Here is a 56,617-nt window from a genome sequence, read left to right on the forward strand (position 1 = left end):
GGACGGCGACACCGCCGTCCCCACGCCCCCGATACACCTGGCCGTAATCGGCCCGGGCCGTACAGGAGACAGGACCCGCATGTTCGGACTGAGCGAACTCGCCGTCATCCTCATCGTCGTCATAGCCGTCCTCGCCGCCAAGAAACTCCCCGACCTCGCCCGCTCCGCCGGCAAGTCGGCCCGCATCCTCAAAGCCGAGGCCCGCGCCATGAAGAACGAAGAGCCCCAGGCAGACGCAGCTCCCCACATCGTCCAAGGCGAGACCATCTCTCCGGCCAGCACCACCCCCGGTACGGACCAGCAGTCCGCCCGGAACCCTGAGCGCCCCGGCGGCGCACCTGGAACACCGGACAACGGCAGCAGGCCGTAGGACGGCAGCGGGCTACTCGACTGCTTGGCCAGCCCAGTTTTCGCGTGCACACGAAAACGCACACGGTCTTTTGACACTCTTTCGGTCTGGGCTTTTGGTCCAACGCTGGCAGTGATCGAGCGGCTGCGGTCCGCTGCGCTGCCCGGCTGCTGATCAGTGACCGGCCTCGTTGGAGCAGCGGGCAGTTCGTTGCGGATCAGCACGCGGATCGTCGCTCGCCAACGGCGGTCTGGCTTCCCTCGACGGTGGGGAGGGCTTTGTCGAGCAGGGCTTCGACGCATGTCGGCGACGGCGGGCGCGGCGCGGAGGCGCGAGAGGGTGGAGTGTAGGGCATCCTCCAGGTGTCAGTCAGTGCCGGACGCGGGCAGTCCGGCAGCGGCGAGTGCATGGCGCAGGTCCGCCGTGGTCGGCGCGCCGTCAGCAGTGCCGTCCGTATGCCGGTACAGCCGCCAGGACACGCTGGGCCTGGACTGCTCCGTGGCGAACGGGTCGACGTCGTTCAGCAGGATGGTGGGTGATCCGGTCATCTTCCAGTGCGCTGCCCCTGCCTCGTCCGACACCTCGACAAAGTCCACACGTACTTCTCGACCGTCCAGGGCCCTTTCGATCCGGTGGCGCACGACCGAGACGTTCGGGCAACCGGGGACCGGAGAGACAGGACATCTCCCTCACCAGCCGGGAGACCGAAACGCTGGAACTGCTCGCAGACGGGCTCAGCAACAAGCAGATCGCACGGGCGCTGAGAATCTCCACCCATGGTGCGAAGCGCCTCGTAGGTGCTGTGCTGCTGAAGCTGGGTGCCCCCAACCGCACCGCGGCTGTGGCCATCGCGATGCATGCCGGGCTGGTGGGCGCCCGCTCCGGGACTGGAGCCGCCCTTCCGTCGTCGCTAGTGCTCTGACCGGGAAGGTTCGCCGGGTCGGCGGTTCCAGCGGTTGGATGTCCGGAGACGTCCGATCCGAACGTTGGGGGTGTGGTGGCTGAGCCTGTCCGTGTGCGCAGGTTGACCGACCAGGAAGGGCAGAAGCTGCAGCACATCGTGCGCCGGGGCAGCACCAGCTCGGTGCGATACCGGCGCGCGATGATGCTGCTGGCCTCGGCCGGCGGAAACCGGGTCCCGGTGATCGCGAAGTTGGTGCGGGCCGATGAGGACACCGTCCGCGACGTGCACCGGTTCAACGAGATCGGTCTGGCCTGCCTGGACCCTCGGTGGGCGGGAGGCCGTCCCCGCCTGCTCAGCCCTGACGACGAGAACTTCGTCGTCCAGACGGCCACCACCCGCCCGACCAAGCTCGGCCAGCCCTTCACCCGCTGGTGCATCCGCAAACTCGCCGCCTACCTGCGGAAAGTGCACGGCCGTGTGATCCGGATCGGCCGCGAGGCATTACGGGTGCCTGCTCGCCCGCCGCGGCATCACCTTCCAACGCACCAAAACCTGGAAGGAGTCGCCCGACCCCGAGCGCGATGCCAACGGCGAATGACAGTAGGCCGCAACCGCCGACGGGCCCCGGCAAGGTCCGGCGCGATGGGCTCAACCGTCGAAGAGATCCGCCTGCTCCCAACGAGCTGGAACCGGCTCGCCCGTGTCGAGCAAGTTCTCGAGTTGCGCAGCATCCTCGGCATCCAAGCCCAGGACCAGCCGGAGAGTTGTTCCCAGCAGCTCGGCATACGGAAGGTCCTGCTGATACGAAACTGCACCGCAGCGGAATGCGAGTAGGGGTGAGGGCTTGCGCTTCGACCACACCCTCCTCCTGCCCCAACGCGGCGCTTATCCCGTCGAGTTGCGGATCATGCGTGACGTCCTCGCCCGGAGTGTCGTACCCGATGCTGCGGTTGGTCATCAGCATCCGGATTGAAGTCAAAGGGATGGCGAACCTGGCGGCCCGCTCTCGGACCTCGGCCAGCACGGGCGCCTCGTACTCCTCTGGAGCGTCGAGATCCTTACGGCCGGCGGCCAGAAGTCGGCGGAGACGGGCCGATGAAGCGCACCCCGCCTACGGAAGTCACTCAACGTGTCCCCCCCCAGAGTGATGGCCTTCGTCTCAGCGCTGCCCGTGACGGCGTTCCTCCCTGGGGAGAATCTGGGGAGCATCCGCGCCGTTGGGGAGAGCCTGGGGAGGATCGGCTGCGTAACGCGGCACCAAGCCGCAAGGCACTGAAAGAAGCATTAACGCAGGTCAGCTACCTATTCCGAGGCATCGACGCAGGTCAGCGCCACCTGGTGGACAACTTCATGACGACCGCGTCGTCCTTGCCCACCAGCAGGGGCAGGAAGGCGTACGTCATCCGGATCGTGCCGAGCAGGTTGACCGTGACGTGATCCTCGGCGACCAGGAGTCCTGCCGGGTCGAGGAGGTTCTCCCGCAGCATGATGCCGGCGTTGATGACCAGGACGTTCAGCCCCGAGTGGCGCGCCGCCACGGTCTCGCGGGCCCGGGCGTTCGAGTCGGGGTCGGCGACGTCGAGGACGAGCGCGTCGATGCCCGGGTGCTCGGCCGTGATCTCGTCGAGGAGTTCCTTGCGCCGGCCGGCGACGACCACCTTGTTGCCGCCTCGTGCAGGCGCAGGGCCAGTCCGAGCCCGATGCCCGAGGTTCCGCCGGTGATCAGGATCGTGTTGCCGGTCATCTTCATGGGGGTCTCGCTCCTTCGTCGCGGCGGGCCGGTGAGCGCCCGCGGCCTCGACCGTAGGGGCGCCCGCGCAGGGGCGGGAGAGGAAGGTTTATCCATGGATCGGCGATCCCTGGCGGAGCCGTAGAAGACGCCACAGCCGGTCAGCGCCTCCAGCCCCGGAGCCGCGAGCCGCGGTAGGAGACCCGGTGGCCAGGATCACGGGACCCGGCCGGCTCCAGCGTCCGCGAGCTTCCGCAGCAGCGCGGCGATGACCTGCTTCCCGCCGGCGTTGATGATGTAGGCGGCGTGTCCGGCGCCGTGGCCGGGGCGGCACGCACGCGGTGTCGGCCGACCTGAGCACCGCGGAAGGAGTCTCCGCCCTCATCGACAGCGCGCTCGCCGAGCTGGGCGGCATCGACCTGCTGGTGAACAACATGGGAGGCGGAGACAAGGCGACCGTCCGCTTCCTCGATGTCGACGACACCGAGTGGACCAGCGCGTTCGACATCAACCTGCTCAGCACCATCCGGGTCACGCGTGCGGCCCTGCCCAGCCTGGTCGAGCGCCGGGGAGCGATCATCGCTGCCCGGAAGCTATGGATTCAGGATTTTCTGAATCCATAAACCTGTGTACTGTCATCCGTGTGCTGACTCTCGCCTCCGACATCGACGCGCTGGCCCGCTTCGGCCGCGCGCTCGCCGACCCGATCCGCTGCCGCGTCCTGCTCGCCCTCCGCGAGGCGCCCGCCCATCCGGCCGACCTCGCCGAGCGCCTGGAGATCTCCCGCACCCGGCTGTCGAACCATCTCGCGTGCCTGCGCGACTGCGGCATCGTCGTCGCCGTCCCCGTAGGCCGACGCGTCCGCTACGAGCTGGCCGACGCCCGCCTCGGCCATGCCCTGGACGACCTGCGTGGCGCCGTCGTGGCCATCGACGCCGACCGGACCTGCCCGGACGCCGACGAGAAGGACTGCTGCTGATGGCGGTGCAGATATCCGTCGGCCCCGCTCCGCAGCGCCGCACCCAACTCGCCCGGCGTATACGGCTCCTGGTCGCCGCCACCATCACCTACAACGTCATCGAGGCGTTCGTCGCGATCATCGCAGGTACGATCGCCTCCTCCACCGCCCTGATCGGTTTCGGCCTGGATTCCGTCATCGAGGTCACCTCGGCCGCGGCCGTCGCCTGGCAGTTCTCCGCCCGCGAGCACGCCGTCCGCCAGGCGCGCGAGAAGACCGCCCTGCGGATCATCGCCGTCTCCTTCTTCGCGCTCGCCGCCTACGTCACCGTCGACTCCGTCCGCGCCCTGACCGGCACCGGCGAAGCCGCGCACTCCACCCCGGGCATCGTGCTCGCCGCGCTGTCCCTCGCGGTGATGCCGTTCCTGTCCGCGGCCCAGCGCAAGGCCGGGCGTGAACTCGGCTCGGCCTCGGCCGTGGCCGACTCCAAACAGACTCTGTTGTGCACGTACCTCTCCGCGGTCCTGCTCGTCGGGCTGCTCGCCAACTCCCTCCTCGGCTGGTCCTGGGCCGACCCGGCCGCAGCCCTCGTCATCGCCGCCGTCGCGGTCAAGGAAGGACGCGAGGCATGGCGGGGCGAGGCCTGTTGCTCCGTGCCGGTCGGCCTCCCCGAGGCAGCGGGGCGGGAGACGGGCGACCGGGAGGGCTGCGGATGCGGCCCGGAGTGCTCGTGCCACGGACCCTGCGCGTAGCCCACGCATACAGAGCTACAGCAGCCCAACTCCCCCAGTTGGACGATGAGTCCGAATCGCCGTGGCCGCCGTTGAACTCGACGACGTTGCCTGCATGGCCGCCCGCATCAAGCAGGCCGCTGAGCCCCGCCACGAAGGTTCAGCCAGTGGCAGTGGTGACGGGGCACGCCGCTGCGCCAACAGGGCGGGCCGGCGGGCTACCGGCCGACCGCGGGCGAACCCGGACGCTGCGGTGCCCCGGGCACGGCCGACGCGGCCGGCCGGTTGCGGGCCAGCATGATCGCGGGCACCGCGGCAAGGACGAAGAGCACCCCCGCCATCGCGACGTAGAGGTACACGCCGGTCGCCGTGCTCACCATGGCACCGTCGGCAGAAGTGGCGGGAGCTCGGGTCGCTCTGAGCACCTCGCCCCCGGCGATGTTGAAGACGACCGAGCCGAGAGCGAGCACGACCGACACCAGACCGGCGATCGTGCCCTGCCGTTCGGGCGCTACGAAGCTGGTCGCCAGGTTGTAGCCGGAGGCGCCGATCGCGCCGGCGGCCATGCCGAGCACGGCGCCGCAGGCGATAGCCATCGGGAGCGCCGATACGCCCGCCAGCATCGCGAAGGTCCCCACTGTCCCGACGGCGATGCCGCCGAGGAGGGGCAGCGCGGGACCGAACCGCCCCGCGATCCATCCGGCGCACGTGCCGCCGATCACGATGCCGGCATTGGGCGTGGCGAGCAGCACCGCGATCGACTCTCCGTCGCCAAGACCGTAACCGAGCCCCAGTTCGGGGGGCACCTGGGCGACGATACCCGTCAGTTGCAGCAGGCTCCGGAAGGAGCCTGCTGCCAGGACCAGGGCCAGCAGCGTCAGCAGGATCGGGCGGGAGAGGGCCCGGATGTCGATGATGGGTTCGTCGACCCGCAGCGCGAGGAACGCCCAACCGGCCAACGCGGCGGCACCGGCCGCCAGCAGCGCGATCATGCCTCCGGACAGCCATCCGAGGTCTCTGCCGAGACTGATGTAGGCGAGCACCGCGCCGAGTCCGCCGCCGAGCAGGAACGCCCCGCGCACGTCGATCCGGCCGGTGCTGCGGATCGGCGACTCCGGGATGAAGGAGCGCACGCAGAGCGCGGCCGCCGCGGCGAGCAGCGCCGCCGTGATGAACACGCTCCGGTAGCCGAGTTCTTCAATGACCGGCTGCATCAGGTACGGCTCGATGACTCCGACGATCGATGAGCCGGACGTCACGAGCCCGACCAGGGCCATCGCCACCCGCGGGGTGCAGATCTGGCGTGCGAGGGCCACCGTGAGGAAGACCGCGGCGAAGGCGGCGCCTTGGAGGAAGCGCCCCACCAGGAAGATCCAGACGTTGGGGGCAGCGAGGCAGACCAGCGCTCCGGTGCAGGACAGGAGCAGCGTGCAGATGAGTATCCGGCGCTTGCCGAAGATGTCGGAACTCTTCGCGAGCAGCGGCGACCAGATGGCCCCGGCCAGCATCGCGCTTGCGTTCAGCCACGCGACCTGATCGGTGTCGAGGTGCTCCAGTAACTGGGGCATGACCATCATGGGCGAGCCGATGGCCACGTCGGCCAGGACGTTGGCGAGGGTGAGAACGGCAGCCCAGAGGATGAGCCGCTTACTCCAGCGATGCTCTTGGGTGCCGGGGGCGGGCTTTTCCAGCGTGTCTTCCACTATGCATTGTCTCCAGCGCATTGGGGGTGAGGTCCCGGGGAACGTGCGGACGCCCGTTTCCGGGGTCTGCCGAGGGTCAGTGGGCGTTGTCCGCATGACGCCGGGGAACCGGATGCCAGTCGCATTGCGCCGGGTTCAGGGCGCACCGTTGCCGGGTGCCCGCAGCGCCTTGTTGCGGGCGGCAATGGCAGCCCAGGTGGTCGGCAGCATGCGGTCGCGACCGCTGTAGACACGGTCCTGGGCGAACGTGACATAGGGGCGCTGTCGGGCCTCGTACCGTGCGAAGGCGGCGGTGTGGTCATTGCCGCACCGTTCGAGTTCTTCGGCGAGAAAGCGGGCGCCGGTGAGCGCGAGTGAGGTGCCCCGGCCGGACAGGAAGGCCGGGCTGTACCCGGCGTCCCCGACGAGGACGACGCGGCCTCGGTGCCAGGAGGGCAGGTGGATCTGGCTCGCGGAGGTGAAGAAGAAACCCGGATCGGCGAGGGCCGCATCGAGCAACTCCGGGATCCGCCACGACCGGTAGCCCGCGAAGGCGTCGATGAGGATCTTCTTCTGGGCGTCCAGGTCGTGGTGGTCGTAGTCGATCCGTTCCGAGCGGAACTGGAAGACCGCAACGGCCTTGCCCTTGTACCGGAAGAGGCCTGCCATCCGGCCGGGAACGTTATAGATCGAGTTATGTATCGAGTTGGCGCCCTCGGACTGCGCCTCGCCGGGGTGGTCGGCGAGCGCGAAGTAGACACCGAGGTGCCGGAGGTAGTCCTCCTCGGGCCCGAACACCAGCCTGCGTACCGCGGAATGCTGGCCGTCGGCACCGAGCACCAGATCGTACCGCCCGGTGCGGCCCGATTCGAAACGCACGTCGACACCGCCGTCGACACCGCCGTCGGTCAGTGTCTCGATCGAGTCGCCGAAGCGGATCGCCGCAGTGTCCGGGAGGGCGTCGGCGAGGATACGCACGAGGTCCTCGCGCAGGAGCTCGATGTCGTCGTCGGAGTCGCTGATCTCCGCCATCGGGATCCGGGCCACCGGCTTGCCGTCGCTGTCGACGAACTGGGTGAGCTCCGACATCCGGACCCGTTGCTTCTGGATCTTCGCGAGCAGTCCCATCCTGTCCGCGGTCTCGATCGCATCACCGCGGATGTCGATGGGTGTGCCGGTGAGCCGGAGGTGGCGGCCGTACTCGACAACGGTGACGTCGTCGCCGCGGGTGCCGAGCTCAAGTGCGCTGGCGAGCCCGGCGATACCGGCTCCGGAGACAAGGATGTTCACGTGTGCGCGCTCCAGGTTTCGCTGAGGTGGGTGGGCGATCGGACCGGCTGCCGCTCGCCGGTCCGACAGGCGAACCAGCGGAGCAGTGCGGTCGGCGGGCAGGCCGCTGACGTGGCGGTCCGATGATTAAAGAAACAAGCTGTCGCTTTTAGCGAGCCTACTTCCCACCGGCTTGCACCGCAACGCCGCACCTGGCGACAATCGGCACCCGAGCCAGAACAGGAGGTGAGCGCGGCGATGGCCAACGGGACCGCTGACCGGCCGCCCGCCCGCCGCCCCGGCGGCCGCAACGCGCGGGTGAGAGCGCAGATCCTCGACGCGACCGTCGAACTCGTGGCGCGCGACGGCATCGCGGGCTTCCGCTACGAGGAGGTCGCCGAGTTCGCCGGCGTGCACAAGACCAGCGTCTACCGCAACTGGCCCGACCGCGAGGAGTTGGTGGTCGAAGCCCTGCTGCGCTACGCCGAGGATCTCGCCTCGGTCGCCGACACCGGCGACATCCACCGGGACCTGGTGGACTTCCTGCTGGCCCTCGCCGGTGGCCTGGAAACGCCGTTCGGCCGGACGCTGGAACAGGCCATCCAGCCCGCCCGCCACAGCTCCACCGTCCAGGCGCTGACCAGGATCCTCGACCAGCGCGTGGCCGCCATTCAGCGGCGGGTGGACACCGCTGTCGACCGGGGCGAACTCCCCCCGGTCGACAGCTCCTTCCTCGGCGAGATGATCTCCGGCCCGGTGCACCTCATCGTCAACCGCGGCATGCGCCCCTTCACGCGCACGGACGCGGAGCGCATCGTCGGCGTGGTGCTCGCCGGCATCCGGGCCACGGCACCGCACGTCTGAGCAATCGCCCCGGCCGCACCGTTCGGGCCGAAGGCCAACGCGCCCGTCACGTCCGCGCTCAGCGCAGCAAGTCGCGGTGCCGCACCAGTTCGGGCGTGCAGGGACGCGATCCGCGGGCGGGTTCAGGAAGCGCTGGTTCCGCCGCTCGGCCGGGACACCGTACGCATCCATCTGACGGCGCCACTACGGGAGTTCATCGACGCGAACGCCGACTGGCTCACGGTGTTCCAGCTGCACGTGCCGGAGGTTCGCCCACCTCCAGACGCGGCCAGTCCGCGAGGTCACGCAGCAGTTGACGGTCGTGCGTGGCGACGACGACGGCGGCGCTCGTGTGGCGGATCGCGTCGGCGAGTTCGTCGACCAGTGCCGGTGACAGGTGGTTGGTCGGTTCGTCCAGCAGGATCAGCCCGGGCCGCCCGGCCAGCGCCAGTGCCAGGTCGAGGCGCCGCTGCTGCCCCTGCGACATCCGCCCGACCGGAGTGCGCATCGCCTCGGAGTCCAGCAGACCCAGTGCCCCGAGCGGGACGGTCTCGGCTTCGCGGAGCGCCCCGTGGGCCACCAGCCGTCCCACGTGACGGGCGTGCACCTCGCGGGCCGTGAGTCCTGGCTCCTGCGGGGCGGTCTCCTGGGTGACCCGGACGATCCGTGCGCCGTTCACCGTCCGGACGTGCCCGTCCGTGGGCTGGAGCGCACCGGCCAGCACTGCGAGCAGCGTGGACTTCCCGGCACCGTTCGGTCCGGTGACGAGCAGCCGGTCACCCCCGTCCAGGGTGAGGTCGACCGGACCGGCCAGCCGGCCTTCGACGGCGATGCCGTACGCCCGCAGCTGCGGCGCACCCGGGCGGACACCGAGGTCCGGCCACCGCAACGGCGACGGCGGCTCCGGTACGTCGATCCGGTGCGCCTCCAGCGCTTCCTGCTGCCGGTTCAGGGACTGTACGACGCCCAGTGCGCGCGACTGGCGCTGGTGCTTGGCGGTCCCCTTGTCCGGCCGCCAGCCGGTGGAGAGCCGGTCGCGGGCCTTCGACACCGCGTCCTTGAGCCGCCGGTGCTCAGCCAGCTGTTCGTCGTGGTCCTGCTCCCAGCGCGCACGCTCACGACGCCGGGCGTCCTGCCAGGCGTCGTAGCCGCCGGCATACAGGCGCGGCTTCCCGTCGCGGGTCGGGTCCAGGTCGAGGAACCGGTCCGCGACATCGCGCAGCAGCGCCCTGTCGTGGCTCACGACGGCGAGCCCGCCGTCGTGCTCGCGCAGCCTGCGGGTGAGGAAGTCCAGCCCGTCCGCGTCGAGGTGGTTGGTTGGCTCGTCGAGCAGCAGGACGTCGTGCCGCGCGCCGAGCAGGCACGCCAGCCGGACGCGGTAGCGCTGTCCGACCGACAGCGTCGACAGGGGACGGTCGCGTTCGGTGCAGGCACCGAGGGCTTCGAGGGCGACGTCGACGCGGCGTTCGGCGTCCCACGCGTCGAGCCGGGTGGCGGCGTCGAGCGCGGCGGCGTAGCGGTCGTCGGCAGCGGGATCGCCGTCCGACATGGCGAGGGTCGCCTCGTCCAGCGCGGCGAGAGCCGCGAGCGACGAGGCCAGCGCCTCCGACGTCAGGGTGCCTACGCTCGCACCGTCCCGCGCGGACAGCTCCTGGCGGGCCAGACCGGTCGTACCGGCGCGGTGCACGCTGCCCTCGTCGGGCGTGATGAGTCCGGCGAGGACGTGCAGCAGAGTTGTCTTGCCGCGGCCGTTCTCGCCGACGACGGCGACCCGTGACCGGGCGGAGACGGTGACCGAGACGTCGTTCAGGACACGCCGGGACCCGCGGGTGACGGTGACGCTCTCGGCTCGGATGTGCGCACTACCGCCCGCCTCGACGGGCATGGACATGGTTTCGGGGGTCGGGTTGAGGTTCAACGGATGCTCCGCAGCTCGCAGTCGAGCCGGGCAGCAAGAAGTGGCCGCCCGGCGGGAACCGGGACGGCGAGCGCTGATTCAACAGGGAGAAGGCGCCGCCGTCAGCGGGCGGAGCGAACCTTCTGCGACCAGATACCTCGTGCCATGACGATCACGATAGCAGCGCCGGCGCCTCTGTTCCTCCGGGTTTTTCCGGCGTACGGGACCCGGTGACGTCGGCCATGCCCGATTCCCAAGGCTCCTGGTCCGCGCACCTACCTCTTCCGCATCAGGCCATGAACCAAGCGGCGAAGCCCCCGTCGTACGCGGGGCGGACGGGATCGGAGTGGGCGACAATCCTCCCCACCGACTTGACCCGCGCCGCCGGGGCTTCGCCCCCAGTGAGCGTCGGGCGACAGGACCGGTGCCTTGCGTTCCGCTTGTGCTCGGATCTCAACGTGCGCTTCGTGAGCAGTGATGCGGAACGCCTCTTCGTAGGAAGCCAAGGCTGCGCTCATCGCCCCGCCGGTGAGACCCCGGCGGCGCATACGCAAGGCCAGCCACGCGAAGAACCCCAGGACTGCGGCAAGGCCGGCAATCAGCGCCAGGAAAGGTAAGAACGCCTCCACGGCCGCCGACTCTACTGGCCGGCCCTCGTCACTGACCCACCCTCCCGTCGATGCACTCCCGCAAGAGGTCGGCGTGGCCACAGTGGCGGGCATACTCCTCGATCCGGTGCACCATCAGCTCCCGGACCGATGTGCCGTCCTTCCCCAAACGCTCCCCGAGGTCCGGGTGCTCCGCCAGCGCCGCATCGGTCGCGGCCTGCTCGCGCGCCAGATCGGAGTACGCGGCGTCGACCTGGGCCTGGTCGGCGACGGCTCCGTCGAAGTCCGCGTCGCGCTCGCCGTACAGCTTCGGCAGCGGATCCCCGTCGCTGATCCAGTTGCGCCAGTCCCGTTCCACCTCGGCGAGGTGCCGGAGCAGGCCGAGCAGCGACATCGTGGACGGCGGAACCGAACGACGGGCCAGTTGCTCCGCGTCCAGACCCTCGCACTTCATCGCCAGGGTCATGCGATAGCCCGTCAGGAAGTCCAGCAGCGTCGCCAACTCCCCGTCCGGACTGACTCCTTCGCTGTTACGGGGGTCCTCATCCGGGTCAGCCCACATGTCGGGGTAGATGGTTGCCTGGCTCCAGCGTGCGGGGTGGTCATTCATGCGTGCCATATTCGTCGGTGAGGGTTCACACTCGCCAGTGCGGCGGGCTTGAAGTGTTCTCGATGATCATTACGTCACCCTTCCCTGCTCGCGGACAACCGCTGAGCTCCCTGCAGGCTTGTGCCGTGCGGCAAGGCGGTCACGATGCACCGCGTCAGGGCCAGGTCACGCAATCCGGGAGGCGGTTGGATGCCGAACAGTGCGGGGAGTCATCCGTCCTCCGACGGCGGTGCCGTTCGCCGAACCATGTGCGCCGCGTACTTCTCCATCAGGGAAGCCCCGATGGAGATGACGGCGTAACTATGAGCAGTCTTCAAAGGTAAGAGCGCACGTCATGTCGGCTGTCCGCACCGCCGTAGCTGGAAGCCGCGACGACGCGAGGGCGCCGACGGTGGACACGGCACGCTCAGCTGAACGGTCGTGGGCCGCCGCACCGATCCGCTGGCTGCGCACGGCCGACTCGGTCCGGTCACGCACGCAGTTCTGCACCACGCGGCGCAATGGCAGGTCCCACGGCGATTTGGCGAGCGCCGCGGCCAGTCAGCCGAAGAACACCTCGAACTCGTCGTACAGCGACGGGTCGACCATCTTGGGCTTTGCTGTGGCGTCGGCGAGGGGGAGGCGGACGATCCTGGTGCTCTGCAGGGCGACCATGACGCCGAAGTCGCCGTCCTTGACCGCTTCGATGGCGTGCAGCCCGAAGCGAGTGGCCAGCCACCGGTCGAACGCGCTCGGGGTACCGCCGCGTTGGACGTGGCCCAGGACCGTGGTGCGGGCGTCCTTGCTGGTGCGGTCCGAGATCTCCCGGGCCAGCCATTCCCCGATACCGGACAGCCGCACATGGCCGTACTCGTCCAGCGTCTGATCCTTGGTGATCATCTGCCCCTCTTTGGGGACTGCCCCTTCGGCGACCACGACGATCGGCGCGTAGTTGATCTTGAATCGGTTCTTCACCTGCTCACAGACGTCATCGATGTCGAAGGGCCGCTCAGGGATGAGGATCACGTTGGCACCGCCCGCGATGCCGGCGTGCAGGGCGATCCACCCGGAGTGCCGCCCCATCACCTCAACCACCAGGGTGCGCATGTGGGACTCGGCGGTGGTGTGCAGACGGTCGATGGCCTCGGTCGCGATGCCTACGGCGGTGTCGAAGCCGAAGGTGTAGTCGGTGCCGGACACGTCGTTGTCGATGGTCTTCGGCACGCCGACCAGACGGATCCCCTGTCGGCTCAGCTCGGTGGCCACACCGAGCGTGTCCTCACCGCCGATCACGACGAGCGCGTCCACGTCGTGCGCGGCGAGGGTGTCCCGCACGCGCCGCACCCCGTCCTCGTGCTTGAAGGGGTTGGTTCGGGAGGAGCCGAGGATGGTCCCGCCACGGGGGAGGATTCCCCTCACGCTGGAGATGTCCAGCGGCATGACATTGCCCTTGAGCAAACCGAGCCAGCCGTCCCGCACACCGACGAAGTCGAAGGCGTATTCCTGGACGCCTTTGCGGACGACGCTGCGGATCACGGCGTTGAGTCCGGGACAGTCGCCGCCACCGGTGAGAACTCCGACCCTCATGGGCTTCCTCCCATCCGCTGGTCACCCCGCCCGGCCGCGGCCTTCCCGGCGATCACATCCGCTGTCTGGGGCACATGGATCGCCTCCTTCCAGCCTCCCTCCATTCGATGCGCAGTGGCCACTCGACGTGCGCAGGAGCCGGGCGGCTCGCTCGAGGGGATACGGGCCTGCGTGATTACCTACAGCGATCGATCCGCTACGCATGGTTATTCTGAGGGTGCGGTCGTGACTGCTACCCGATCCAGTCCACCCCCTGCGCTGCGCCGACCCTGGCGGGCCACAGAACGGAGCACCGAAGAGTGAAGCTTCAGCGGAAGAGCGGGCTGCGCATGGTGGCGGTCGGCTCGGCGGTCGTCTCCGTCTCCGGCGCTCTGCTCCTGACGGCTTGCGGCTCAAGCGACAGTTCCCGGCCCTCCGGCAGTTCGCCCGTGGCTGCCTCGCCCGCCACCACCGCGGGTGCCGGCGGCGTCAAGTGCGGCAAGGCGGCCACTGTGTCGGCTTCCGGCTCGACTGCGCAGGAGTTCGCGATGCAGTTCTGGATCAAGAACTTCATGCGGGCCTGCCCCGGTACCCGGATCAGCTACGAAGGCAACGGCTCAGGTGCCGGCCAGACGGATTTCCTGAAGGGCAGGACCGCCTTCGCAGGTTCCGACTCCGCACTGAGCGCCACCCAGATCACCCAGTCCAAGAGTGTCTGCTCCAATGACGGTCGAGCCGTCCACCTGCCGATGCTCGGCGGCCCGATCGCGATCGCCTACAACCTGCCGGGGGTCAGCAAGCTGGTCCTGGATGCCCCCACCCTCGCCAAGGTCTTCGACGCGCAGATCACGAAGTGGAACGATCCCGCGATCGCCAAGCTCAACCCCGGCGCCAAGCTGCCGTCGACGCCGATCCAGGCGTCACACCGGTCCGATTCCTCCGGCACGACGGACAACCTCACCTCCTACCTGAGCGCCGCCGCACCGAGCGCCTGGTCGTACGGGCACAGCAAGGAGTGGATGGCCAAGGGCGGCCGGTCCGCCAAGGGTTCCTCGGGCATCGCCGAACAGGTGAAGAAGACCGTGGGTGCGATCGGCTACGTCGAGCTGTCGTACGCGATCGCCCGCAACATTCCCACGGTCGCGATCGCCACCGGCGCCCCCGCTCCGGTCGACGCCAGTGTCCTCACGGCATCCAAGGCGCTCGCCGATGCCAAAATCGCGGGCGCCGACGACGACCTCGTGCTCAAACTCGACTACGCGACCAAGGCCCCGGGCGCCTACCCGATCGACCTGGTCACGTACGAGATCGTCTGCGACAAGGGCAACAGACCGGCGACGTGGTCCACCACCAAGGCATTCCTGACGTACATCGCCGGCCCCGAGGGCCAGGAGGACCTGAGCTTCCAGGGCTACGCGACACTCCCGGCCACCATCGTGAACAAGGTCCGCAGCAAGATCAACAACCTGTCCTAGGCCAGCGCGCCTCGCCGACGCTTGGAGATGTGCTCGGGCCTGCCGTGCGACGGCGTCTTGCTGCGCCAGACAGGACCCGCCAGGACTCGGTTGCCGGGCGAGGGTCTCGTCGTACGCCCGCCGGACCTCCCCCATCCCACCGCGTCCGATCGACTCGTCCAGCCGGTGGCGGCCCGCCATCAGCACCTGTTGTCATCCTCTTGCCGCATGCCGTAGCTCACCACACGGGAACGGGCGATGGTGAGGGCTCGCGGTGGGCTTCACAGCAGGCCCAGCTCGTGGGCGCGCAGTGCGGCCTGGGTGCGGTCGCGCAGGGCGAGGCGGCTGAGGATGCGGGAGATGTGGTTCTTGACGGTGCCCTCGCTGAGATACAGCTGCGTGGCGATCTCCCGGTTGGTCCGGCCACGCGCCACGAGCCGCAGGATGTCGATCTCGCGCGGGCTGAAGGCGACCACCGGGGCCGGGACGGGGGCAGGTGGCGGCAGGGCGGCGGCGAGGCGGCCGGCCACCGAGGAGTCGAGCTGGGTGACTCCGGCGTGTGCCAGGCGGACCGCGTGGGCGAGTTCGTCGGCCGGCAGGTCCTTGAGCAGATAGCCGCTGGCGCCCGCTCGCAGCGCCTGGACGACGTACTCTTCGTCGTCGAACGTCGTGAGCATCACGACCCGGCACTCCGGCGCCCGGCCGCGCAGCACGGCGACGGCCTCGACGCCGTCCAGCTCCGGCATCCGTACATCCATCAACACGACGTCAGGCCGCAGTTCCACCGCCTTCGCCACGGCCTCCCGCCCGTTCACCGCCGTGCCGACGACCGTGATGCCGGGCCGGATGGAGAGCAGCGACGCGATGCCGTCCCGGATGAGCTGCTGGTCGTCCACCACCAGCACCCGCACCATCGTCGGCTCCTCGCTCACCGCTCGCCTCCGCCCCGCGGGACGACAACCGTGAGCCGCGTGCCCTCGCCCGGTCTGCTGTCGATGTCCACGCTGCCTGCCACGAGGTGCACTCGTTCCTTCATGCCGGTCAGGCCGAATCCGGCGGTGGCCACGTCCGGCGTGAAGCCGCAGCCGTCGTCGGCCAACGCCAGCCGCGCGCCGTGTTCGGTCAACCGGACGGCCACCGACACCCGCGAGGCTCCCGCGTGGCGCAGCGCGTTGGTCAGCCCCTCCTGCGCGGCCCGGTACAACGCGGTCAGTTCCGCCGCGCTGTATCCGTCCTCGTCGCCGCTCACCTCGACGGTGACGCGCGGTCCCGTACCGCCGTCACGCGCCCAGCCCTCGAGTGCGGCCGAGAGTGACGGGCGTGCGGCCTCGTCGCGCAGCGCGCGCACGGACTGCCGTACGTCGCCCAGCGCGAGCTTGACCGAGTGCCTGGCCTCGGTCATCGCCCGTCCGGCGGCGTCCGGGTCCAGGGTGCGGAACTCCGAGGCGATCTCCAACTGCACCGAGATCGCCGTGAGATGGTGGCCGAGGCTGTCGTGGATGTCCCGGGCCAGCCGGTTGCGCTCGGTCGCGGCGGACAGCTCCGCGACCCGCGCGGCGTACTCCTGCAGTTCACGCCGGGCCCGCTGTTCGCCGACGGCGACGGCCGCCATCGAGATGGCCAGTACCAGGCCGATGCCGAGCATGAGCAGGTCGGACACGTACTCCATGTCGCGGTACCAGCCGGGGGCGGTGAGCAGATAGCCGGTGAGCAGTCCGGCCACGCACAGCGCCGCCAGCGCGAGCGCAACCGTGCGGCCGAACGCGAAGTAGGCAGTGAACGGCAGCAGCACGAACAGCACTTGGGACAGTTCCGAGGCGTCCAGGGCGACCACGGCGGCCGTCAGGCCGAACCGGGCAAGCAGGAGCGGCACCCTGGCCTCGCTCCACCGGCGCCCCACCGCTTCCAGCGCGAACAGGGCCGCGAGGCCCGCCACGAAGCCGGCCGTGCGCCAGGACACCAGCCCGGGACCGTCGCCCAGATCCGCCGCCAGGTAGTAGAGACCGCCGACGAGCACCGCGCCGTACAACAGCGGCGACACCCACGGGACAGGAACATACGCCGCCATGTACACCCCCCACCCAGCCCGACGCTTCCGCCAGGCTAGGCCGGGTCCGAACGCCGGGGCGACACGGACGGGAAAGCTCCGGACAGGTATGGCCGAACGGCACATGCCGAACGGCACCCGTGCCGCCCGTGCGATGGTGACTTCCAGCGGCCTCTTTCGCCGCTGTGCACCTCCCTCCGCTGCCCCGTCACTCCCTACCGTTGCGGCCCTGACCTGCCCCTCGACGAACCGGAGTGGCCCACATGTCCTCACCGATCAGCACTGCACCGGTCTCCACCCGGCTCACCCGCCTCGGCGCCCTCTGCGGGGCGCTGTCCGGCCTGCTCATCGCCCTGCCCGCACTGGTCGAGGCCTTCACCGGGGAAACCGCCGCGACCAGCTTCCTCCTCGCCCTCTCCCCCGCGTTCTCCCTGTCGTTCCTCACCACGCTCCACCAGCGGCAGAGCCAGGCAACCGGCCGCTTCGGAGAGACCGCCTACGTCGTGAACCTCATCGGCCTCGGCCTCTTCGGCGGGGCCGCGTTCGCCTCGAACCTGGTGCTGTTCTACCTCGACGACGACGTCATCGACGCGGAACTCACAGGCCCCACCATTCCCGCACTCCTCGGCTCGGCCGTTGTCTTCGCGGTGGGCTGCGCCCTGTTCGGGGCGGCGACGATCCGTGCCCGCAGGTTGCCCAAGGTGCCGTCATGGGCGTACGCCGTCGCGCTGCCGCTGTTCGCGTTTCTGATCGCGCTGCCCGACTCGGTGTTCACGAGCGCGCTGCACATCGTCGTCGGGGCCACGTTGATATGGCTCTCGGCGGCGCTGTGGCAGTCTTCCCCGACGAGCGACCGGGCCGGCGTTCCGCGAAGTGATGCTCGCGCTGCCTGACGACTCCACGCAGAAGCAGCCGGGCGAAGTGAGGGCTGGGCACCGAGGTGGCGCATGCCGCGCAGCGGGGTCAGCTGCTCCGCGAAACAGGGCATCCCACTCCGCGATCCGCAAGGGCGGGCCGCTCCTCGGTGGGAAGCGTGCAGGACCGCGGCACCCACGCCAGGTCGGCCATCACCTGGTCGCTCCGCGGTGGCTGAGCCGGCGGCTCACGCCGCGCACCACGACGAATGGTGCGCGGCGTGAGCGCTGCTGGGACGCCGGTCGGGCTTGTCGTCAGGCCAACAGTTCCTGACGAACCGCGGCCTTCAGGTCGGCCAGCGCTTGGCGGTAGAACCGGGGACCGTAGGAGACTCGCGCTACGCCCAGCGCACTGAGCTTGGCCAGGTCCAGCACGTCCGGCCTGGTGTTGGCGTTGACCGGCCCGGGCAATTCGGCGACCAGGGTGACAAGGTCCCGCTCGTCGCCGACACCGATCGGGTAGACGCAGTCAGCCCCCGCCTCCAGGTAGCGGCGGCCTCGGCGGACCGCTTCCGCGACCCGCTCCTCCTCAGCCACCCCGGCTCCCGGCAGGAAGGCGTCGACGCGCGCGTTGACAACGAGGGGGACCCCGGCGTCGTCCGCGGCGGCTCGGATGGCCGACAGCCGCTCGGCATGCGCACCGGCGTCGACGAGTCCGCCTGCGGGGTGATCGGTGTCCTCCAGGTTGCAGCCGACCACGCCGGTCTCCAGCAACCGGTCCACCAGTTCCCGCGGCCGCAGTCCGTATCCCGCCTCGGCATCCATGGTGACCGGGACCTCCACCACACGGGCGATCCGGCCGGCCGCGGCGAACATCTCCTGCCAGGGCGCGCCCTCGCCGTCGGGGTAACCGAGCACCTCCGCGATCGCCGCGCTCGTGGTTGCCACCGCGGAGAACCCGGTCTCAGCCATGATCCTGGCGGTGGCCGCGTCCCACGCGTTCGGCAGAACGAGCATCTCATCGGCGTGATGCAGCTCGCGGAGCCGAACGGCATACGCCTTCAAGTCAGCGGTCATGTGATTCCTTCAAGTCGTGCGGACGCACCGTCAATCGGTGATCAAGCCGCCGGTGAGCGGATACGGTTCGCCTCCAAGATCTTGCCGCCCTGATGCCGCAAGTCCCCGACGATCAGCGAGGTGCGGCCCCTGCTCTACCTGCACGGACTGTCCAGCGGTGACTTCGTGCCCGCCCTGGAGCAGTTCCTGGGCTCGTCGGCGGGGCTGTCAGCGGCGACGGTGAACCGGCTGACCAGGCAGTGGCAGGACGACCACGACGCGTTCAGCGCCGCGACCTGTCGGACACCGACTACGTCCACGTGTGGGCCGACGGGGTGCACCCCAAGGTCCGTCTCGGGCAGGCCCACTCCTGCGTCCTGGTCCTGATGGGAGTACGCACCGACGGCACCAAGGAGCTGATCGCGCTCACGGAGGGCCTGCGGGAGTCGACCGAATCGTGGGCGGATCTGCTGCGGGACTGCCGGCGGCGCGGCATGCGTGATCCCGCCCTCGTCGTTGGAGACGGCGCGATGAGCCTGTGGCGCGCGCTCGCGGAAGTGTTTCCGCAGGCCAGACACCAAAGGTGCTGGGTCCACAAGACCCGCAACGTCATGAACGCACTACCGAAGTCCGCACAGCCGGGAGCGAAGAAGGCCCTGCAGGAGCTCTACAACGCGCAGGACCGGGCTCACGCCGAACAGGCGGTCCGGGAGTTCGCGAGGGCCTACGGGGCGAAGTGGCCCAAGGCGGTGAAGAAGATCACCGACGACCTCGACGAACTCTTGGCCTTCTACGACTTCCCGGCCGAGCACTGGATCCACCTGCGGACCACGAACCCCCATCGAGTCCACCTTCTCCACGGTCAAGCTGCGAACCAAGGTCACCCGCGGTGCCGGCAGCCCCGCCGCCGACCTCGCGATGGTCTTCAAGCTCACCGAAGCCGCCCAGGCGCGCTGGCGTGCGGTCACCGCACCCCACCTCGTCGCCCTCGTCCGCACCGGCACCCGCTTCGAAAACGGCCACCTCGTCGAACGGCCCGCAGCCGCCTGAACCTCACCCCACCTGCAGGTATTGACAACTACTCATCCGCGATGCATTCGCCGAGCAGTAGTGCAGCGACCGTCTCCGGAGCCTCATGCATTGCGTCGTGGCCGGTTGGGAGGTCGTGGACCTGCCACTCGGGATCGGCTCGGAGTCGGGTGCGGAGTTCAGCGAACGGCGTCCGGTCTTCCCATCCCGAGCAGTAGATGAACTCCCGACGGGGGACCTGGGCGAGCGTGCCTGTGAGCCGGATCGTTTGCAAGAACGAGGCGAGGGGATGGGGACGGCGGCGGGGATCGCCGCCGTCCGGCGGTCGGACGGCGTAGCCGGTGGTCGCAGCGCCGGCAGCGAACGCTTCCCGATAGCCCTCTGTCGTTGACGACCAGCACGACTCGCCATCGCGCGGTACGTAGGCGTCGAGGTGCACCAGTCGTGAGATCCGGCCGTCAGCGCGATCGGCGGCGGCAGCGATCACCATCCCGCCGTAGCTGTGGCCGACCAGCGTCGCGCTGGTGATGTGGGCGCGATCGAGGAGCCGCAACACGTCGTCGGCGTGCGTGTCGAGGTTGGCGGTCGCGACCGTCACGTTGTCCTCGTCAGGCCGCAGACCGGTCAGGGTCAGGGCGTGAACGGTATGACCGGCAAGCTCCAGCAGCGGAACCACCGCCTCAAACGACCAGGAGCCGTGCCAACCGCCGGGCACGAGGACGAACGTCGCCATGCGCTTCTCCTTCTCTCTCAAGCCGCGGCATCGAGGCAGGCTGCCTCGATGACATGTGGTTCGGTCGGGCGCTCTGCGCGACTGAAGACCACTCCGCATGGAGGCAGTGTCACCAGATCAAGGTGTGGCTGGCTGCCGATAGACTGCCAACTGATGCCTGTTCGCCGCCAACCTCGCCGGATCGCCGGTGTGACGTCACAGGTGTGGCCGTCCGGCGGGCGCCACCTCTGGCCATCCGGCGAAACAAGCGCAGTGCAGTCGCACGCACGGGGACACCTGGTATACGCAGCCAGCGGCGTCTTGACAGTTCACACCGAGCGCGGCACGTCGATCGTTCCCGCCAACCGGGTCGCCTGGACCCCCGCCGGGTTCACGCACTACCACCGCGCCCACGGCGACACCGACATGCGGATCGTTTTTCTCGCGCCATCCCTCGCCCGGCTCATACCAGACCATCCCGCCGTGTTCCTGGCCTCCGACCTCGCCCGCGAGGTCCTGCTCGCCCTGACCGGCCCCCGCAACTTCGACGACGCCGCGCCTGACTACAGCCGCTCCGCGCGCTCTCGCCTCCTTCGAGTCCTCGTCGATGAACTCCGCGAAGCGTACGAACAGCCACTGCACCTGCCGGAGCCACGGGACGACCGACTGCAAGCCATTGCCCGGATGCTGTACGAGAAGCCGACAGACAACACCACGCTGGCCGAACTCGGGAAGACGATCGGAGCCAGCACCCGCACCCTCAGCCGACTGTTCCGCAACGAATTCGGCATGACCTTCTATGAATGGCGCACGCAGCTACGCATCTACCACGCACTCGTGCTCCTCGCCGCCGGCCACGACACCACCCAAACCGCCTACGCCTGCGGATGGGCCAACCCCAGCAGCTTCATCGCAGCGTTCACCAACATCATCGGAACGACCCCGGGCCGCTACCGAACCAGCCACCAGACCACCGCCCGCGCATCTCAACTCCCGACGGTGGTCAAGTCCTCAAGGTGATTCGAACTCGCACCCGGGCCGATGTGGTCCGCGCCTGGACAGGAGATGCCCCCCGTGTGCCTCGCGATTCCCGCACAACTACAGCGGCGGCACCAACCGTCGGCCTGACCACGCGACAAGCCAGCAACGTCTACATCCTCGACTGCGAAGAACACCTGGACCTCTCGTGGAGGTCTGAGCTTTGCCGCCTCCGGCCCAACTTTGCTCCAGGGTCCCGGGGCATGAGCCCTGACGCCCGCTGGCGCAAGCGGGACAGCCAGGTCCTCTTCGCCGACGGCCCGTACGAACGCATCCACCTGACAGTGGACCAGGCCATCCATGTTGTTCTCGACATCGTCCACGTGATCGAGAAGTTGTGGGCGGCCTCGCGGTGTTTCCACACCGCCACCGATCCGGACGCCGCCTGCCGCTACCTGGAGAACAACGCCGCCTGTCTCCACTACGACAAGGCACTCGCGGCCGGATGGCCGATCGCCCGCGGCATCGTCGAAGGCGCCGCACGTCATCTGATGGCCGACCGGCTCGATATCACCAGCAGCGGGTGGACCGTCCCTGGAGCCGAAGCCGTCCTGACCCTCCGGGCCCTCATCAGCAACGGCGACTTCCCGCAGTACTGGATCTTCCACACCCACAGGGAGCGCGAACGCCTCTCCCCCGGCCCGACCAGCACACCTACGAACTCCTGGCCTGACCGGCGACCTCATTCCAGGAGCCGCACCCAACTTCTTCATCTCCGTCGCGCTCATCGCCAAGCCTGTGCCCGGCCGGTCATCTACCGACCCGTGGAAGTGAGGCCACCCGGGTAAGGCTCGTTGTTCGGGTCCCCAGGCGGGGCACGAACGGGCCGACCCCCAGACGCTTCGGGCGCGACAGGAGTTGAGATCACGGAGTGGCTGGGAGGCTGCGTATCCGCAGCATGGCTCCATCGCTTCCATGAGGGTCTGGAAGACTCCTCCCGCGCCCACATCCGGAGCCGGTCGTAGATCGTCGACCAGGAGCCGTAGTTCTCCGGCACATCCCGCCAGGGGCTGCCGGTACGGAACCGCCACATCACCGCGTTGAAGTAGCTGCGCAGGTCAGAGATCGGTTCGAACGCCCCCAGCGGCAGATGCGGCTCGATCAACCTCCACTCGGCATCGGTCAGATCACCACGCGTCACGCGACCGGTCCACCGCAGCCAGCACCTTCTTGAAGCGGGAATGACCGATCCGCACTTCACAGCCCCGCGAGCTGGCCTCCGTCGACGAGATGGGTGGAGCCGGTCTGGAAGGCGAAGTTGGGGGAAGCCAGACCCAGAGCGGCGGTGGCGATCTCTTCCGGCCTCGCCATGCGCTTCAAGGCGTCGACGCTCCGCTCGGCCAAGTCAGCCTTCATCCGGGCCCATTCCTCATCGGAGGAACCCTCAGGGCGGTGCACTTCGAGCATCGGCGTGTCGGTGATGCCCGGGGCGAGGGCGACCACGCGGATGTTGTGCGGGCCGTTCTCGATGGCCGCCGCCTGGACCAGGCCGGTCACACTGTTCTTGCTCGCCGTGTACGAGCTCAGTCCCGGCCGGGTCTGGAACTGGTTGGACGAGCCGGTCACCAGGATCACCCCGCCACCGCGCCGACGCATGTGCGGGATCTCGTACTTCATGGCCAGAAAGACACCGCGGGCATTGGTGAGGGACACGTCGTCCCACTCCTCCACCGACACCTCGTGCAAATCCGTGAACGCCTTCTGGATTCCCGCGTTGTTGAGCGCGATGTCCAGCCCGTCGTACGTCTCCACCACCCGGTCCACGAAGGCCTTCACCTGCACGGGCTCCCGGACGTCGGCCCGGAAGTACGTCGCCTCGCCGCCCGACGCGCGGATCTCCCGTTCGACCTCCCGACCCAGGCGAGCCGTCCGCCCGCAGAAGCCGACCTTCGCCCCCTCACGTGCGAAGGCGATGGCGGCGGCCCGCCCGATGCCTTTGGTCGCCCCGGTGATCAGCACCGTCTTGCCCGCGTAGCGGCCTTTGCCGGAACCCCGCACGTCACGTGCGGTCGACGCCGCCGACGCCGCCGGTGCCCCCATGCCGAGGCCGGTCGCCGTGGCTCCCGCCGCTGTGGCTGCCACGCCGCCCAGCACGGTGCGCCGGCTCATCGGTCCGCTCTTTCTGCCCATCACTGCTGTCCTCCTCGTCTCGGATGGTGTGGCGACAGGGGAACTCTCGGGTACGCCGGAGCCGCGTGCCTCCGCCGGACGGCGGGTGAAGAGGACCGACGAACGGCAGTGGCGCGGCGCGATACCCCCGACTTTCGTCGAATGCGCGCGGCGAACGCGCCGCCTACGATGCTGGGATGTCGACCAGGGATCCACGCCCCCGCGGCGGCTGGACCATGACGCGGCATCAGCGCCGGTTGCTGATGGCCGCGGTCCTGGCCTTCGTGTCGTACAAGGCGCTGCGTGACGCACTGACCACCGAGGCCGGCCTGGTCGAGGGCCGGGGAACGAGCGCGGCTGTGGCCGTGGTGCTCTGCGCGGCCCTGCCGCTGTGCGGGCGGCTGCCGGTGACCATCGCGGTCGTGGCCCTGGCCGGGTTCGTGCTGGACAGTCAGGTCTGGCCGGTGCTGATCGCGCTGTACGCGGTGGCCGTCCGCCGCCCCCCGGCCCTCGCGCTGGCCCTGACCGGTGCCGCGTATGTACCCGCCGCGTTCGCCCCGTTCCGCGAGCTGCTCAACATGCCCTTGCTGACCTTCATGCCGTGCGCGATGCTGATCGTGCCGGTGGCCTTCGGTCTGGCAGCGCGCAATCATCGGGAGCTCGCCCGGTCCTTGGCTCGCCAGCTCCAGGACACCGAGGCCGCCAACCGATTGCGCGACGAACGCGTACGCCTCTCCGAACGGGCCCGTATCGCCCGGGAGATGCACGACGTACTGGCCCACCGTCTCAGCCTGCTCGTCCTGCAGACCGGCGTACTGCAGCGGCGCGGCACGGAGGTGCCCGAGCCGGTACGGGAACGGCTCGACCTGCTCCGCGACACCAGCGCCAACGCCCTGGACGACCTGCGCGATCTGCTCGGTGCGCTGCGCGACCACGAGGGCCCGGTGCCGCTGACCCCGACGTCGGACGATCTGCCCGCCCTGATCGCCGACGCCGAAGCAGCGGGCACTCGGGTCCACGCCCGCATCGCCCCGCTGGCCGAACTGCCCGCGGCGGTACGCCTGGCGGTGCACCGCATCGTCCAGGAAGCCCTCACCAACGCCCGCAAACACGCCCCGACGGCACCGGTGGAGCTCACCGTCACGGTGGAGCGGGCGCGGGTCGAGGTGCGGGCCGCGAACATCTGCCCGCCCGCCACCGCCTTCACGTCCACCGAATCCGGTTCCCGCGGCTACGGGCTGGTGGGCGTCGCCGAACGCGTCGCTGCCATGCACGGCGACATGACCGCGACGCGTACGGACGACGGCCGCTTTGTGCTGCGCGCCGCACTGCCGGTCCCTGCCCACCCGGCCGACGGCGCGCAGGCGATGGAGAATCCCCCGCACGGCGCGCCCGCGACACAAGACATGGCACCGGCCGGGGAGGCGACGCTGTGATCAAGGTGATGATCGTCGACGACGATCCCTTCGTCAGGTCGGGTCTGAGCGACCTCGTCGTCACCGACGACGGACTGGAACTGGTCGGCGAGGCCGCGAACGGGCGCGAGGCCGTGGACCTCGCGAGCCGCTGCCGTACGGACGTGGCACTGGTCGACATCCGTATGCCGGTGATGGACGGCATCGCGGCGACCGGCGCCCTGCGCACACTGCCCCGCCCGCCGGCGGTGGCCATCCTCACCACCTTCGACCTCGACGAGTACGTGTACAGCGCCCTGCGGGCGGGCGCTGCCGGGTTCCTGCTCAAGGACACCCCGCCGGACGACATCCTGCGCGCCGTGCACATCGTGGCCGGCGGCGGAGCGATGCTCTCGCCGACGGTCACCCGCACGGTCATCAGCCGCTTCCACCGCCCCGACGCCGACCGCGCACGCTCCACCAAGAAGGCCGCCGCCCGGCTCACACCCCGCGAGCGCCAGGTACTGGACGCCTTGGCGGAGGGCATGACCAACGCGGACATCGGCAAGGTGCTGCGCCTCCGCGAATCGACGGTGAAGGCCCACGTCAGCCGCATCCTCACCGAACTCGGCGTGGCGAACCGCGTACAGGCGGCGATGGCCGCCCGGGATCTCGCCACATAGGCCCGCTCTCGCCATGATCCGGCGCAGCAGTGTCATCCGCCCCGCGCCGAGGCACGGTTGGGCAGTCGGTCAGACGCCGACCCGTCCGGCCACTGCGAGCCCGATGCGCTCCAGCAGTAGCCGGTGCCGCGTTCCTCCAGTGCGGTTCGCAGCTTGGGGGGTGCCGCCGTAGACCTCGTCGCCGGCAACCCATGCGGCCTGGTGGCCAGCGTCCAGGAACCGGGCAACCATACGAGTGGCCAGTTCCGGCTGGGTGGCGAAGGAGGTCTTCTCGGCAAGGCCCGCGGCGCGGCAGCGGTCGGGGTCGGGGTCGGAAGTACAGGAGCGCGGAACGTAGAGTTCCCGGTCCACTGCGGCGTGACCGTGCTGACCTGTGTAGACCAGGTAAACGGCGACTTGGGAGTTTTCGATCCGGCCGGCGGTGCCGGTGTACTGGCGCTGCACGCCGACCGTGCCAGTGCCCTTCTTCACGTCGCGGGTCTCGTCGACGACCAGCACCGCCTGGTCGTCGTGCAGGTGCTCCACCACGTAGCTGCGTACGTCGTCGCGGACCTGATCGGCATCCCACTTGGCCCTGCCCAGCAGGTGCTGCATGCCGTCCGGGGTCGTGTCGCCGGCCCACTCGGCGATGGTCCAGCAGTTCTTGCGCGGCAGGTCGGACAGCAGTCCAAGCACCAACTCCCTCATCCGGCTCCGGGTTTCGATGCGGGCGAACCGACCGGTGACCCGGCCATGAGGTTGTCGAACGCCTCCTCCTGCCGCGGGCGAGGTTCCCGCTGGGCCCTGCGGTCACCAGTTGGACGCCAGAGGCAGAAGGTTCTTTCACAGGCCCAACTGGTCACGCATCGCGTCGGCGTCGCGCAGGGCCCAGTGCTCGACGATTCGGCCGTTGCGGACGCGGACCATGTCCATGCTGAGGACCTCGTAGCGTCGGCCGGAGTCCGTGTGGGTGCCCCGGCTGGTGTACCGGTTGACGGAGGTGTCGCCGGAGACGACGTTCTGCTCGATCGTCACCGAGACGTCGTGGAACGCGCTGCCCGCGCTCATCCGCTCCCACTTCTGTCGCCAGGCTTCGCGTCCCCGGTGATCGCCCTGGGTGCCTCCCCGGTGGTCGACGACCTCGGGGTCGACCAGTTCCAGGGCGTCTTCGAGCCAGCCTTCCAGGATCTGCGCGTAGCTCTCGACGACGCGCCGGTGAATCTCTCCCGGTCCTGGGTGCGTGGTGTCTTCCGCTCCCTGCGGCATGCGGCATCTCCTCTGGTGGGGATACGTGAGGCGACAAGTGGGGAGTTCCCCGGTTGTCGCGTTCGGCTACCGTAACCGGGGAACTCCCCGATTAACAAGGAGGGTCATGTCATCGCAGAGCGCCGGACCCGCACCGCGTTCGGAACCCCAGCGTCGTCGTCGCGCGGACGCTCAGCGCAACCACGACCTGCTCGTGGCCGCGGCCAGAGACGTCTTCCACGACCACGGCGTCGACGCCCCGCTTGACGACATCGCCCGCCGGGCCGGCGTCGGCAACGCCACCATGTATCGGCACTTCCCGACGCGTCGCGAACTGATCATCGCCGTCTACTCCGAGGAAGTAGCCGAGCTCTGCGCCCGGAGCCAGTCCCTACTGGCCGAGGATCCTCCCGGCGACGCCCTCTTCGACTGGCTTCAGGATTTCATCGCACACGTGGCAGCCAAGCGGGAACTGGCGCTGTCGATCACCGATGACCGCACCGGTCAGCGATCAGCGCTGTTCGACCGCTGGCACCACTCGATGCACACAGCCGCATCCGCACTGCTGACCCGCGCGCAAAGCGCCGGTACCGTCCGCGCCGACCTCAACGCATCGGAACTCCTTGCCCTGGCCAACGGGATCGCCCTGACCACCACCGACGCCACTCAAGCAGAGCGACTCGTCGTCCTGGTCAGACAGGGCACGGACACTCCCTCGACACCGGACGACAGAATCCGCTGAAAGCGGCAAGCACCACGCCGACTTCCGCTGCACACTCGAAACACGCACTCTGGACCGCTCCCGCGAGCCACTCAGGCATGAAGATGACGACAGAAGCTCACCTGCCCGCGCGCCGATCGTGACCGGCTGCGCACGGACGTCCAGGAGCTGGTGCGGGTCGTACACGTCCTGGAGGTGGAGAATCAGCAACTACGCGAGGCAGCCGACGAGCAATGCTCAGGACCTGTGGATCGGGCTCGGGTTGGACGCGAAGGGCGTCCCTTCCCGAGTGATCGATTGAAGGTCGCCGAGTAGACCGACGCTGCGAACGTCGGTCGGGAAGGCACGCCCGCGCTCAGCGTAGTTAATAGCGTAGTTAATGCCGATGGCACCACGTCGAACGGCTCCTTGATCGACGAGATCGTCCGTGAGGGCGCCAGGCGAATGCTGGCCGCCGCGCTGGAGGCCGAAGTTGACGCCTACATAGCCGAGTTGGCCGATGAGAAGGACGAGCGTGGACGGCGGCTCGTGGTCCGCAACGGACACCACCAGCCCCGGAAGGTGACCACCGAGGCCCGGGACAGTCGAGGTGAAAGCCCCACGTGTCAACGACAAGCGCATCGACGGGGCGACGAGCGAGCGCAAGCGGTTCTCCTCGGCGATCCTGCCGCCCTGGACCCGCAAGTCCCCGAAGATCAGCGAGGTGCTGCCGCTGCTCTACCTGCACGGCCTGTCCAGCAGGGACTTCGTGCCCGCACTCGAGCAGTTCCTGGGCTCCTCGGCCGGCCTTTCCCCGGCCACCGTCACCCGGCTGACCACCCAGTGGCAGGCCGACCACAAGGCGTTCGGCGGGCGCGACCTCTCCGCCACGGACTACGTCGACGTCTGGGCGGACGGCATCCACCTGCGCATCCGCCGGGAAGAGACCAAGGCCGCCGTCCTGGTCGTCATGGGCGTGCGCGCGGACGGCACCAAGGAACTGATCGCCATGGCCGACGGCTACCGCGAGTCCTCGGAGTCCTGGGCGAACCTGCTGCGCGGTGGTGCCCGCCGCGGCATGCGGGCTCCCGTTCTCGCCGTCGGCGACGGCGCCCTCGGCTTCTGGAACGCGCTGAATGAGGTCTTCCCCGCCACCAGAGGTGCTGGGTTCACAAAACGGCCAATGTCCTCGACAGCATGCCCAAGTCGGCCCAGCCGGCGGCGAAGAAGGCCCTCCAGGACATCTACAACGCCGAGGACAGGGAACACGCCGCCAAGGCCGTCAAGACGTTCGCTCAGCAGTACGGGGTGAAGTTCCCCAAGGCCGTCAAGAAGATCACGGATGACGAGGTCGAGCTGCTGGCCTTCTACGACTTTCCCGCCGATCACTGGATCCATCTGCGGACCACGAACCCGATCGAGTCGACCTTCGCGACCGTGCGGCTGCGGACGCAGGTCACCAAGGGCGCCGGCTCCCGAGGCCGCTGCCCTGGCGATGGTCTTCAAGCTCGTCGAGTCCGCCCAGGCCCGCTGGCGGGCCGTGAACGCACCCCACCTCGTCGCCCTCGTCCGCGCCGGAGCCCGCTTCGAACGCGGCCACCTCGCCGAACACCCGGCCGCCGAACCCGTGAAAGAATCAGCGGCCTGATGAACCAACTGCATGCCTACATCGACGCTTGGCGACGACATGATGTGGTCGGAGTGCTGGGCACGTTGACCGACGACTGCGTGATCATCGAGTCCTATGGTCCGGTTTACCGCTGCCGGGAACGGGTCGAACAGTGGATGCGCGCTTGGTTCGGTGCCGGTGGTTCGGTCGATAGCTGGGAGATCACCTGGCAGGGGACGACCGGGGAGGCCCTGATCGCCGAATGGATCTTCTCCTGCACCTGGCAAGGAAAGGCGGCCACGTTCGAGGGTGCAACGATCGCCAGGCTCGAAGGGGAAAAGATCGCCTACCTTCGGGAGTACGCCACCACGGCGCCACTCTACGACTGGACGGGCACCTGGCGCGATTGACGTCCACAGGTCTTGACGATTCCTCGGTCGTGCGCCAGGGAAGTTTGAGCGCGCTTACCCGGTCCGAACGGCGCCCGACTTGCCCCTTCGGCGTCGCCCCGCCCCTGTGGTATGGGGCGACGCCGAAGGAACGCCTCAGAGAACCCTCACGCGCTCAGCCGTCGGCCCTTTCGCTCCCTGGACGACCTCGAACTCCACGCGCTGGTTCTCCTCCAGCACCCTGTCGCCATCAGACTGAATCGCGGAATAGTGCACGAACACATCTGTGTTGCCGCCTTCGACAGAGATGAACCCGAATCCCTTCTCGGCGTTGAACCACTTCACAACTCCCTGGGCCATGCCACTCCCTTGCGGTGATTCAAGACTGCGGCTGCCGACCGCCGTCGAATGTGTGACGTACGGAGCCCCGTCCGACCGGAAGCTGACGAATGGGAGCCGAACAGCACGCATTACGGAGAGTATGCGGCCAGGTACTCGCCGCATACGAGCCTCGCGGCCGCCGTCTGCGAGGCCGCGAATTGGACGCCCTCCTGCCAGCCAGCTCATGCATCCTCGGCGGCATCCGTCACGCAAGATTCGATGGCACGAACTGCCGTTCACCAACCTTCGGCGACAACGCTCAGCTTGTTTTTTTAACCCCTGGGCCTCTGGGGTGAAGTGCTCGATCATGGGTGAATGACTGCCTTTTACCATGTGTGCTTCGTAGTGCCGGACATCGAGCAGGCGATGCAGGACTTTCAGCGTGCGGCCGGGGTCGAGTGGAGTGATCCTGTGTCCGACCGGCTCGGTGAGTGGGACTACCGCATCGTCTTCACCGCCGGCGGGCCGCCCTTCATCGAACTCATCGAAGGGCCGCCGGGCAGTCCCTGGGACGCGTCCAGGGGAGCCAGGTTCGATCACATCGGCTTCTGGACCAGCGATGTACGGCACGGTTCCCAGCGTTTGGAAGAAGCGAGCATGCCCGTGGACTTCTCCGGCTGCCCCTACGGCCGGCCGTTCGCCTACCACCAGATGGACAGCATCGGTGCCCGGATCGAACTCGTTGACGTCGCCAGGCAGGCCAGCTTCCTCAACGGGTGGCATCCGGGCGGGAAGCCGATGCCCGTCATCGACGAGACGCCCAGAAGCTGAGCTCTCGTCACGCGATGCAGCTTCGAACGGCGGAGGCAAGCGTTCTTGAGGCGCTTCGATCTTGAACATACTTTCCGTTTTGTGAAGCAGACGCTCGGCTGGACCCGTCCCAGGCTCCGTACTCCCGAGGCCGCGGGCCGGTGGACATGGCTCGTGATCGCGGCGCATACCCAGCTCCGGCTCACCCGCGAGGCCGCGGCCGATCTCCGCCGCCCCTGGGAGAAGCGGGCCGAGCCCGCCCGGCTCACCCCGGCCCGCGTCCGCCGGGGGTTCAGGAACCTCCGCCCTCACCTGCACAGTCCGGCCCGTGCGCCCAAACCCTCAACCCCCGGTCCAGGACGCCCACTTGGCTCGAAGAACCAGCGACCCGCCACCCGTCACAACGTGGGCAAATCGACCAGGCGCCCAGAAAGCATCGCTGAACGTAATCAACTCAAAGCTCGCAGACCATAAAACACAAGCTCAGAGCCTGTTTCACATTTCTGTTTCCGTGTTCAGGCGACTCCGGGGTGGCTCGTTGTGGGGGTGTGCTGTGCGAACGAGTATCTGCACAGTCTCACACTCACACCTTTGTCTACTCCCCCAACTGGCCTTACGTACAACGCTCGCTGCCCCGAGAGTTGAGACACCGGCGCCACCGACGGCACGGACGGCCGTGGCCTCGTCGGTGAACGCTCGATGGAAGGAACCGATCCGCAGGACTGGAAGAGGTCTCATGATTCTCCGTAAGGCACTGGCTGTCGTCGGCTTGTACTCGGCGGCTGCGACCACAGCGGGATGAAGAAAATCAAGCGCGTAGTGGCAGTCACGTGGACGAAAACCACACCGGACGACTGCAATTCCACCCAACTCGGGGAGAACACATGAAGCACATGCGACGTATCCTCACGGTCGGTCGGCACATTCTCGGCGACCCTCGCGGCGGGCGCTGCGCCCGCCATCGCCGACACCTACCCCAAGGGGGACCCCAAGGCCGCCTCGCAGGCATCAGCAGTTCAACGCTTCGGCGCTCCCGGAACCAACATCGGAGTGAACGCATTCAATGACTGCCCCCAGGGCCGTCTCTGCCTCTGGGACAACCGAGAGGCAGGCGGTCTGCGCCTCGCTGTCTTAACGCCCCCCGACGATTGGAGGCTGACCAGCGTTTCCGTAAACCGTACGAACAGCGTCTGGAACCGCACGGGGCGTATAGCCCTCCTGGAGGACGACAACTGCGATGTCTCACTTCGCGTAGACCCTGGCGATAGGCTGCCGGACCTGGGTAGCATCGATCGAATCGGTCGTGACGGTACCTGGAACAACAAGATCGACAGTGGGTGGTTCTACCTCTAAGTACGGTCGCCCTCTGAAAACTCCCGCCGACCAGGTCGGCGGGGCGGAAACGCGGGCACTCCACAAGCACCGGGCGACTGTTCTGCTCAGTCCTGATAGCTCGACTCGACCACGCGAATGCTGTCAGTGAGCGTTTTCAGCGTTGCCGCTCCAGGGTGAGGACAGCGGCGGCGATCGACGTCATTCGATTCGGGCTGCGTCGGGCTTTGCGGAAGATCCGCCAGGACTTGAGCCGTGCGACGCCGCGCTCGACCGGTGCCCGGGGAAGGTGACCACCGCGGCCGGGACGGTCGAGGTGAAGGCGCCGCGCGTCAACGACAGGCGCACCGACGAGACGACGGGCGAGCGCAAGCGGTTCTCCTCGGCGATCCTGCCGCCCTGGGCCCGGAAGTCCCCGAAGATCAGCGAAGTGCTGCCCCTGCTCTACCTGCACGGATTGTCCTCCGGTGACTTCGTGCCCGCGCTCGAGCAGTTCCTGGGCAGCTCGGTCGGTCTTTCGCCGGCCACCGTCACCCGCCTCACTGCCCAGTGGCAGGCCGACCACAAGGCGTTCGGCGAGCGCGACCTGGCTGGCAGCGACTACGTCTACGTCTGGGCCGACGGCATCCACCTGCGCATTCGCCTGGCCGAGGCGAAGTCCTGCGTCCTGGTGCTCATGGGCGTACGTGCCGACGGCACAAAGGAACTGATCGCGATGTCCGACGGCTACCGCGAGTCCGCCGAATCCTGGGCCGATCTCCTGCGGGACTGCGCCCGCCGCGGCATGCGCGCACCCGTCCTCGCCGTCGGCGACGGCGCGCTCGGCTTCTGGAAGGCTCTGGCCGAAGGCTTTCCGGCCGCCCGGCACCAGAGATGCTGGGTTCATAAAACGGCCAATGTGGTCAACACGCTGCCGAAGTCGGCCCAGTCAGGCGCCCGCAAGGCTCTGCAGGACATCTACAACGCCGAGGACCGTGACCACGCCTTCAAGGAGATCACCGCCTTCGAGGACGCCTACGGCACCAAGTGGCCCAAGGCGGTCAGGAAGATCACCGATGACGTGGACGAGCTGCTGGCGTTCTACGACTTCCCCGTCGGCCACTGGATCCGCCTGCGCACCACCAACCCCATCGAGTTCACCTTCGCCACGGTCCGGCTCCGCACGAAGGTGACCAAGGGCGCTGGCAGCGCGGCCGTCGCCCTCGCCATGGTCTTCAAGCGCGTCGAGACCGCCCAGCAGCGGTGGCGGGCCGTGAACGCACCCCACCTCGTCGCCCTCGTCCGTGCCGGAGCCCGCTTCGAACGCGGCGTGCTCGTCGAACGATCCGACGAGCACGCCGCCTAGCCTGCCGCCGACGGAGCCGGTTAGGGCGCGTATTCGGTTGTGATCAACAGATGGCCCGGGCGAGGTCCTTGAGCCAGATCATCGAGGCGCGAAGGCAGATGCCGGAGAGGTAGCTCGCGTGTGTCTTGTCGTACCGGGTAGCGATACCTCGCCACGCCTTCAGCTTGTTGATCAGCCGCTCAACGGTGTTCCGCGCCTTGTAAAGATCGGCGTCGTGGCTGACGGGCCTACCGCCCCGGCTGTCCTTCTTCTGCCGGTTGGCAGCTTGGTCCATCTTCTCCGGGATGACCGCCTTGATACGGCGTTTGCGCAGGTGGGCGCGATTGTCATGCGACGAGTACGCTTTGTCTCCGGCGACTGCGTCAGGCCGCGTGCGGGGGACAGCCGACGAGCCCGCGCACCCGTACCCTCTTCAGGACGGGGATGAACTGCGGGCTGTCCGCTACCTGGCCCGGGGTCAGGAGGAACGCCAGCGGGCGGCATCTCCGATCGCCGGCGACGTGAATTTTGCTGGTCTGTCCGCCCTGGAGCGTCCGAGGAGGGCGGCCTTCAGCCGAAGGTTGTGCCGGCGCCGGATGTGTCTTCGTTCATCCCGTTCAGGAGCTCCTTCGGCCCACTTGTCCCGGTTTGTTCGTCGCAATCGCCCCCTTTACGTTGGCCTTCTCAGCCTCCATGGCGACCTTCTCCAAAGAGGTGAGACATCCTCGTCCAGGTGCATCCCGGCCGCGTCGTGGTGGGCCCGGACGGTGGTGGAGTCGATGCTGACCAGGGACAAGGTCGGTCCACCTCACCGCGCTTCGCGGCTTCCGCAATCAGGCCCTCCAGCAGGGCCTCGAAGACCCTGGCGTCACGCCACTGCCGGAAGCGGTTGTGGACGGTCGACCAGGCGCCGAACTGCGCCGGCATCTCCCGCCACTGCCCGCCAGTCCTGAACCGCCAGATCACACCCTCGAACTGTTGCCGCAGTCGCTCGGGGTACGGGCCGTACTCACCGACCGGCAGGTACGGCTTGATGAACTCCCACTCCGAATCCGTCAGTTGCACTCGCGCCACCCAAGAACGTCCACCGGTCTGGGGCCTGCCGCGAAGGCAAATCTCGCAGATTGATCACGACGTGATGCGCGCCCTGGCACTCCAGCACCGGTTTTCGGCTGGACTTTTCCCGAGCCAAGCCGGGGACATGGCGGCCCGGAGTTCATTGTGGCCCATGCGGTCCAGAACTTGTATTGTGCGGGTATGCCTCGACCTCGTGAGTTCGATGAAAATCGCGTGCTTCTCGCTATCCGCGACGAGTTCTGGGACAAGGGCTACGCGGCGACATCGATGGACGACCTGCTGCGCGTGAGCGGGCTGGGCAAAGGCAGCCTCTACGGGGCGTTCGGGGATAAGCGCAGCCTGTTCCTGCGGGTGCTGCGCGACTACGACGACGCGAACCTGCTGATGCTGCGCGAGCGTCTGGTTTCCGCGGCGCGGGGGATCGACGTGGTGCGCGAGTTCGTACTCGGCCTGACCGGCGATCCGACCGGGGCAGTTGCGCGTCGGGGCTGCCTGCTGGCCAACAGCAACGCCGAGCTTGCCGCCAGCACTCCGGACGTCGCAGCTGAGGCTCGCCGCAGCTACAACGCGATCGCCACCGTCCTCACCGCGGCGCTGGAGCGCGCCCAGAGCGAAGGCGACCTCGACCTCGACATCGACCCTTCTGAGACCGCCCGCGCGGCCCTCGTCGCGCAACTCGGCCTCATCACTCTCGGGCGCACCGGCATGGACATCGGAGCGCTCACCGTGATAGCCCAGTCCGCCCTGGCACGGTTGCTGCCCACTCCGGCGCAGTAGCAGCAACACCGGCCGACCTGTACCGCCACGGCCTGCAACCGACTCCGAACCCTGGGGCCGCCCTGAGGCTGTGCGCTGCGACTCCTGCGGAGGACCGCGCTCCGCAGGCCGGGCTCCTGCGCGCTGCCAGTCGTCAGGCGACTCGAATCGCGACCCGGCAGGCCGATACCGCCGCGGCGGTCGGCGCTGCCGGTGGTGTGGCCCCGCCGTTGTCCGACCAGAGGTCGCGGGTGCGGGACAACTGCCCGCAGCCTGCTCAGCCCGGCTACGGGGCCGCGCCGGGAAGCCCCGATGCCGAAGCAATCTTGACTGTGCGGTCCATATCAGGGAAGGTTGTGGACGCAACAGTCCATAACTTGAAGGAGGCGGCATGGCCGTCTTGGAAGACAAGGTCGCCGTGGTCACCGGGGCCAGCACCGGCATCGGGTTCGCGACCGCGCGCGCATTCCGCGACGAGGGCGCCACGGTGTTCATCACCGGTCGCCGCAAAGACGCGCTCGACGCCGCGGTTGCCGAGCTCGGACCTGGCGTGACCGGCGTGGTCTGCGATGCTTCGGTGCCCTCAGAGCTAGTTGCGTTCTACAGCACCGTGCGCGACCAGGCCGGACGCATCGACGTGCTGGTCGCCAACGCCGGCGTCGGCACCGCGGCGCCGCTCGGCGAGGTGACGGAAGATCTGATCGACTCGGTGTTCGCCACCAACGTCAAGGGAACGATCTTCACTCTCCAGCAGGCGCTGCCGCTGCTCAGCACAAACGCTTCGGTAATCCTGACGGGTTCGATCGCTGCGACACGGCCCAACCTGGGACTTGAGGTCTACGCAGCGTCGAAGGCCGCAGTCCGCACGCTCGCCCGCGGCTGGGCTCTCAGCGCGCGCACACACGGCTTCCGGGTCAACGTCGTATCCCCGGGCGGTACGCGCACCCCTGGTCTGTTTGAGCTGGTCACACCCGAGATGCTCAAGCAGGCCGAAGGCGCTGTTCCCCTCGGCCGGCTTGCCGAGCCCGAGGAGATCGCCGCCGTGACGACGTTCCTCGCCTCGGACGCGTCGAGCTACGTCAACGGTGCCGAGTTCTTCGCCGACGGTGGATACGCGCAGGCATGAGCGCTCTCGTAAGCGCCGATTCAGGTGTGTCTCACGCACGGTCCGGGGCTGGGGCGGTGGCTTGGAGCGTGTCTCGATAACCTGAAGGCGTGGCGAGGTATCGCTACCCGGTACGACAAGACACACGCGAGCTACACCTCCGGCCACTACCTTCGCGCCTCGATGATCTGGCTCAAGGACCTCGCCCGGGCCATCTGTTGATCGCAACCGAATACACCTAGTAGTGCTTCGTTACCTTGGGTGATCTCGCGTGGTGATGGGCATCTTCGAAGCATGAGGTTGGGGGAGGTGGAACGGCTCCGGGGTGAGTTATCGGAGTTCGTTGCCGATGTGTTCGGGTCGTTGCCGCGGCGGGATCAGCGGCGGTGGGGCGAGTGTTATCTGCGGGGCCTGATGCTGGACGGCCGGCGCAAGTCGATCCAGCCGATGGCCGAGCGGCTGCCGGACGGCAACATGCAGGCCCTGCAGCAGTTCGTGAACCAGTCGCCGTGGGAGTGGACACCCGTGCGCCAGCGGATCGCCCGGCGGTTGTGCGAGGCGATCGGGCCTGAGGTGTGGGTGGTCGACGACGTGTCGTTTCCCAAGTGCGGCACCGCGTCGGTGGGGGTGGCCCGCCAGTGCTGCGGAGCGTTGGGAAAGCGGGCGAACTGCCAGGTCGCGGTCAGTGTGCACGCGGCCACCGACGCTGCCTCGTGCCCGCTGGAGTGGGAGTTGTTCCTGCCCGGGGAATGGTCGCAAGACCAGCAGCGGCGCCGACGAGCCGGGGTGCCCGACGAGGTCTGTCATGTGTCCAAGACGCGTCTGGCGCTGGGGGTGCTGGACCGGCTGGCCGCGCAGGGGCTGGCGGTATCGGTGATCGTGGCGGATGCCGGATATGGCCGCAGCGTCTCCTTCCGGCTCGCGTTGGAGGAACGCGGCTGGTCCTACGTCATGGCCGTCGATCCCAAGGAGATCGCCCGGCCCTCGACCGCCGAACCTCATCAGCCCGACTACGCCGGGCTGGGGCCGCCCACGCTGCCCCGTTACCGCGACCCCGCCCGACCGCTTCTGGGCCTCATCGACGCCGACACCCTGTTTCAGGAGGTCACCTGGCGGCAGGGCAGCAAAGGTGCGATGACCTCGCGTTTCGCCGTGCTCGAGGTGAGGCCGTCGGGCAAGGAGGCCAGCCGAACCGCCCAGGAGCAGGCCGGCGGACGCAGCCGCTGGGACGGCGTTCTGCCGCTGCGGACCCTGCTCGTCGAGCAGCCCGAAGAAGCTGCCGGGCCGACCGGGTACTGGATGAGCAACCTGCCGGTTACCACCCCGATCACCGACCTGGTGCGGTGGGCGAAGATGCGGTGGCGGATCGAGCACGACTACCGCGAACTCAAACACGGCCTGGGGCTAGATCACTTCGAGGGCCGCACCTGGCGCGGCTGGCACCACCACGTCACCCTCGTCACCGCCGCCCAGGCCTTCCTCACCCTGCGGCGGCTCGACCCAAAAGCACACACGTCGGCCTGACCCTCTACCAGGTCCTCGACATCCTCCAGGACCTGCTGAAGTGCTGGACCGGCACCTGCACCACCTGCGGCCGGCCCCTGTCGGCCAGCAGATCCAGAACTTAACGAAGCACTACTAGGAGCGGGTCCGGCGGATCATGGCCGGCGGACGCTGCGAGCGGGTCGCTTCAGTGGTGAGTGCGCCAGGAAAGGTACAGGCCCGTTCTCGGCTCTGCCGGTCGTGCGCCTTGTTCAGCTCTGCGGGCTCAGTCCCGCCACGGCCAGCCGGAACAGCCGCTCCGCCCGGGCGGCGGGGTCGGGGTAGTGCTCCGTGGCCAGGACGATGCCGACGACCAGCGTGATCAGGTCTGTGACGGTGACGCCTGCCGCCACCGCGCCGCCCTGCTCGGCGCGGCGCAGCAGCGGGCCTGCCGCCTCTTCCAGCGCCGCCGAGCAGGCGTTCTCATGCACCGGGTCGGACCCGGCACCGTCGTAGGCCAGCGCGGCTGCCAGACCCCGGGCGCAGATGCAGTAGGCGACGACGTCACCCAGCCACTCCAGGAGCGCGTCCCGGCTGTCGTCCTTGCCGGTCAGGTCGTGGGCGCGGGCGCACAGGGCCTCGATCCGTTTCCGGGAGACCGCCTCCAGCAGTGCGCGGCGGGTGGGGAAATGCCGGCGCACGGTCGCCGAGCCGACCCCCGCGGTGCGGGCGATCTGTTCCAGGGAGGCGGCGGTGCCCTGGGCGGCGACCTCCTCCTCTGCCACGGCGAGGATCCGCGCGTAGTTGCGCCGGGCGTCGGCGCGCTGTCGGTCTGGCATGGCGTCCTCTCCGTGCTTGCTAAGTGGCGGGCCCCGCCATATCGTACCGGAACAGAAACGGCGGGCCCCGCCGTTTATTCGCCGCGCACCCGAGGAGCATCATGTCCACACACTCCGCGCCCGTCCTGGTCACCGGCGCCACCGGCAAACAGGGCGGCGCCACCGTCCGTGCCCTGCGCGCGGCAGACGTGCCCGTCCGTGCCCTGGTGCGCGACCGGGCCACCGACCGGGCCAAGGCCGTCGAGGCGCTCGGCGCCGAACTGGTCACCGGCGACCTTCACGACAGCGATTCCGTGGTCCGGGCTGCCGAGGGTGCCCGCGCCGTCTTCTCCGTGCAGATGCCCGCCATGACCGCGGAAGGCTTCGATTTCGAAGGGGAGGTGACCCAGGGCACCAACCTCATCGAGGGCGCGAAGGCCGCCGGAGTGCGGCAGTTCGTGCACACGTCCGTCTCCGGCGCCGGCCAGCACACCGAAACTCCCGGCTGGGCCGAGGGCCGCTGGGCTTCGATGGAACCCACAATGAGCGCCAAGAGCGCGATCCAGGACCGACTCCGCGCGGCCGGCTTCCCGCACTGGACGCTCCTCAAGCCGGCCACCTTCATGGAGAACTTCCTCCCGTCCATGGCGTTCCTGTTCCCGCGTGGCATCGAGGGTGGCCTGGTGACCGTCCTGAACCCGGAGACCCGGGTGTCCCTGGTCGCGGTGGACGACATCGGCAGGGCAGCCGCCGCGGCCCTCGCCGCGCCGGAGCAGTTCGACGGCGTCGAGTTGGAGCTGGCGAGCGACTACCTGTCGATGACCGAGATCGCCGAGGTCCTCTCCCGCGCACTGGGCACGCAGCTTTCCGCACCGGACATGACCGAGGAGGAGGCCCTCGCCGCCGGGATGCCGGCGTATGCCGCCTCTTACGAGTGGCTGAACGTGGCCGGCCAGCCGGGCCGCCCGCACTACGCGAGGGACCTCGGCATCCCACTCACCAGCTTCGAGGAATGGGCGCAGGAACACATGCGGGCCAAGGCCTGACACGGCCCCAGGTCTCGTCCGGTTCGCCAGGAGGGCCAAGTCCTCTCCGGCTACGACGCCACCCACTCACCACGAACACAATCCTGAATCCCACGCAAGCCGTCCACAGAATTTGACAATTCCTCGGGATGCCGCCGCCTCCATCGCCGCTATGAACGCAAAGCCGACCACTTCCTGGCCTTCGCCAGCATCGCCTGCACCCTCAACTGCTACCGCCGACTCACCGACTGACGTGAGATGCCAGGTGGCGGGACACGAAGTCGCGCCAGAGGGCTATGGCCGCGGGCTCTGTTTCCGCGTGGGGACCGGCGTAGCTGACCAGTCGCTTGTCCTGTGACCCTAGTGCGTCGAAGAGGGCCAACTGGCCGTCCCTGGGGAAGATCTCGTCGTGCCATTGGAGGTGAAACAGGGCTGGGGCGGTGATCCGTCGGGCCTCCGTCGCGGTACGTTTCGGCGCTTCCAAGCCCTTGTGCAGGGCTGGTCCTTGCCGGAGGCCGAACTTGCCGAAGACTACACAGCGGAGTTCGTCGCCCAGTCCGGCCGCCAAGGGGACGCCGAACCGTGTTCCCATGGACATTCCCAGGTAGGCGAGGTGGTCAGTGTCCGCGATGCCCAAGGCCCCGAGGGCGTCCACAGTCGCCTGCCAGTCGTCCGCCATTCGATCGAGGACGACGTCGATCCCCTCTTCGGCGATGCGGGCCTGGTACTCCGCGGTCGGGATAGGGCCCGGCACTCGATCACCGTGGTAAGGCCCGTCGATCGCAAGTGCGGCAAGGCCGGCATGGGACGCAAACCAGCGAGCGAGACTACCGATTCGCTCGCTCTTCTTGTGCCCGCTGCCCCCGTGCCCCAGCAGGACCAGCGGAGGAGGTGAAGTGACAGGCGATGGTGACAGCCAGAGCACCCCAGGAACGACGCCGACTTCTCGGGTCAGACAAAATCCCTGCTCAACGACACCGCCGTCCATGATGCGGCGGTCGGTCCACTCGATTACCTCGTCCACGCAGTCATCCAAGCAGGAGGACGTCATAACCGGCGGGCGGCTGGGGCGCTGGAACGGCCCGCCGTTCACCCAAGCACATTCAGCCCTCATTCACTACCGCTCACTGACCAAATGAGATGACCGCTAAGCCCGGGCGGCATCGTCCGTCCCACCAGTGCCTGGTGCCGCCAACACCGCTCCTGAGACCTCTGCCGCCGAGGCTGCGAAGGTGTGGACACGCCATACGAGGGCTGGCCGGCTAGGGGCGACTTCCTCCGGCCCCACCGAGGCGATTCCAGCAGGCCCCGAAATGTGAAGCCCGCTCAGAGGCGACCTTCATCGGCCCTGCCCGTGACCGGCCCAGAGGGCCAAGTAGGACTGTTTTCAAGCCGTCTCCGCTGGCGGCGATCTTCACAGGTTAGGGCCGATTCGAGACGCCCCGGTGGTCCCAAAACGCGTCGCCATAGCCAGGTTGGCCTCGGCCGAGGAGCCCCCAGCATGTGCAGGTAGAGTCCGTACGCCCCCGACTCGACCTGCTCATCGTTCAGGTACAGGCACCAGCGGTTGTCCGTGCAGCGAAGCCCGCAGGTGCGGCACACGGGCGGCGAGTCGTTCGGTCGGCGAGTGGCCGGTTCGTCCGTCGGGCCCCTCGCCCCCGCGGCGGTGTTCCATCGCGAGTGCCAGGTCGACCAGGGTCCGCACCGACTCCTCCGTGTACAACAACCCGTCGCACAATCGAACAGCGCGTCACCTCGCGCGGTCAGACACGCATACAACTCCGTCCGGAAGCGTGGCACCTGCGCGAACGCATCCCGCAGGACGCCCTGACACCCAGACTCACGACCACGGCCTTCGCTCGGATCCACTCTGTGACATCGCGGTCGTTCTTGATAGAGCGGTAGTGGGAGTTGGCAGAGGCATCGAGCCACTCGCCCGGCTCCCGGAAGGCTTCATCGGCGTCGAACCATGCCCTGCCGGCCAGGATCTGGGCGATGCCTCCGTCGAGCCGGTCGAGCACGATCCGGGCGCCGCAAGGTCGTATCGCTCGAGGCCGGGCATGCCGAGGCCGGGCATGCCGACGGCGCGGAACTCGTCGAGGGAGAGGATGACGAGGTCGAGTTCGGGGGTGCGGTGCCCCGCAAACCAGGTGAGGGCCGTCGTCGCGCCATCGGCGAGGACGACGTACAGGTCGTGGTCGGAATGGTCGGTGGTCATGAACTCGTGGGCCCGGGAACCCTTGAGAACGAAGCCGACGACGGCTGGTTCAGCGGCGGCGAGTTCGACAAATGCGTCGTAGGTGAGGCTGCCGAGCAGTCATCGCGTGATCTCCGGTGTTGTGATGACGGGTATGCAAGCCAGGCGGCCCCAAACTCATCGGGGTCGCTCGCACCGTCTGCGGAGGCGCTTGGCCGCCGCCGCCCGGAAGTTCAACGCACGTGGGGACTACACCTCTTCGCCTGCCGAGAGGTCTCGTATTCGGATGTCCGGATGAGGGCTGGCGGGCTCGGAGAGCAGTGCGCACTGCAACTCCAGGGCCATGGTGTGCTCGAACCTGTACCGGCAAGCGGACTGAGAGCAAGCTCGGAATTGACGTCATCAGGCCGTGCAGACCGGGTGCTGTCATTGACCGCGGAATGCACGGCGGCCCCCGCGTCAGCGGGGCCGCCATCTATTCGACGAGTATCAGCGAGTCTTTTCGTAGGCCTCGCGGACGGCAGCCGGAACACGACCGCGATCGCTGACCTCGAAGCCGTTTGCCTTCGCCCAAGCCCGGACCGCCGACGACTCGTCCCTGCCACCAGTCGACGCCTTGCTCTTCCCCTTCGCGGCACCGCGAATCCTGCGAGCACCGTCGGCATGGAGATAGGGGTTCAAGATCTCAAGGAGCTTCTCGTAGTTCTCATCCGTGAGGTCGATCTCGACCCCAGCTCCGTCGATGAGGATGCTGTGCGTGGCGATTTCCGTCGATTCCTCGCCGGTCAAGTCATCCACATATGTTGTGACTACCTTCTGGGCCATGAGGGGGATCCTAGGGCACGTTCAGGCAGATCCGGCAATCGCAAGCAGTCGGGCTCCGGTAGTGCTATTTCTCCGGACTGTCACGAAGGCATCGAGATGTTCAGGTTTCTGTCCTTGTTGATGTACGTACGTTCGAGAAGCCGAGCTCGATGGGTCTTGCGGTCCTCGACGCGCTGGATGGCGCCGGGCGCCCGGCGGCCCGGCTGGCGACTGCGGGGGAGATGGGCTCGCCTAACCGCATCGGCGGCCCGGCCACTCCAGTGACCGGGCCGCCGAACAGGAAAGAGGCGGATACCGGGACGTTGCCCGGCGAGGAAACCTCAGTTATTTATAGATCCAGACCCACCAGCCCGCGGCAACGCCGTCCGAGCCGTCCTTGTACCTGCAGAAATGGAATATTCGGGTCTCTTCCGTCCAGTACTGGGCCCGGGCCTTGCAGGCCTCGAAACCTTCTTCGTCCGAGCTGAACGGCCCTTCAACCAGGCCCCAATCCGACCACGTTGTGGCTGGGGCTGCACTGGTCGCGCCGCCCACCGGGGAGGCCCCGGCTGCCGGCGCGAGACCGACCACCACCCCGCCCGCAATCGCGGCCAGCAGAAGCCCGGTCGCCAATCGAATACGAATACCCACTGCTCTCCTTCTCGGATTACTGTCCGAACGGCCATGGGAATCAGAGAGAATAATGGACTTTCCTTTGCCGTCCTCTCTTGCCCAGTAGTTTTCCAGGGCAGTTCCCGAAAAACAAGCCCACAAGTAGGAGATAGCATCCAGAGACGCTATGGACACAACCATTTGAATCCGGAATAAGTACCCTACTGATGCTTCATCAGGCCTTCATGTGATTTGGCTTCCTTCCGGCCAGGGCGCGATGACCGTGGCCGCGACATACGGTTCTGATCCACTCTCTGCGGAGCCATGACTGGGCGTCACGGGTGCCTGGAAGGGTGGGTGTTCGTGTGACTTCAGCGTGCTCTGGGCCGCCTTCTTCCACCTGTCGACGGTGACGGTGGAGGGGGTGCGGGACGGTGTCGGGCCGTGTCCACGGCGGGTACCGGCGGCGCTTTGCGGACGTGGCGGTGTCCGGGCACCGGACCGTGATCGACCTGCTGGCGAGCCGGTTCATATGCCCAGCCCGGGACTGTGATCGCCGGACCTTCGTCGAGCAGGTCGACGGGCTCACCGAGCGGTTCGCCCGGCACACGGCTTCGCTGCACCGGGCGCAGGAGAAGATCGCGCCGGCCCTCGCCGGGCCGTCGCCTCACTGGCCAGGTACAGCCGACGGCGACGCTCATCGAAGTGCGGCAGGATCTGATCGAACTTGGCCCGCAGAGCACGAGCGGCAACGCGACCTGCCAGACACGGAGTCATATCTCAGACTCCCACCAACACCCCTCTGTCGAACACTTATTGATATACGAGTCCCCGCGGTGCCGGCGTACTGCCGCTGCACGCCGACGGTGTGCGTGCCCTTCTTCACGTCCCCGGTCTCGTCGACCACCAGCACCGCGTCCTCGTCGTGCAGATGTTCCAGCACGTACTCGCGCACGTCATCGCGCACGGCGTCGGCATCCCACTTGACCCGGCCGAGCAGGTGCTGCATGCCGTCCGGGCCGGCCTCCCCGGCCCACTCCGCGATGCTCCAGCAGTTCTTGCGCGGCAGGTCCGACAGCAGCCCCAGCACCAACCTCCCTGTCCGGCGCCGGGGTTCAACCCGGGCGAAGCGGCCTGCGATCCGGCCCAGCAGCGCCTGCCCGGCGGCCGCGGGAACCGCCCAGATGGTGACGGCTATCCGCCCGCCAGGGACGCGTCACCCGTCGCAACTCGCTCAGGGCTTCCCGAGGCCGTCAGACATGTTGAGAACGAAGTTGCCGACCACGGCATCGAACTCGTCGTTGGCGAACGGCAAGCAGGGCAGAGCAGCAATCCGCACGTCAGCTTCCGGAGCCGCCAGCCCAGCCCGGGCGACCGTGCCGGCTTCGGCATCCACGGCCGTCACCTTCGCTCCTCGCTCACATGCAACTGCGGCGGCGGCGCCCGTGCCCGTCCCCACATCGAGGACCCGTACACCCTCACTGACCCCGACAGTGTCGAGGAGCCCAGGCACCGAATATACGCAGAGTTTGACAAAACTCGCAGCATAGGCATCGGCCTGCCCCGCCCACGCCCGCCGCTCCGACTCATCAAACACCGTCTGCACCACTCGTCCCCTCCCCGGAACAGCTACCGCCGCGACAACAACCCGGCGGACCCCCGACGCCAACCCATAGCTGATCAACAGCGACCAGGGATCGGAAACACGCGCTTACCCCGACCGCGGCGCGATCCGCTGCGCCTGTGGGCTACATCTCGAAAGAGCCGAAGCTGTGCGGCGGCTGTGCGGCCCTGAGGGGTGGGGCCGGCGCCCACCCACCGTTTCCGAACACGAATCCTCACGGCACCCCTTGACGCGCGCAGTGTTAGCGCTAACACTTCACTCGCATCCAGCGCAGTTACCGCGCAGCCGCATCGCGAGCCCCACCTCCGGCGGTTCTGTCATCTCTGCATTCCCTGACCTTGCTCTCGCCGCACCGGACGAGCCGCCCCGACGGAGCCTAAGTGTGATCGATAACATTCCTGCTACCGAGCCTTCACCACCGGGTGACGGCAGCCGCCGTCCCCCGGCCGGACCTCCGGCGCCGGCCATGGCCGGGAACCACCGGAGGCGGGGCCGGGTCCGCGCCACCCTCGAGGCGTACCTGCTCCTCGCGCCGAGCCTCGCCGGGCTCCTGCTGTTCCTCGTGGCGCCGATCGTCGGGGTCGTCGTCATGAGCTTCTTCGAGTGGAACCTGATGGGCGCCCCGCACTTCGTCGGGCTGGCGAACTACCGCGAGATGATGGGCGACAGCGAGGTGTGGCGCGCGATGCGCAACACCGTGTACTACGTGCTGCTGAACATCCCCGCGCAGACCGTGCTGGCGCTGCTGCTCGCCCTGGCGATGAACCGGAAGCTGCGGGGCGGCAAGGTGTTCCGGGTGCTGTTCGTCCTGCCGTGGATGGCGATGCCGGTCGCCCTCGGCATCGTGTGGAGTTGGGCGTTCGATCCACAGCACGGCGTGGTCAACCAGTTCCTGGCCCTGTTCGGCGTGGACGGCCCGGCGTGGCTGTCGTCCACCGGCTGGGCGATGCCGGTGCTGGCCTCGGTCAACATCTGGCAGTACACGGGCTACACCATGCTGTTCCTGCTGGCGGGCCTCCAGGCGATCCCCGAGTCGCTCTACGAGGCGGCCGACCTGGACGGCGCCGGGCCCGTGCACCGCTTCCTCCGGATCACGCTGCCGCTGCTGCGCCCGTCGATGTTCTTCGTGCTGGTGACCAACACGATCGGGTCGTTCCAGATGTTCGACACCGTCTACGTGATGACCCAGGGCGGGCCGGGCGGGTCGACGGACACGATGAACTACCACATCTACCAGCAGGCGTTCCAGCTGTTCCGCAGCGGCTACGCCTCGGCGCTGGCGATGCTGCTGTTCGCCGTGATCCTACTGGTGACGGCCGTCCAGCTCCTGTACTTCCGCAAGCGCACCATCTACGACTTCAGCTGAGGACGGCCACGATCATGTCTTCTCTCTCCACCGCCGTCCGCAGAACGACGCTGTACGGGATCCTCTCCGGCGGAGCGCTGCTGTCGGTCGCCCCGTACCTGCTGACGCTGAACGGCGCGCTCAAGCGGCCGTCGGATCTGCTGTCGACCAACGCCTGGGCACCCGCGCATCCGGCCACGTTCGCCAACTTCGGTGCCGTGTGGGGTCAGTACGGGATGTCCTCCTTCCTGCTGCACACCCTGATCGTGGCGGTCGTCGTCACCGCCGGGCAGGTGGTGTTCAGCGCGCTGGCGGCATACGCGCTCGCCCGGATGGAGTTCCCGGGGCGCGACGTCCTCTTCTGGGGCTACCTCGCCACGATGATGGTGCCTCAGATGATCACGCTCGTGCCGCTGTTCCTGATGATGCGTGACCTGGGTCTGGTGGACACGTACGCGGGCATGATCCTGCCGACCCTCTTCGGCACCCCGTACGGCGTCTTCCTGGTGCGCCAGCACTTCCGCACCATTCCCAAGGACCTGGAGGCCGCCGCCCGCATCGACGGGGCGAGCACCTGGAGCATCCTCGTGCGGATCATGCTGCCGCTGAGCCGCCCGATCCTCGCCACACTCGCGATCATCACGTTCGTCAACACCTGGAACAACCTGATCTGGCCGCTGATCATCACCAACAGCGACCGGACCCGGGTGATCACCGTGGGCATCTCCGCCCTCCAGGGCGAACACGTCTCCGACCTGCCGCACATCGTGCTGGCCGGGGCGGCCCTCGCCCTGCTCCCCCTGATCGCGGTGTTCCTGCTGTTCCAACGGCACATCGTCCGCTCCATCGCGCTCACCGGCCTGAAGTAGGCCCCTGCGCCGCAGGCCCGAGCGGTCCCCGTCCGCCGAGGACGTGACCGCCCACCGGCCTCCTCACCCCGCTCCACCCACCCCCCCGCCTCCCCCTCGCTCCCCCCGCATCACGCCACAGCTCCCCCGCCCCCCGCACCCCCGCGCACCACCCGCACCGAAAGGGACGCCCAACCATGTCCGCATCCTCCAAAAGAGTCCTGGCCGCCACCGCCACCAGCGCACTCCTGCTCTGCCTCACCACCGCTTGCGGCTCGTCCGGCTCGGACACCTCCTCGTCCGGAGGTACCGTCACCCTGCGGTACGCCATGTGGGACGCGGTGCAGGAGCCGGCGCTGAAGAAGTCGATCGCCGTGTTCGAGAAGCAGCACCCGAACATCAAGGTCAAGATCGAGCTGAACGCGTGGGCGCAGTACTGGAGCAAGCTGCAGACCCAGATGGCCGGCCGCACCGCGCCCGACGTCTTCTGGGACCACGTGGCGTACTTCCCGCAGTTCGCCCAGCAGGGCGTGCTCACCGACCTCACCCCGTACATCAAGGCCGACAAGCTGAACACGTCCGTCTACGACGCCAAGCTCCTGGCGGGCTGGCAGCAGGACGGCAAGCAGTACGGCCTGCCCAAGGACTGGGACACCATCGCCCAGGTCTACAACAAGACCATGCTCAAGAAGGCGGGGCTGACGCAGGACGAGCTGGGCAGCCTGTCCTGGAACACCACCGACGGCGGCAGCTTCGTCAAGGCCCTGCAGAAGCTGACCGTCGACGTCAACGGCAAGCACCCGAACGAGAAGGGCTTCGACAGCAAGCACGTCAAGCAGTACGGTCTCGCGCTCGGGTCGTCAAACGGCCAGACGGACTGGTGGAACGCGGCCACGCAGAACGGCTGCAAGCTCCAGGACAAGGCGTGGGGCAAGTGGACGATCAACCAGCCCTCCTGCGTGGAGGCCATCCAGTTCATACGGGATCTGCGGCTGAAGTACCACGTCGCGGTACCGGCCTCCGTCACCAACACGCCCAACGGGGCGTCCCTGCCGCAGGTCATGGCCCGTAAGCAGGCGGCCGTGGTGTGGGACGGCAGCTGGGACCTCAACGCCTACCAGAGCTCGATGAAGGGCAACTTCGGCGTCGCCGAGCTGCCCAGTGGCCCGGTCGGGAAGGGCACGGTGTACAACGGGCTCAGCAACGCCCTGTACGCGGGCAGCAAGCACCCGAAGGAGGCGTGGGAACTGGTGAAGTGGCTCGGGTCGGAGGAATCCCAGAAGATCATCGTCTCCGAGGGGTCGGTGTGGCCGGGCATTCCCACGCTCAACAAGGACTACGTGGCCGTGTGGAAGCAGCGGGGCGTGGACGTCAGCGCCTTCTCCAAGGAGGCCGAGGGCACGACCGTCGGGTATCCGCTGACCACGTCCTCGGCGACGTACAACGTCAAGGTGCAGGACGCCTTCAACCAGGTGTGGCTGGGCCAGCAGTCCCCCCAGGCGGCGGCGGACTCCGTCAACGAGGAGTCCAACTCGGCCGTCAAATAGGCAGCGGCGGCAGCAGTCGCCACGACCGACGATCCACCAGGAGTCCAACGGACATGCAGAACCACACCCCGGCCCGCCGTGACGAGGAGCCGTCCCAGGACGGCGCCGACCGGCAGCGGTCCGTCAGCATCTTCGACGTCGCCAAGGCGGCCGGGGTGTCCCACCAGACCGTCTCGCGGGTGGTCAACGGCAGCCCCAAGGTCAGGAAGGCCACCCGGGAACGGGTGCTGCAGGTCATCGACGAACTCGGTTACAAGCCCAACCGGCTCGCCCGGGCACTGGCCGGGGGAGTGGTGCGCTCGGTCACCGTGCTCACCTCGGACACCATCCTGTACGGCGCCTCTCTCGCCCTGCGGGGTATAGAGGAGGCGGCCCGCGCGGCGGACTTCGCCGTGTCGGTCAGCGTCCTGGACGAGAACTCCCCGTTGACGCCGGACGACGTCGCCGGGCGGCTCGCCCGCCCGGGAGAACCCGTCCTGGTGATCGCCTTCAACGCGCCCGGCGAACGAGTCTGGCGGGCGTTGCCCGCCGAGTTCCCCGCGGCCGCCGTGGTGGAGCGGCCGCATGAGGCCGGGCAGCCGGGCGGCAGGCCGGAAGCCTGGCTCGACGACCGGGCGGCCGCGGCCCAGGCCACCCGGTACCTGCTCGGCCTCGGCCACCGCACCGTCCACTACATGACGATCCCGTCCTCGACGACCAGGGTCGGGCAGCGCGCCGAGGGCTGGCGCGACACGCTCAGCGCCGCCGGTCGTCCCGTACCCGAGCCGCTGGAAGGCGGCTGGAGCCCGCGATCCGGGTATCTGGCCGCTCGCAGCGTGGTCGCCGACCTGCAGGTCACCGCCGTGCTGTGCGGCAACGACGATCTCGCGCTCGGTGTTCTGCGGGCGGCCCGGGAGGCGGGCCGTGAGGTGCCGGGCGACCTCAGTGTCATGGGCTTCGACGACGCGCCGTACGCGGCGTACACCCATCCCACCCTGACCACCGTCCGGCTGGACTTCGAAGGCCTGGGGCGGGGCGCCTTCGGGATGCTGCACCGGCTGCTCGACCCGGACAACGCCCCGGCGCCCGCTCTGTGGGCCGAACCGGAACTGATCGTCCGGGAGAGCACCGGCCCGGCGCCGCACCGGCCCGCCTGACCGCCCCTGCTCCCCGGGGCCCTCCTGTTTCCCCCAACACCCCTACCGCTCCGTCCGCGGGGGATGTGAGCGATAACATCCCGGTTCCCCCGATCCGTCCTTCCGCAGTGCCGCGGGAGGAGAAAGCCAGGTTTCCATGTCCCTCGACACCCGCACCCCGGGCGCCGCGCCGCCCGGCCGAAAAAGAGCACACCTCACCAGAGCACTGCTGGCCTGCGCGGCCCTCGTAGGCACCGCCCTCGCCGTGCCCCAGACGGCAGCCGCCGCCACCCAGACCTTCACCGTCGACCTCGGCACGACCACCGGAACCGTCCTGCGCGGCTCGAACGGCGCGCTCTACGGACAGAGCGACGACGGCGTCCCCAGCGACAACCTGCTGGCGCCCCTGAAGCTCACCACCGGATCGCAGAAGCCCCCGAACGGTGCCCAGCACCCCAACGGAGACATCCTGGAAGTGGCCCCGTCGTTCTTCCGCAACGGCGGCGGCACGATGTACACCAACATCCAGGACATGTACTCGGACTGGCCGTACCAGAACCTCGGCCTCAGCGACTACCTCACCAAGGTCGACAGCGCGGTCAACGCGATCAAGGGGACCTCGTACGCCGACAAGGTCGTCTTCGTCCCCTTCAACGAGCCCGACGGCATCTGGTATACCGGCATCAAGAGCGGCGACGCCACCGTCTACCAGAACGCCCTGAACAAGTTCAACTCCGACTGGAGCACCGTCTATAACCGGATCCGGAGCATCATCCCCGGCGCCAAGATAGGCGGGCCCAACACCGCCGCCTGGAACAGCAAGTTCTTCGGCGACTTCCTGACCTACGCCAAGTCCAAGAACCAGCTGCCGGACGTGTTCACCTGGCACGAGCTCGGCCCCGGCTCCCTCGCCTCCTACCGCGGTCACTACGCCACGTACCGCTCCTTGGAGAGCGCCCGCGGCATCAGCCCGATCACGGTCAACATCGACGAGTACGCCAACCGGCGCGACCTGTCCGTGCCCGGCCAGATGGTGCAGTGGGCGACGATGTTCGAGGACACCAAGGTCTACGCCCAGCAGCCCTATTGGGACGCGGCCGGCAACATGGACGGCAACACGGCCCTCACCAACAGCCCCAACGGCACGTGGTGGTTCTGGCGCTGGTACGCCGGAATGACCGGGCAGACCGTCAAGGCGACCCCGCCGCAGCCCAGCGTCCAGGACACCCTCCAGGGCATGGCCTCGCTGGACACCGGCCGCAAGCAGGCCCAGGTGGTCCTCGGCGGATCCGCCACCGACACCGACGTGGTGATCAACAACATCCCGAGCACCACCTTCGGCAGCAAGGTCGAGGTCACCGTGCAGGCCCTGGACTGGTCCGGCTACGACGGTGTGTCCGCGCCGCCGCAGACCATCTCCCGCGCCGCCTTCACCCCCTCCAGCGGGTCCATCACCGTTCCGCTGACCGGCCTGAACCGCATGTCGGCCTACCGCATCACGGTCACCCCGAACGGCGGCGGCACCGCCGCCACGCCCAGCGTGCCGCAGAGCTCCTCGTACGAGGCCGAGAACGGCACCATCACCAGCGGCACGATCACCACCGAGGGCAACGGCGCCAACTACAACGAGTCCCAGAAGTACGCGGCCTCCGGCGCCAAGGACGTCACCGGCCTCAGCTCGGCGACCAGCAAGGTCGACTTCGCGGTGAGCGCTCCGTCCTCCGGCACGTACAACCTGCGGATCTTCTACGGCAACCAGACCGGTACCCCGGCCCAGCAGGCGCTGCGGATCGACGGCGCCGGCCCGAAGTTCGTCACCTACCCGTCCACCCTGAACTCCCAGTACCGCTCCACGGTCACCGTCCCGGTGACGCTGAGCGCGGGCAGCCACACCATCTCCCTCGCCAAGTCCGACGCCACCCTGGGCACCGGCGTGGGTGACGTGACCCTCGACAAGATCGATCTGACGGCCGCGCAGAGCAACCCGGAGACGCTGTACGAGGCCACGTTCGCCGACACCAGCGGCACCCCCGGCTGGTCGTACGGGGACGTGGGCGAGGCCGGGACCGGCGCCGTCGTCCTGGACTCCGGCGACAGCACCACGTTCGACGCCTACGCGCCCACCAACGGCTACTACACGGTGAAGACCGCCTACGCCTCCACGGGCGGGACGGCCGCCCTGGCCCTGAACGGCACCACCGTCGCCACCCTGGCCAACTCCAGCGGCACGGCGGCCACCGCGAGCAACCGCCTCTACCTGGTGGCCGGCATCAACCGGATCAAGGTCAGCCCGAACACCGGCGCCACGGTCACCCTGCGGAACCTGAAGGTGGCCGGCTCGGGTGACACCACCGGCGTCACCAAGATCGAGGCCGAGAGCGGCACCCTGGCCGGCGCGGCCAAGATCCAGTCGGACGTGTGGAGCTCCGGCGGCAAGAACGTCGGCTACATCGGCAACGGCAGCGCCAACACGCTGACCTTCGGCAACATCAGCGCCCCGGCGGCAGGCCGGTACGCGGTGGTGATCCACTACGCCAACAACGACCGGTCGGGCACCGGCAGTTACAACACCAACGTCAAGTCCCGCACCGCCCAGCTGACGGTGAACGGTGGCACCCCGGCCACATCGACCTTCCGCAACACCTACGGCTGGAGCGACTTCTGGTCGCTGGGCACCACGGTCAACCTCAACTCCGGAACCAACACCCTGAAGATCTCCAACTCCTCCTCCTACGCACCCGACATCGACTACATCGAGGTCGCCCGGGTGAACGGCTGACCGTTCCCCTCCCAGGGCCGCCGCCGAGCCAGGCGGCGGCCCTCCTCCCCGCGTGCCGCCGCACGTTCTCGCCGCGACCGCCACAGCCCGAAAGGCCGCCATGCCGAACATCGCCCACGACCCCGAGCACCGGCTGTGGGTCCTGTCCGGACCCGGCTCCAGCTACGTGCTGCACCTCGACGACGCAGACCGACTGCGCGGCCTGCACTGGGGCCCCCGCCTCACCCTCGAACAGGCCGTCTCCCTGCTGCGCTACCCGGAGCCCGGCCGCCGTTCCTTCGAGGACCCCGCCGACGGCACCCTGGACCTCGACACCGCCGGAGCCATGCGCTACGCCCACGCGGGCGTCCAGGTCCGCTTCCCCGACGGCGTGCGCGACCTCGAACCGCGGCCGGCCGGCCAGGAGGTGCTCCACCACGAGGACGGCACGGAGCTGGTGCTGCGGTTCACCGACCGGCACTACCCGCTCACCATCGAGGCCCACTACCGCCTGCGCACCGACACCGATGTCATCGAACGCCACCTCGTCCTGCGTCACACCGGCACCGGGACCGACGGCGCGATCACGATCGTCCGCGCCGACTCCGCCACCTGGGTGCTGCCCAGGCTCGGCGAGTACCGCCTGAGCCAGGTGCGGGGGCAGTGGAACGCCGAGACGCAGCTGAACCGGACACCGCTGCCGTACGGCGAGACCCTCCTCACCAGCCGCCGCGGCACCACCGGACACCAGACCAACCCCTGGGCCATGATCGACGACGGTGGAACCGACGAAGACCACGGCGCCGTCTGGTCCTGCGCGCTCGCCTGGAGCGGCAGCTGGCGGCTGACCGCCCAGCGGATGCCCGCCGAACGGGTCACCGTGTCCGCGGGCTTCGGCCACGACCCGGTCACCTGGGAACTGCCGCCGGGCGAGGAGCTGGCCACCCCGGTCTGCGCGGGCGCGTACACCGAGGGCGGCTTCGGAGCCGCGTCCCGGCTGTGGCACCGGCACGTCCTGGACCATGTGCTGCCGCACCCGGGAGAGCTGCGGCCGGTGCTCTACAACTCCTGGGAGGCCACCGAGTTCGACATCGAGGTGAACGGGCAGATCGCGCTGGCCGAGAAGGCCGCGACGCTCGGGGTCGAGCTGTTCGTGATGGACGACGGCTGGTTCGGGGCGCGCACCCACGACGCCGCCGGCCTCGGCGACTGGACCCCCAACCCCGACCGCTTCCCCGACGGCCTCACCCCCCTCATCGACCGGGTGCACGACCTCGGTATGCGGTTCGGGCTGTGGGTCGAACCCGAGATGGTCAACCCCGACAGCGACCTCTACCGCGACCACCCCGACTGGGTGCTGCACCACCCGCACCGCCGCCGCACCGAACACCGCAACCAGCTGGTGCTCAACCTCGCCCGCCCCGACGTGGCCGCCTGGCTGCACGGCCGGCTCGACGAACTGCTGTCGAAGAACGCCATCGACTTCCTCAAGTGGGACATGAACCGCCCCTTCTCCGAGGCCGGATGGCCCGACGCGGACGGTGACCCCGACCGGCTGTGGATCGACCACGTGCGCGGCCTCTACGCCCTGCTCGACCGGCTGCGCGCCGACCACCCGGGGCTGCGCATCGAGTCGTGCAGCAGCGGCGGAGGCCGCCTGGACCTCGGCATCCTCGCCCGCACCGACCAGGTGTGGACCTCCGACAACACCGACGCGCTGGACCGCATCGGGATCCAGCACGGCTTCTCCCAGCTCTACCCGGCCCAAGTCATGGGCGCCTGGGTCACCGACAGCCCCAACCCCTACACCGGGCGCAGCGTGCCCCTCGACTTCCGTTTCCACGTCGCCATGAACGGTGTCATGGGCATCGGCGGCGACCTGAACCGGTGGAGCGAGGCGGAACTGGCCCGCACGGCCGAACTCGTCACGGTGTACAAGCGCGTACGGCACCTCGTCCAGCTCGGCGAGCAGCACCGGCTGCGACCCTCCGGGGACGGGGAGCTCAGCGCGGTGCAGTACCTCTCCCCCGACGGCCGGGAAGCCGCGGTGATCGCCCTGCGACGGTCACGGCGCTACGGACACCACGACCCGGCCCTGCCGCTGCGCGCACTCGACCCCGCGGCCCGCTACCGCGACACGGACACCGGCACCGTGCACCACGGCGCCGTCCTGCTCAGCCACGGTCTGCCTCTCGGCCTCGCCGCGGACGACTACGCCAGTGCACTCGTCCACCTCGTCCGTGAGCCGGCCTGACGACGGCGTGTCACCTCGACCGTGTCAGCGATCGAGTCCGGTCCGGCCCGCCCACACGGCCGGGCCGGACGAAAAAGGCCCGCCGCGGGCGGGCGCGGTTCAGGAAGCGTCGTCGAACCGGACGTCCTGCGTCGCCGTCACCCCTGCCTTGCGGCCGGGCGCCGACTGGTGGCGCCAGTAGAGGTTGGTGTGCGCGATGACCTGCTCCGGCGGCGGCGCGCCCCACGCGCTGTTGTCCGGGGCGGTGTGGGCGTCGGCGACGAGTGTCACGTCGTAACGGCGCACGAAGGCGCCGTGGATCGTGGAGCGTATGCAGGCGTCCGTTTCCGCAGCGCCGTAGGACTTGTGCACCAGCGGCTCCGACTCCCGGCGGGACAACTCGCTGACGTACTCCCAGGCTTCGCTCTCCTTCTCCAGCCCGTCGTCGAAGTCCTGCACCAGACGACCGGGACGCCCTCCTCGCGGGCCGGCCGACGAGGCCGGCGATGCTCGCGACGACCTCGTCGCGCTGGTGGGCCCCGGCGACGACACCCTTCTGCTGCCGACGAGTAACAACCGGTGTGGCCGGTGGCGGAACCACCGGCAGGTGATCAACGGGATCGTCCATCGGCTCAGTACTGGCTGCCAGTGGCGCGAGCTGCCCGGGCGCTTCGGCCCTTGGCAGACCGTTCATAAGCGGCACATGTTGTGGTCGACTGGAACATAAACGTCGACTCCACCTCGGCGCGTGCCCACCATCATGCCGCCGGAGCTCCGAAGGCTTCGCCACCGGCACTGTCCGTTGCTGAAAAGGAGGCCGCAAAAAGATCAGTTCACACGCGCGCGCTTGCGCCTGCGTCCGTTCCTGGAGGAGGCGGTGCGACAGGCGAAGCTCTCGGTCGGTCGGCGCGGACAAGGCGTACAGCAACCGTCAGGATCGCTCCTACCTGCGAAGGCGTGGTATCCGGCACGTGATCCCGGAGAAGCGGGATCAGGCTGTCCGCCGCCTGCGCAGGGGCTCGCGCGGCGGACGGCCTCCCGGCCTCGACAAGGACCGCTACAAGAAACGCAACACCGTCGAGCGGGCGATCAACAAGCTCAAGCAGTTCAGAGCTGTCGCCACGCGGTATGACTGTGAGGATGTGTGGGTGCCGCCTCGGGCGGTGGTCTGGCCCGCGATACGACTGGCCTTGGTGCCTTGAGTTTGATCTGCCGACCGCTGTCTGAGGCGGCGCAAGCTGCCGCCGGACCGGGGGGCGTGTCCCGATAGGGGCCTTCGCGACAGGCACCGTCACAGTCCTGACCGCCGCACTCGGCCCGGCGTCGGCCGGTGTTCCCGAGGCGTCAGGAGACAGTCGACCGTGACCAGCATGGCCCAGCACACCCATCCACGTCACCACATCACTGACCTGAGCGAGGAGGTGGTGCTCGGGGTGGACACACACAAAGACGTACACGCAGCCGCTGTAGTCACCAGTACCGGAGCAGCGGTGGCCAGCCGTACCTTCCCCACCACGAGGGAGGGATACCGCCAGCTCCTGTCCTGGGCCCGCTCCTTCGGACACTTACAGCGGGCCGGTGTGGAGTGCACCGGCTCCTACGGAGCCGCACTGACCCGCTACCTGCTCAGCGAGGGCCTTACGGTCACCGAAGTCAACCAGCCGGACAAAGCCGTACGGCGCCGACGCGGCAAGACCGACGCGATCGACGCGGCAGCAGCGGCTCACGCCGTCCTCTCCGGTCGGGCCACCGCTGCCGCCAAGACCGCCAACGGCCCGGTGGAGACAATCCGGTTGTTCAAAATGGCCAAGACCTCCGCGGTCAAGTCCCGTTCGCAGGCCATCAACCAGCTCAAAGCCATCCTGGTCGCCGCAGACCCCGCCCTTCGTGAGTCCCTGGCCGGCCTGAGCAACCCCAAGCTCATCCGCTGTTGCAGCGAACTGAGCCACGGCGAGGGATCCAGCCCCGAGGCAGCCGCCCGACACACACTCCGTCTCCTGGCCAGGCGCATCCTGCATCTCACCGACGAAATCAGCGACCTCACCAAGCGGATCACGGCGG

General features: G+C 68.5%; 50 protein-coding genes and 13 pseudogenes (1 of these 63 cut by a window edge). 36 read left to right on the forward strand and 27 right to left on the reverse strand.

Translation table 11 applies throughout. From position 1 onward, the window contains the following. The first annotated feature begins 79 nt into the window (after positions 1–79). The gene (locus QQY66_RS00640; protein ID WP_301977055.1) at positions 80–370 is read left to right on the forward strand and encodes a twin-arginine translocase TatA/TatE family subunit; all 291 of its coding nucleotides are present in this window, start codon (positions 80–82) and stop codon (positions 368–370) included. A gap of 344 nt (positions 371–714) precedes the next feature. On the opposite strand, the gene QQY66_RS00645 is transcribed toward QQY66_RS00640, so the two are convergent. After that, on the reverse strand, positions 715–945 hold the full coding sequence (locus QQY66_RS00645) for a hypothetical protein (protein WP_301987753.1): 231 nt from the start codon (positions 943–945) through the stop codon (positions 715–717). Between QQY66_RS00645 and QQY66_RS00650 the strand changes: the two genes are divergently transcribed. Then, positions 885–1,271: a response regulator transcription factor gene (locus QQY66_RS00650; RefSeq protein WP_301977056.1), complete on the forward strand. Its 387-nt coding sequence runs from the start codon at positions 885–887 to the stop codon at positions 1,269–1,271. The genes QQY66_RS00645 and QQY66_RS00650 overlap by 61 nt on opposite strands. 75 nt (positions 1,272–1,346) lie before the next feature. Then, positions 1,347–1,839 (forward strand): annotated as a pseudogene (locus QQY66_RS00655) (transposase); the annotation flags it as partial. A 739-nt stretch (positions 1,840–2,578) separates the two neighbouring features. On the opposite strand, the gene QQY66_RS00660 reads toward QQY66_RS00655, so the two are convergent. Further along, a complete protein-coding gene (locus QQY66_RS00660; RefSeq protein ID WP_301977057.1) occupies positions 2,579–2,911 on the reverse strand; it encodes an SDR family NAD(P)-dependent oxidoreductase in 333 nt (110 codons plus the stop codon). Positions 2,912–3,317: 406 nt separating this feature from the next. Here QQY66_RS00660 and QQY66_RS00665 point away from each other — a divergent pair. The 3 genes and pseudogenes from QQY66_RS00665 to QQY66_RS00675 all read left to right on the forward strand — a co-directional run. Continuing rightward, positions 3,318–3,605: pseudogene (locus QQY66_RS00665) on the forward strand (SDR family NAD(P)-dependent oxidoreductase); the annotation flags it as partial. Between the two features lie 20 nt (positions 3,606–3,625). Further along, the gene (locus QQY66_RS00670) at positions 3,626–3,961 is read left to right on the forward strand and encodes a helix-turn-helix transcriptional regulator (protein ID WP_301977058.1); all 336 of its coding nucleotides are present in this window, start codon (positions 3,626–3,628) and stop codon (positions 3,959–3,961) included. Then, on the forward strand, positions 3,961–4,692 hold the full coding sequence (locus QQY66_RS00675) for a cation transporter (RefSeq protein WP_301977059.1): 732 nt from the start codon (positions 3,961–3,963) through the stop codon (positions 4,690–4,692). Before QQY66_RS00670 ends, QQY66_RS00675 begins: the two co-directional genes overlap by 1 nt. A gap of 197 nt (positions 4,693–4,889) precedes the next feature. Here the strand turns inward: QQY66_RS00675 and QQY66_RS00680 are convergent, their stop codons facing one another. Together QQY66_RS00680 and QQY66_RS00685 are read right to left on the reverse strand one after the other, a co-directional pair. After that, positions 4,890–6,374: an MFS transporter gene (locus tag QQY66_RS00680; RefSeq protein WP_301977060.1), complete on the reverse strand. Its 1,485-nt coding sequence runs from the start codon at positions 6,372–6,374 to the stop codon at positions 4,890–4,892. Positions 6,375–6,509: 135 nt separating this feature from the next. After that, positions 6,510–7,643, reverse strand: coding sequence for an FAD-dependent monooxygenase (locus QQY66_RS00685; RefSeq protein ID WP_301977061.1), 1,134 nt, complete (start codon positions 7,641–7,643; stop codon positions 6,510–6,512). A gap of 237 nt (positions 7,644–7,880) precedes the next feature. Between QQY66_RS00685 and QQY66_RS00690 the strand changes: the two genes are divergently transcribed. Next, positions 7,881–8,486, forward strand: coding sequence for a TetR/AcrR family transcriptional regulator (locus tag QQY66_RS00690; RefSeq protein ID WP_301977062.1), 606 nt, complete (start codon positions 7,881–7,883; stop codon positions 8,484–8,486). Positions 8,487–8,703: 217 nt separating this feature from the next. Here the strand turns inward: QQY66_RS00690 and QQY66_RS00695 are convergent, their stop codons facing one another. From QQY66_RS00695 to QQY66_RS00710, 3 genes are all read right to left on the reverse strand, one after another. Then, positions 8,704–10,356 carry an ABC-F family ATP-binding cassette domain-containing protein gene (locus QQY66_RS00695; RefSeq protein ID WP_301977063.1) on the reverse strand — a complete coding sequence of 551 codons (1,653 nt, stop codon included), beginning with the start codon at positions 10,354–10,356 and terminating at the stop codon, positions 8,704–8,706. Between the two features lie 663 nt (positions 10,357–11,019). Further along, positions 11,020–11,589 (reverse strand): DinB family protein, encoded by a 570-nt coding sequence (locus QQY66_RS00705; RefSeq protein WP_301977065.1) that lies wholly within the window; start codon positions 11,587–11,589, stop codon positions 11,020–11,022. 531 nt (positions 11,590–12,120) lie between these two features. Continuing rightward, the gene (locus tag QQY66_RS00710) at positions 12,121–13,146 is read right to left on the reverse strand and encodes a 6-phosphofructokinase (RefSeq protein WP_301977066.1); all 1,026 of its coding nucleotides are present in this window, start codon (positions 13,144–13,146) and stop codon (positions 12,121–12,123) included. A 299-nt stretch (positions 13,147–13,445) separates the two neighbouring features. On the opposite strand from QQY66_RS00710, the gene pstS reads away from it, so the two are divergent. Further along, positions 13,446–14,600 carry a phosphate ABC transporter substrate-binding protein PstS gene (pstS, locus tag QQY66_RS00715; protein ID WP_301977067.1) on the forward strand — a complete coding sequence of 385 codons (1,155 nt, stop codon included), beginning with the start codon at positions 13,446–13,448 and terminating at the stop codon, positions 14,598–14,600. 260 nt (positions 14,601–14,860) lie between these two features. On the opposite strand, the gene QQY66_RS00720 is transcribed toward pstS, so the two are convergent. Next, positions 14,861–15,493, reverse strand: a complete 633-nt coding sequence (locus QQY66_RS00720) for a response regulator transcription factor (protein ID WP_301987084.1) — start codon at positions 15,491–15,493, stop codon at positions 14,861–14,863. A 14-nt stretch (positions 15,494–15,507) separates the two neighbouring features. Further along, entirely contained in the window at positions 15,508–16,647 is a 1,140-nt protein-coding gene (locus tag QQY66_RS00725) for a sensor histidine kinase (protein ID WP_301977068.1), read from the reverse strand. 242 nt (positions 16,648–16,889) lie between these two features. Here QQY66_RS00725 and QQY66_RS00730 point away from each other — a divergent pair, with 242 nt between their 5' ends. After that, the gene (locus QQY66_RS00730; RefSeq protein WP_301977069.1) at positions 16,890–17,519 is read left to right on the forward strand and encodes a hypothetical protein; all 630 of its coding nucleotides are present in this window, start codon (positions 16,890–16,892) and stop codon (positions 17,517–17,519) included. A 276-nt stretch (positions 17,520–17,795) separates the two neighbouring features. Here QQY66_RS00730 and QQY66_RS00735 read toward each other — a convergent pair whose 3' ends face one another. Next, the gene (locus tag QQY66_RS00735) at positions 17,796–18,557 is read right to left on the reverse strand and encodes an isocitrate lyase/phosphoenolpyruvate mutase family protein (RefSeq protein WP_301977070.1); all 762 of its coding nucleotides are present in this window, start codon (positions 18,555–18,557) and stop codon (positions 17,796–17,798) included. A 51-nt stretch (positions 18,558–18,608) separates the two neighbouring features. Here QQY66_RS00735 and QQY66_RS00740 point away from each other — a divergent pair. Continuing rightward, positions 18,609–19,586, forward strand: a pseudogene (locus tag QQY66_RS00740) (IS256 family transposase); the annotation flags it as partial. 28 nt (positions 19,587–19,614) lie between these two features. On the opposite strand, the gene QQY66_RS00745 reads toward QQY66_RS00740, so the two are convergent. Then, the gene (locus tag QQY66_RS00745) at positions 19,615–20,298 is read right to left on the reverse strand and encodes an alpha/beta fold hydrolase (RefSeq protein ID WP_301977072.1); all 684 of its coding nucleotides are present in this window, start codon (positions 20,296–20,298) and stop codon (positions 19,615–19,617) included. 300 nt (positions 20,299–20,598) lie between these two features. On the opposite strand from QQY66_RS00745, the gene QQY66_RS00750 reads away from it, so the two are divergent. Then, a complete protein-coding gene (locus QQY66_RS00750; RefSeq protein WP_301977073.1) occupies positions 20,599–21,297 on the forward strand; it encodes an AraC family transcriptional regulator in 699 nt (232 codons plus the stop codon). A gap of 221 nt (positions 21,298–21,518) precedes the next feature. Further along, the gene (locus tag QQY66_RS00755; RefSeq protein ID WP_301977074.1) at positions 21,519–22,103 is read left to right on the forward strand and encodes a hypothetical protein; all 585 of its coding nucleotides are present in this window, start codon (positions 21,519–21,521) and stop codon (positions 22,101–22,103) included. Here QQY66_RS00755 and QQY66_RS50165 read toward each other — a convergent pair. After that, complete coding sequence (locus QQY66_RS50165; protein ID WP_367666951.1) at positions 22,070–22,516, reverse strand: transposase; 447 nt, start codon at positions 22,514–22,516, stop codon at positions 22,070–22,072. The two genes, QQY66_RS00755 and QQY66_RS50165, sit on opposite strands and share 34 nt — an antisense overlap. Then, positions 22,513–23,424, reverse strand: coding sequence for an SDR family NAD(P)-dependent oxidoreductase (locus tag QQY66_RS00760; protein ID WP_301977075.1), 912 nt, complete (start codon positions 23,422–23,424; stop codon positions 22,513–22,515). The genes QQY66_RS50165 and QQY66_RS00760 overlap by 4 nt, the downstream gene beginning before the upstream one ends. A gap of 197 nt (positions 23,425–23,621) precedes the next feature. Between QQY66_RS00760 and QQY66_RS00765 the strand changes: the two genes are divergently transcribed. Then, positions 23,622–24,860, forward strand: coding sequence for a sensor histidine kinase (locus QQY66_RS00765; RefSeq protein ID WP_301977076.1), 1,239 nt, complete (start codon positions 23,622–23,624; stop codon positions 24,858–24,860). Next, positions 24,857–25,501 (forward strand): response regulator transcription factor, encoded by a 645-nt coding sequence (locus tag QQY66_RS00770; RefSeq protein ID WP_301977078.1) that lies wholly within the window; start codon positions 24,857–24,859, stop codon positions 25,499–25,501. Before QQY66_RS00765 ends, QQY66_RS00770 begins: the two co-directional genes overlap by 4 nt. A gap of 116 nt (positions 25,502–25,617) precedes the next feature. Here the strand turns inward: QQY66_RS00770 and QQY66_RS00775 are convergent. Both QQY66_RS00775 and QQY66_RS00780 read right to left on the reverse strand, forming a co-directional pair. After that, a pseudogene (locus QQY66_RS00775) lies at positions 25,618–26,188 on the reverse strand (IS701 family transposase); the annotation flags it as partial. 135 nt (positions 26,189–26,323) lie between these two features. Then, a complete protein-coding gene (locus QQY66_RS00780; RefSeq protein ID WP_301977079.1) occupies positions 26,324–26,746 on the reverse strand; it encodes an ester cyclase in 423 nt (140 codons plus the stop codon). Between the two features lie 106 nt (positions 26,747–26,852). Here QQY66_RS00780 and QQY66_RS00785 point away from each other — a divergent pair, with 106 nt between their 5' ends. The 3 genes and pseudogenes from QQY66_RS00785 (at position 26,853) to QQY66_RS00795 (ending at position 29,444) form a co-directional block, all read left to right on the forward strand. After that, positions 26,853–27,467 carry a TetR/AcrR family transcriptional regulator gene (locus QQY66_RS00785; RefSeq protein WP_301977080.1) on the forward strand — a complete coding sequence of 205 codons (615 nt, stop codon included), beginning with the start codon at positions 26,853–26,855 and terminating at the stop codon, positions 27,465–27,467. 387 nt (positions 27,468–27,854) lie between these two features. Further along, positions 27,855–29,073, forward strand: a pseudogene (locus QQY66_RS00790) (IS256 family transposase). Beyond that, positions 29,073–29,444 (forward strand): nuclear transport factor 2 family protein, encoded by a 372-nt coding sequence (locus QQY66_RS00795; RefSeq protein WP_301977081.1) that lies wholly within the window; start codon positions 29,073–29,075, stop codon positions 29,442–29,444. Before QQY66_RS00790 ends, QQY66_RS00795 begins: the two are co-directional and overlap by 1 nt. Positions 29,445–29,579: 135 nt before the next feature. Here QQY66_RS00795 and QQY66_RS00800 read toward each other — a convergent pair whose 3' ends face one another. Beyond that, a complete protein-coding gene (locus QQY66_RS00800) occupies positions 29,580–29,783 on the reverse strand; it encodes a cold-shock protein (protein WP_301977082.1) in 204 nt (67 codons plus the stop codon). 336 nt (positions 29,784–30,119) lie between these two features. Between QQY66_RS00800 and QQY66_RS00805 the strand changes: the two genes are divergently transcribed. The 3 genes and pseudogenes from QQY66_RS00805 to QQY66_RS50170 all read left to right on the forward strand — a co-directional run bounded on the left by QQY66_RS00805 (position 30,120) and on the right by QQY66_RS50170 (position 31,907). Beyond that, complete coding sequence (locus tag QQY66_RS00805) at positions 30,120–30,575, forward strand: VOC family protein (RefSeq protein ID WP_301977083.1); 456 nt, start codon at positions 30,120–30,122, stop codon at positions 30,573–30,575. Between the two features lie 36 nt (positions 30,576–30,611). Then, positions 30,612–31,028: pseudogene (locus QQY66_RS00810) on the forward strand (transposase); the annotation flags it as partial. 576 nt (positions 31,029–31,604) lie between these two features. Beyond that, on the forward strand, positions 31,605–31,907 hold the full coding sequence (locus QQY66_RS50170; RefSeq protein WP_367666952.1) for a peptidase inhibitor family I36 protein: 303 nt from the start codon (positions 31,605–31,607) through the stop codon (positions 31,905–31,907). Between the two features lie 136 nt (positions 31,908–32,043). On the opposite strand, the pseudogene QQY66_RS00815 reads toward QQY66_RS50170, so the two are convergent. Then, positions 32,044–32,169 (reverse strand): annotated as a pseudogene (locus QQY66_RS00815) (IS5/IS1182 family transposase); the annotation flags it as partial. Positions 32,170–32,172: 3 nt separating this feature from the next. Here QQY66_RS00815 and QQY66_RS00820 point away from each other — a divergent pair. After that, a pseudogene (locus QQY66_RS00820) lies at positions 32,173–33,231 on the forward strand (IS256 family transposase); the annotation flags it as partial. 124 nt (positions 33,232–33,355) lie between these two features. On the opposite strand, the pseudogene QQY66_RS00825 reads toward QQY66_RS00820, so the two are convergent. Together QQY66_RS00825 and QQY66_RS00830 are read right to left on the reverse strand one after the other, a co-directional pair. Further along, positions 33,356–33,758, reverse strand: a pseudogene (locus QQY66_RS00825) (IS5 family transposase); the annotation flags it as partial. A 136-nt stretch (positions 33,759–33,894) separates the two neighbouring features. Beyond that, positions 33,895–34,284, reverse strand: a complete 390-nt coding sequence (locus tag QQY66_RS00830) for a transposase (protein ID WP_367666953.1) — start codon at positions 34,282–34,284, stop codon at positions 33,895–33,897. Positions 34,285–34,467: 183 nt separating this feature from the next. Here QQY66_RS00830 and QQY66_RS00835 point away from each other — a divergent pair, with 183 nt between their 5' ends. From QQY66_RS00835 to QQY66_RS00850, 4 genes and pseudogenes are all read left to right on the forward strand, one after another. Continuing rightward, positions 34,468–35,064, forward strand: a complete 597-nt coding sequence (locus QQY66_RS00835) for a TetR/AcrR family transcriptional regulator (protein WP_301977084.1) — start codon at positions 34,468–34,470, stop codon at positions 35,062–35,064. A 370-nt stretch (positions 35,065–35,434) separates the two neighbouring features. Further along, complete coding sequence (locus QQY66_RS00840; RefSeq protein WP_301977085.1) at positions 35,435–36,169, forward strand: SDR family NAD(P)-dependent oxidoreductase; 735 nt, start codon at positions 35,435–35,437, stop codon at positions 36,167–36,169. 72 nt (positions 36,170–36,241) lie between these two features. Next, positions 36,242–36,370: pseudogene (locus QQY66_RS00845) on the forward strand (IS5/IS1182 family transposase); the annotation flags it as partial. A 72-nt stretch (positions 36,371–36,442) separates the two neighbouring features. Next, positions 36,443–37,672 carry an IS701 family transposase gene (locus tag QQY66_RS00850; RefSeq protein WP_301977086.1) on the forward strand — a complete coding sequence of 410 codons (1,230 nt, stop codon included), beginning with the start codon at positions 36,443–36,445 and terminating at the stop codon, positions 37,670–37,672. 230 nt (positions 37,673–37,902) lie between these two features. On the opposite strand, the gene QQY66_RS00855 is transcribed toward QQY66_RS00850, so the two are convergent. Further along, entirely contained in the window at positions 37,903–38,469 is a 567-nt protein-coding gene (locus QQY66_RS00855; protein WP_301977088.1) for a TetR/AcrR family transcriptional regulator, read from the reverse strand. A gap of 101 nt (positions 38,470–38,570) precedes the next feature. Between QQY66_RS00855 and QQY66_RS00860 the strand changes: the two genes are divergently transcribed. Further along, the gene (locus QQY66_RS00860; RefSeq protein WP_301977089.1) at positions 38,571–39,494 is read left to right on the forward strand and encodes an NmrA family NAD(P)-binding protein; all 924 of its coding nucleotides are present in this window, start codon (positions 38,571–38,573) and stop codon (positions 39,492–39,494) included. Between the two features lie 123 nt (positions 39,495–39,617). Next, positions 39,618–39,725, forward strand: a pseudogene (locus QQY66_RS00865) (IS5/IS1182 family transposase); the annotation flags it as partial. On the opposite strand, the gene QQY66_RS00870 reads toward QQY66_RS00865, so the two are convergent. From QQY66_RS00870 to QQY66_RS00895, 6 genes and pseudogenes are all read right to left on the reverse strand, one after another. After that, positions 39,715–40,497, reverse strand: a complete 783-nt coding sequence (locus QQY66_RS00870) for a dienelactone hydrolase family protein (protein WP_301977090.1) — start codon at positions 40,495–40,497, stop codon at positions 39,715–39,717. The pseudogene QQY66_RS00865 and the gene QQY66_RS00870 sit on opposite strands and share 11 nt — an antisense overlap. An 853-nt stretch (positions 40,498–41,350) precedes the next feature. Further along, positions 41,351–41,790, reverse strand: a pseudogene (locus QQY66_RS00875) (hypothetical protein); the annotation flags it as partial. A 369-nt stretch (positions 41,791–42,159) separates the two neighbouring features. Next, positions 42,160–42,495 carry an Lsr2 family protein gene (locus QQY66_RS00880; RefSeq protein ID WP_301977091.1) on the reverse strand — a complete coding sequence of 112 codons (336 nt, stop codon included), beginning with the start codon at positions 42,493–42,495 and terminating at the stop codon, positions 42,160–42,162. A gap of 324 nt (positions 42,496–42,819) precedes the next feature. Further along, positions 42,820–43,125, reverse strand: a complete 306-nt coding sequence (locus QQY66_RS00885; protein ID WP_301977092.1) for a hypothetical protein — start codon at positions 43,123–43,125, stop codon at positions 42,820–42,822. 658 nt (positions 43,126–43,783) lie between these two features. Further along, a complete protein-coding gene (locus tag QQY66_RS00890; protein WP_301987087.1) occupies positions 43,784–44,236 on the reverse strand; it encodes a transposase in 453 nt (150 codons plus the stop codon). Further along, positions 44,228–44,695 (reverse strand): annotated as a pseudogene (locus QQY66_RS00895) (class I SAM-dependent methyltransferase); the annotation flags it as partial. The pseudogene QQY66_RS00895 and the gene QQY66_RS00890, both read right to left, overlap by 9 nt. 481 nt (positions 44,696–45,176) lie before the next feature. On the opposite strand from QQY66_RS00895, the gene QQY66_RS00900 reads away from it, so the two are divergent. The 6 genes from QQY66_RS00900 (at position 45,177) to QQY66_RS00925 (ending at position 54,577) form a co-directional block, all read left to right on the forward strand. Next, entirely contained in the window at positions 45,177–46,076 is a 900-nt protein-coding gene (locus tag QQY66_RS00900; RefSeq protein ID WP_301977093.1) for a carbohydrate ABC transporter permease, read from the forward strand. Positions 46,077–46,090: 14 nt separating this feature from the next. Then, positions 46,091–46,924, forward strand: coding sequence for a carbohydrate ABC transporter permease (locus QQY66_RS00905; protein ID WP_301977094.1), 834 nt, complete (start codon positions 46,091–46,093; stop codon positions 46,922–46,924). Between the two features lie 176 nt (positions 46,925–47,100). Beyond that, complete coding sequence (locus QQY66_RS00910; RefSeq protein WP_301977095.1) at positions 47,101–48,450, forward strand: sugar ABC transporter substrate-binding protein; 1,350 nt, start codon at positions 47,101–47,103, stop codon at positions 48,448–48,450. A gap of 53 nt (positions 48,451–48,503) precedes the next feature. Further along, positions 48,504–49,586, forward strand: coding sequence for a LacI family DNA-binding transcriptional regulator (locus tag QQY66_RS00915; RefSeq protein ID WP_301977096.1), 1,083 nt, complete (start codon positions 48,504–48,506; stop codon positions 49,584–49,586). Between the two features lie 136 nt (positions 49,587–49,722). Next, the gene (locus QQY66_RS00920; protein ID WP_301977097.1) at positions 49,723–52,344 is read left to right on the forward strand and encodes a CBM35 domain-containing protein; all 2,622 of its coding nucleotides are present in this window, start codon (positions 49,723–49,725) and stop codon (positions 52,342–52,344) included. 100 nt (positions 52,345–52,444) lie between these two features. Further along, a complete protein-coding gene (locus tag QQY66_RS00925) occupies positions 52,445–54,577 on the forward strand; it encodes an alpha-galactosidase (protein ID WP_301987089.1) in 2,133 nt (710 codons plus the stop codon). Between the two features lie 99 nt (positions 54,578–54,676). Here the strand turns inward: QQY66_RS00925 and QQY66_RS00930 are convergent, their stop codons facing one another. Further along, complete coding sequence (locus tag QQY66_RS00930; protein WP_367666954.1) at positions 54,677–55,015, reverse strand: hypothetical protein; 339 nt, start codon at positions 55,013–55,015, stop codon at positions 54,677–54,679. 148 nt (positions 55,016–55,163) lie between these two features. On the opposite strand from QQY66_RS00930, the gene QQY66_RS50175 reads away from it, so the two are divergent. From QQY66_RS50175 to QQY66_RS00940, 3 genes are all read left to right on the forward strand, one after another. Further along, positions 55,164–55,283: a transposase gene (locus tag QQY66_RS50175; protein WP_367666955.1), complete on the forward strand. Its 120-nt coding sequence runs from the start codon at positions 55,164–55,166 to the stop codon at positions 55,281–55,283. A gap of 100 nt (positions 55,284–55,383) precedes the next feature. Continuing rightward, a complete protein-coding gene (locus tag QQY66_RS00935; RefSeq protein ID WP_301987091.1) occupies positions 55,384–55,758 on the forward strand; it encodes a transposase in 375 nt (124 codons plus the stop codon). A gap of 168 nt (positions 55,759–55,926) precedes the next feature. Beyond that, positions 55,927–56,617: the 5' portion of an IS110 family transposase gene (locus QQY66_RS00940; protein ID WP_301987093.1), read on the forward strand. Its footprint extends 404 nt past the window's final position; the window shows 691 of its 1,095 coding nt (coding positions 1–691); it begins with the start codon at positions 55,927–55,929; its stop codon lies off the right edge, out of view.

Origin of the sequence: Streptomyces sp. DG2A-72 (assembly GCF_030499575.1) — a bacterium.
Taxonomy (GTDB): Bacteria; Actinomycetota; Actinomycetes; order Streptomycetales; family Streptomycetaceae; genus Streptomyces.

Coding starts and splice junctions, on each gene's coding strand:
- QQY66_RS00640 (WP_301977055.1), top strand. CDS start 80: ATGTTCGGACTGAGCGAACTCGCCGTCATCCTCATCGTCGTCATAGCC.
- QQY66_RS00675 (WP_301977059.1), top strand. CDS start 3,961: ATGGCGGTGCAGATATCCGTCGGCCCCGCTCCGCAGCGCCGCACCCAA.
- QQY66_RS00690 (WP_301977062.1), top strand. CDS start 7,881: ATGGCCAACGGGACCGCTGACCGGCCGCCCGCCCGCCGCCCCGGCGGC.
- QQY66_RS00695 (WP_301977063.1), bottom strand. CDS start 10,356: ATGTCCATGCCCGTCGAGGCGGGCGGTAGTGCGCACATCCGAGCCGAG.
- QQY66_RS00705 (WP_301977065.1), bottom strand. CDS start 11,589: ATGGCACGCATGAATGACCACCCCGCACGCTGGAGCCAGGCAACCATC.
- QQY66_RS00710 (WP_301977066.1), bottom strand. CDS start 13,146: ATGAGGGTCGGAGTTCTCACCGGTGGCGGCGACTGTCCCGGACTCAAC.
- QQY66_RS00720 (WP_301987084.1), bottom strand. CDS start 15,493: ATGGTGCGGGTGCTGGTGGTGGACGACCAGCAGCTCATCCGGGACGGC.
- QQY66_RS00725 (WP_301977068.1), bottom strand. CDS start 16,647: ATGGCGGCGTATGTTCCTGTCCCGTGGGTGTCGCCGCTGTTGTACGGC.
- QQY66_RS00730 (WP_301977069.1), top strand. CDS start 16,890: ATGTCCTCACCGATCAGCACTGCACCGGTCTCCACCCGGCTCACCCGC.
- QQY66_RS00735 (WP_301977070.1), bottom strand. CDS start 18,557: ATGACCGCTGACTTGAAGGCGTATGCCGTTCGGCTCCGCGAGCTGCAT.
- QQY66_RS00745 (WP_301977072.1), bottom strand. CDS start 20,298: ATGGCGACGTTCGTCCTCGTGCCCGGCGGTTGGCACGGCTCCTGGTCG.
- QQY66_RS00755 (WP_301977074.1), top strand. CDS start 21,519: ATGAGCCCTGACGCCCGCTGGCGCAAGCGGGACAGCCAGGTCCTCTTC.
- QQY66_RS00760 (WP_301977075.1), bottom strand. CDS start 23,424: ATGAGCCGGCGCACCGTGCTGGGCGGCGTGGCAGCCACAGCGGCGGGA.
- QQY66_RS00765 (WP_301977076.1), top strand. CDS start 23,622: ATGTCGACCAGGGATCCACGCCCCCGCGGCGGCTGGACCATGACGCGG.
- QQY66_RS00780 (WP_301977079.1), bottom strand. CDS start 26,746: ATGCCGCAGGGAGCGGAAGACACCACGCACCCAGGACCGGGAGAGATT.
- QQY66_RS00785 (WP_301977080.1), top strand. CDS start 26,853: ATGTCATCGCAGAGCGCCGGACCCGCACCGCGTTCGGAACCCCAGCGT.
- QQY66_RS00795 (WP_301977081.1), top strand. CDS start 29,073: ATGAACCAACTGCATGCCTACATCGACGCTTGGCGACGACATGATGTG.
- QQY66_RS00800 (WP_301977082.1), bottom strand. CDS start 29,783: ATGGCCCAGGGAGTTGTGAAGTGGTTCAACGCCGAGAAGGGATTCGGG.
- QQY66_RS00805 (WP_301977083.1), top strand. CDS start 30,120: ATGACTGCCTTTTACCATGTGTGCTTCGTAGTGCCGGACATCGAGCAG.
- QQY66_RS00835 (WP_301977084.1), top strand. CDS start 34,468: ATGCCTCGACCTCGTGAGTTCGATGAAAATCGCGTGCTTCTCGCTATC.
- QQY66_RS00840 (WP_301977085.1), top strand. CDS start 35,435: ATGGCCGTCTTGGAAGACAAGGTCGCCGTGGTCACCGGGGCCAGCACC.
- QQY66_RS00850 (WP_301977086.1), top strand. CDS start 36,443: ATGAGGTTGGGGGAGGTGGAACGGCTCCGGGGTGAGTTATCGGAGTTC.
- QQY66_RS00855 (WP_301977088.1), bottom strand. CDS start 38,469: ATGCCAGACCGACAGCGCGCCGACGCCCGGCGCAACTACGCGCGGATC.
- QQY66_RS00860 (WP_301977089.1), top strand. CDS start 38,571: ATGTCCACACACTCCGCGCCCGTCCTGGTCACCGGCGCCACCGGCAAA.
- QQY66_RS00880 (WP_301977091.1), bottom strand. CDS start 42,495: ATGGCCCAGAAGGTAGTCACAACATATGTGGATGACTTGACCGGCGAG.
- QQY66_RS00900 (WP_301977093.1), top strand. CDS start 45,177: ATGGCCGGGAACCACCGGAGGCGGGGCCGGGTCCGCGCCACCCTCGAG.
- QQY66_RS00905 (WP_301977094.1), top strand. CDS start 46,091: ATGTCTTCTCTCTCCACCGCCGTCCGCAGAACGACGCTGTACGGGATC.
- QQY66_RS00910 (WP_301977095.1), top strand. CDS start 47,101: ATGTCCGCATCCTCCAAAAGAGTCCTGGCCGCCACCGCCACCAGCGCA.
- QQY66_RS00915 (WP_301977096.1), top strand. CDS start 48,504: ATGCAGAACCACACCCCGGCCCGCCGTGACGAGGAGCCGTCCCAGGAC.
- QQY66_RS00920 (WP_301977097.1), top strand. CDS start 49,723: ATGTCCCTCGACACCCGCACCCCGGGCGCCGCGCCGCCCGGCCGAAAA.
- QQY66_RS00925 (WP_301987089.1), top strand. CDS start 52,445: ATGCCGAACATCGCCCACGACCCCGAGCACCGGCTGTGGGTCCTGTCC.